At 71.6% G+C, this 55,961-nt stretch carries 51 protein-coding genes, 1 tRNA gene and 1 pseudogene (2 of these 53 only partly in view); 25 read left to right on the forward strand and 28 right to left on the reverse strand.

The features are described from left to right. The 3 genes in view from ABZ671_RS05100 to ABZ671_RS05110 are tightly spaced (at most 17 nt apart) and all read right to left on the reverse strand, a layout consistent with a single transcriptional unit that may run on beyond the window. Window positions 1-181, reverse strand: the 5' portion of a protein-coding gene (locus ABZ671_RS05100) for an isochorismatase family protein (protein ID WP_357851428.1). 401 nt of this gene lie to the left of the window's left edge; only the first 181 of its 582 coding nucleotides appear in the window; its start codon is at window positions 179-181; the stop codon falls past the left edge of the window. Window positions 182-195: 14 nt separating this feature from the next. Then, window positions 196-1,482, reverse strand: a complete 1,287-nt coding sequence (locus ABZ671_RS05105) for a nicotinate phosphoribosyltransferase (RefSeq protein ID WP_357851431.1) — start codon at window positions 1,480-1,482, stop codon at window positions 196-198. Window positions 1,483-1,499: 17 nt separating this feature from the next. Continuing rightward, complete coding sequence (locus ABZ671_RS05110; RefSeq protein WP_357851434.1) at window positions 1,500-4,175, reverse strand: LuxR C-terminal-related transcriptional regulator; 2,676 nt, start codon at window positions 4,173-4,175, stop codon at window positions 1,500-1,502. Between the two features lie 197 nt (window positions 4,176-4,372). Between ABZ671_RS05110 and ABZ671_RS05115 the strand changes: the two genes are divergently transcribed. The 9 genes from ABZ671_RS05115 to rdgB all read left to right on the forward strand — a co-directional run bounded on the left by ABZ671_RS05115 (window position 4,373) and on the right by rdgB (window position 11,421). Next, window positions 4,373-5,932: a hypothetical protein gene (locus tag ABZ671_RS05115; protein ID WP_357851436.1), complete on the forward strand. Its 1,560-nt coding sequence runs from the start codon at window positions 4,373-4,375 to the stop codon at window positions 5,930-5,932. 115 nt (window positions 5,933-6,047) lie between these two features. Beyond that, on the forward strand, window positions 6,048-6,338 hold the full coding sequence (gene clpS / locus ABZ671_RS05120) for an ATP-dependent Clp protease adapter ClpS (protein ID WP_357851438.1): 291 nt from the start codon (window positions 6,048-6,050) through the stop codon (window positions 6,336-6,338). 2 nt (window positions 6,339-6,340) lie between these two features. Next, the gene (locus ABZ671_RS05125) at window positions 6,341-6,838 is read left to right on the forward strand and encodes a DUF2017 domain-containing protein (RefSeq protein WP_357851739.1); all 498 of its coding nucleotides are present in this window, start codon (window positions 6,341-6,343) and stop codon (window positions 6,836-6,838) included. Between the two features lie 54 nt (window positions 6,839-6,892). Further along, on the forward strand, window positions 6,893-7,384 hold the full coding sequence (locus ABZ671_RS05130; RefSeq protein ID WP_357851441.1) for a M67 family metallopeptidase: 492 nt from the start codon (window positions 6,893-6,895) through the stop codon (window positions 7,382-7,384). Window positions 7,385-7,450: 66 nt separating this feature from the next. Further along, window positions 7,451-7,738, forward strand: coding sequence for a MoaD family protein (locus ABZ671_RS05135; protein WP_357851443.1), 288 nt, complete (start codon window positions 7,451-7,453; stop codon window positions 7,736-7,738). An 11-nt stretch (window positions 7,739-7,749) separates the two neighbouring features. Then, window positions 7,750-8,715: a pyridoxal-phosphate dependent enzyme gene (locus ABZ671_RS05140; RefSeq protein WP_357851446.1), complete on the forward strand. Its 966-nt coding sequence runs from the start codon at window positions 7,750-7,752 to the stop codon at window positions 8,713-8,715. Between the two features lie 229 nt (window positions 8,716-8,944). Further along, the gene (locus ABZ671_RS05145; protein ID WP_357851449.1) at window positions 8,945-9,691 is read left to right on the forward strand and encodes an MBL fold metallo-hydrolase; all 747 of its coding nucleotides are present in this window, start codon (window positions 8,945-8,947) and stop codon (window positions 9,689-9,691) included. 390 nt (window positions 9,692-10,081) lie between these two features. Next, a complete protein-coding gene (gene rph, locus ABZ671_RS05150; RefSeq protein WP_357851452.1) occupies window positions 10,082-10,807 on the forward strand; it encodes a ribonuclease PH in 726 nt (241 codons plus the stop codon). Further along, on the forward strand, window positions 10,804-11,421 hold the full coding sequence (gene rdgB, locus ABZ671_RS05155; RefSeq protein WP_357851455.1) for an RdgB/HAM1 family non-canonical purine NTP pyrophosphatase: 618 nt from the start codon (window positions 10,804-10,806) through the stop codon (window positions 11,419-11,421). The genes rph and rdgB overlap by 4 nt, the downstream gene beginning before the upstream one ends. A gap of 36 nt (window positions 11,422-11,457) precedes the next feature. Here rdgB and ABZ671_RS05160 read toward each other — a convergent pair whose 3' ends face one another. Genes ABZ671_RS05160 through ABZ671_RS05170 form a run of 3 tightly spaced genes read right to left on the reverse strand, consistent with a single transcriptional unit; the run spans window position 11,458 to window position 13,141 of the window. After that, window positions 11,458-11,724, reverse strand: coding sequence for a DivIVA domain-containing protein (locus ABZ671_RS05160; RefSeq protein WP_357851458.1), 267 nt, complete (start codon window positions 11,722-11,724; stop codon window positions 11,458-11,460). Beyond that, window positions 11,721-12,917 (reverse strand): FAD-binding oxidoreductase, encoded by a 1,197-nt coding sequence (locus ABZ671_RS05165; protein WP_357851461.1) that lies wholly within the window; start codon window positions 12,915-12,917, stop codon window positions 11,721-11,723. The genes ABZ671_RS05160 and ABZ671_RS05165 overlap by 4 nt, the downstream gene beginning before the upstream one ends. Beyond that, entirely contained in the window at window positions 12,914-13,141 is a 228-nt protein-coding gene (locus tag ABZ671_RS05170) for a hypothetical protein (protein WP_357851463.1), read from the reverse strand. Before ABZ671_RS05170 ends, ABZ671_RS05165 begins: the two co-directional genes overlap by 4 nt. 251 nt (window positions 13,142-13,392) lie before the next feature. Between ABZ671_RS05170 and ABZ671_RS05175 the strand changes: the two genes are divergently transcribed. Both ABZ671_RS05175 and ABZ671_RS05180 read left to right on the forward strand, forming a co-directional pair. Next, on the forward strand, window positions 13,393-14,640 hold the full coding sequence (locus ABZ671_RS05175; RefSeq protein ID WP_357851466.1) for a helix-turn-helix transcriptional regulator: 1,248 nt from the start codon (window positions 13,393-13,395) through the stop codon (window positions 14,638-14,640). Beyond that, window positions 14,637-15,146, forward strand: coding sequence for a flavoprotein (locus tag ABZ671_RS05180; RefSeq protein ID WP_357851469.1), 510 nt, complete (start codon window positions 14,637-14,639; stop codon window positions 15,144-15,146). The genes ABZ671_RS05175 and ABZ671_RS05180 overlap by 4 nt, the downstream gene beginning before the upstream one ends. Window positions 15,147-15,416: 270 nt before the next feature. Here the strand turns inward: ABZ671_RS05180 and ABZ671_RS05185 are convergent, their stop codons facing one another. Beyond that, the gene (locus tag ABZ671_RS05185) at window positions 15,417-17,741 is read right to left on the reverse strand and encodes an ATP-binding protein (RefSeq protein WP_357851472.1); all 2,325 of its coding nucleotides are present in this window, start codon (window positions 17,739-17,741) and stop codon (window positions 15,417-15,419) included. Between the two features lie 98 nt (window positions 17,742-17,839). On the opposite strand from ABZ671_RS05185, the gene ABZ671_RS05190 reads away from it, so the two are divergent. Then, window positions 17,840-18,913, forward strand: a complete 1,074-nt coding sequence (locus ABZ671_RS05190) for a DNA cytosine methyltransferase (RefSeq protein ID WP_357851475.1) — start codon at window positions 17,840-17,842, stop codon at window positions 18,911-18,913. Window positions 18,914-19,117: 204 nt separating this feature from the next. Here the strand turns inward: ABZ671_RS05190 and ABZ671_RS05195 are convergent, their stop codons facing one another. The 11 genes from ABZ671_RS05195 to ABZ671_RS05245 form a co-directional block, all read right to left on the reverse strand. Further along, window positions 19,118-19,321, reverse strand: a complete 204-nt coding sequence (locus ABZ671_RS05195) for a DUF6186 family protein (protein WP_357851478.1) — start codon at window positions 19,319-19,321, stop codon at window positions 19,118-19,120. After that, window positions 19,318-19,716, reverse strand: a complete 399-nt coding sequence (locus ABZ671_RS05200; protein ID WP_357851481.1) for a hypothetical protein — start codon at window positions 19,714-19,716, stop codon at window positions 19,318-19,320. Before ABZ671_RS05200 ends, ABZ671_RS05195 begins: the two co-directional genes overlap by 4 nt. A gap of 56 nt (window positions 19,717-19,772) precedes the next feature. Further along, window positions 19,773-21,308, reverse strand: coding sequence for a histidine ammonia-lyase (hutH, locus tag ABZ671_RS05205; RefSeq protein WP_357851483.1), 1,536 nt, complete (start codon window positions 21,306-21,308; stop codon window positions 19,773-19,775). Further along, a complete protein-coding gene (hutI, locus tag ABZ671_RS05210) occupies window positions 21,305-22,468 on the reverse strand; it encodes an imidazolonepropionase (protein ID WP_357851486.1) in 1,164 nt (387 codons plus the stop codon). The genes hutH and hutI overlap by 4 nt, the downstream gene beginning before the upstream one ends. Then, window positions 22,465-23,820, reverse strand: coding sequence for a formimidoylglutamate deiminase (locus ABZ671_RS05215; RefSeq protein ID WP_357851741.1), 1,356 nt, complete (start codon window positions 23,818-23,820; stop codon window positions 22,465-22,467). The genes hutI and ABZ671_RS05215 overlap by 4 nt, the downstream gene beginning before the upstream one ends. Further along, window positions 23,817-25,037 (reverse strand): allantoate amidohydrolase, encoded by a 1,221-nt coding sequence (locus tag ABZ671_RS05220; RefSeq protein ID WP_357851489.1) that lies wholly within the window; start codon window positions 25,035-25,037, stop codon window positions 23,817-23,819. The genes ABZ671_RS05215 and ABZ671_RS05220 overlap by 4 nt, the downstream gene beginning before the upstream one ends. Then, window positions 25,031-26,689, reverse strand: a complete 1,659-nt coding sequence (hutU, locus tag ABZ671_RS05225) for a urocanate hydratase (RefSeq protein WP_357851492.1) — start codon at window positions 26,687-26,689, stop codon at window positions 25,031-25,033. The genes ABZ671_RS05220 and hutU overlap by 7 nt, the downstream gene beginning before the upstream one ends. A gap of 12 nt (window positions 26,690-26,701) precedes the next feature. Continuing rightward, a complete protein-coding gene (locus tag ABZ671_RS05230; RefSeq protein ID WP_357851495.1) occupies window positions 26,702-27,550 on the reverse strand; it encodes a MurR/RpiR family transcriptional regulator in 849 nt (282 codons plus the stop codon). A 105-nt stretch (window positions 27,551-27,655) separates the two neighbouring features. After that, complete coding sequence (locus ABZ671_RS05235; RefSeq protein WP_357851498.1) at window positions 27,656-28,903, reverse strand: DUF1501 domain-containing protein; 1,248 nt, start codon at window positions 28,901-28,903, stop codon at window positions 27,656-27,658. Between the two features lies 1 nt (window position 28,904). After that, on the reverse strand, window positions 28,905-30,176 hold the full coding sequence (locus ABZ671_RS05240; RefSeq protein ID WP_357851501.1) for a DUF1800 domain-containing protein: 1,272 nt from the start codon (window positions 30,174-30,176) through the stop codon (window positions 28,905-28,907). 129 nt (window positions 30,177-30,305) lie between these two features. Continuing rightward, window positions 30,306-32,264 (reverse strand): arabinofuranosyltransferase, encoded by a 1,959-nt coding sequence (locus ABZ671_RS05245; RefSeq protein WP_357851504.1) that lies wholly within the window; start codon window positions 32,262-32,264, stop codon window positions 30,306-30,308. A gap of 180 nt (window positions 32,265-32,444) precedes the next feature. Here ABZ671_RS05245 and ABZ671_RS05250 point away from each other — a divergent pair, with 180 nt between their 5' ends. Genes ABZ671_RS05250 through ABZ671_RS05270 form a run of 5 tightly spaced genes read left to right on the forward strand, consistent with a single transcriptional unit; the run spans window position 32,445 to window position 39,912 of the window. Further along, on the forward strand, window positions 32,445-33,611 hold the full coding sequence (locus tag ABZ671_RS05250; RefSeq protein WP_357851507.1) for a glycosyltransferase: 1,167 nt from the start codon (window positions 32,445-32,447) through the stop codon (window positions 33,609-33,611). Then, window positions 33,598-34,797, forward strand: a complete 1,200-nt coding sequence (locus ABZ671_RS05255; protein ID WP_357851510.1) for a glycosyltransferase — start codon at window positions 33,598-33,600, stop codon at window positions 34,795-34,797. Before ABZ671_RS05250 ends, ABZ671_RS05255 begins: the two co-directional genes overlap by 14 nt. A gap of 2 nt (window positions 34,798-34,799) precedes the next feature. Beyond that, complete coding sequence (locus tag ABZ671_RS05260) at window positions 34,800-36,017, forward strand: glycosyltransferase family 4 protein (RefSeq protein ID WP_357851513.1); 1,218 nt, start codon at window positions 34,800-34,802, stop codon at window positions 36,015-36,017. Then, on the forward strand, window positions 36,008-37,204 hold the full coding sequence (locus tag ABZ671_RS05265; protein WP_357851516.1) for a glycosyltransferase: 1,197 nt from the start codon (window positions 36,008-36,010) through the stop codon (window positions 37,202-37,204). The genes ABZ671_RS05260 and ABZ671_RS05265 overlap by 10 nt, the downstream gene beginning before the upstream one ends. After that, a complete protein-coding gene (locus ABZ671_RS05270) occupies window positions 37,204-39,912 on the forward strand; it encodes an O-antigen ligase family protein (protein ID WP_357851519.1) in 2,709 nt (902 codons plus the stop codon). Before ABZ671_RS05265 ends, ABZ671_RS05270 begins: the two co-directional genes overlap by 1 nt. On the opposite strand, the gene ABZ671_RS05275 is transcribed toward ABZ671_RS05270, so the two are convergent. The 3 genes from ABZ671_RS05275 to ABZ671_RS05285 form a co-directional block, all read right to left on the reverse strand. Beyond that, entirely contained in the window at window positions 39,885-41,195 is a 1,311-nt protein-coding gene (locus tag ABZ671_RS05275; RefSeq protein ID WP_357851522.1) for a hypothetical protein, read from the reverse strand. The two genes, ABZ671_RS05270 and ABZ671_RS05275, sit on opposite strands and share 28 nt — an antisense overlap. Before the next feature lie 263 nt (window positions 41,196-41,458). After that, window positions 41,459-42,763 (reverse strand): sugar transferase, encoded by a 1,305-nt coding sequence (locus ABZ671_RS05280; RefSeq protein ID WP_357851524.1) that lies wholly within the window; start codon window positions 42,761-42,763, stop codon window positions 41,459-41,461. Window positions 42,764-43,123: 360 nt separating this feature from the next. After that, the gene (locus tag ABZ671_RS05285; RefSeq protein WP_357851527.1) at window positions 43,124-44,200 is read right to left on the reverse strand and encodes an LCP family protein; all 1,077 of its coding nucleotides are present in this window, start codon (window positions 44,198-44,200) and stop codon (window positions 43,124-43,126) included. 130 nt (window positions 44,201-44,330) lie between these two features. On the opposite strand from ABZ671_RS05285, the gene ABZ671_RS05290 reads away from it, so the two are divergent. After that, window positions 44,331-45,332 carry an expansin EXLX1 family cellulose-binding protein gene (locus tag ABZ671_RS05290; RefSeq protein ID WP_357851530.1) on the forward strand — a complete coding sequence of 334 codons (1,002 nt, stop codon included), beginning with the start codon at window positions 44,331-44,333 and terminating at the stop codon, window positions 45,330-45,332. A gap of 82 nt (window positions 45,333-45,414) precedes the next feature. Here ABZ671_RS05290 and ABZ671_RS05295 read toward each other — a convergent pair whose 3' ends face one another. From ABZ671_RS05295 to bcp, 4 genes are all read right to left on the reverse strand, one after another. After that, complete coding sequence (locus ABZ671_RS05295) at window positions 45,415-45,948, reverse strand: GNAT family N-acetyltransferase (protein WP_357851533.1); 534 nt, start codon at window positions 45,946-45,948, stop codon at window positions 45,415-45,417. Between the two features lie 85 nt (window positions 45,949-46,033). Next, window positions 46,034-46,109: transfer RNA gene (locus ABZ671_RS05300), tRNA-Leu, on the reverse strand. Continuing rightward, window positions 46,100-46,696, reverse strand: a complete 597-nt coding sequence (locus ABZ671_RS05305; protein WP_357851536.1) for an HNH endonuclease signature motif containing protein — start codon at window positions 46,694-46,696, stop codon at window positions 46,100-46,102. The genes ABZ671_RS05300 and ABZ671_RS05305 overlap by 10 nt, the downstream gene beginning before the upstream one ends. Before the next feature lie 31 nt (window positions 46,697-46,727). Next, window positions 46,728-47,198 carry a thioredoxin-dependent thiol peroxidase gene (gene bcp / locus ABZ671_RS05310; RefSeq protein ID WP_357851539.1) on the reverse strand — a complete coding sequence of 157 codons (471 nt, stop codon included), beginning with the start codon at window positions 47,196-47,198 and terminating at the stop codon, window positions 46,728-46,730. Between the two features lie 183 nt (window positions 47,199-47,381). On the opposite strand from bcp, the gene ABZ671_RS05315 reads away from it, so the two are divergent. The 4 genes from ABZ671_RS05315 to ABZ671_RS05330 are packed head-to-tail and all read left to right on the forward strand — an operon-like array spanning window position 47,382 to window position 50,054. After that, on the forward strand, window positions 47,382-48,101 hold the full coding sequence (locus ABZ671_RS05315; RefSeq protein ID WP_357851542.1) for an energy-coupling factor ABC transporter permease: 720 nt from the start codon (window positions 47,382-47,384) through the stop codon (window positions 48,099-48,101). Continuing rightward, window positions 48,098-48,502, forward strand: a complete 405-nt coding sequence (locus ABZ671_RS05320) for a PDGLE domain-containing protein (RefSeq protein WP_357851545.1) — start codon at window positions 48,098-48,100, stop codon at window positions 48,500-48,502. Before ABZ671_RS05315 ends, ABZ671_RS05320 begins: the two co-directional genes overlap by 4 nt. Before the next feature lie 14 nt (window positions 48,503-48,516). Then, entirely contained in the window at window positions 48,517-49,287 is a 771-nt protein-coding gene (cbiQ, locus tag ABZ671_RS05325; RefSeq protein ID WP_357851548.1) for a cobalt ECF transporter T component CbiQ, read from the forward strand. Beyond that, window positions 49,284-50,054, forward strand: coding sequence for an ABC transporter ATP-binding protein (locus tag ABZ671_RS05330; protein ID WP_357851551.1), 771 nt, complete (start codon window positions 49,284-49,286; stop codon window positions 50,052-50,054). Before cbiQ ends, ABZ671_RS05330 begins: the two co-directional genes overlap by 4 nt. Here ABZ671_RS05330 and ABZ671_RS05335 read toward each other — a convergent pair. Genes ABZ671_RS05335 through ABZ671_RS05345 form a run of 3 tightly spaced genes read right to left on the reverse strand, consistent with a single transcriptional unit; the run spans window position 50,018 to window position 52,396 of the window. Further along, window positions 50,018-51,151: a hypothetical protein gene (locus tag ABZ671_RS05335; protein WP_357851554.1), complete on the reverse strand. Its 1,134-nt coding sequence runs from the start codon at window positions 51,149-51,151 to the stop codon at window positions 50,018-50,020. The genes ABZ671_RS05330 and ABZ671_RS05335 overlap by 37 nt on opposite strands. 5 nt (window positions 51,152-51,156) lie before the next feature. Next, a complete protein-coding gene (locus ABZ671_RS05340; protein WP_357851556.1) occupies window positions 51,157-51,879 on the reverse strand; it encodes a thioredoxin domain-containing protein in 723 nt (240 codons plus the stop codon). Further along, window positions 51,872-52,396 carry a MauE/DoxX family redox-associated membrane protein gene (locus ABZ671_RS05345; protein ID WP_357851559.1) on the reverse strand — a complete coding sequence of 175 codons (525 nt, stop codon included), beginning with the start codon at window positions 52,394-52,396 and terminating at the stop codon, window positions 51,872-51,874. The genes ABZ671_RS05340 and ABZ671_RS05345 overlap by 8 nt, the downstream gene beginning before the upstream one ends. 370 nt (window positions 52,397-52,766) lie before the next feature. Between ABZ671_RS05345 and ABZ671_RS05350 the strand changes: the two genes are divergently transcribed. The 3 genes and pseudogenes from ABZ671_RS05350 to ABZ671_RS05360 form a co-directional block, all read left to right on the forward strand. After that, window positions 52,767-54,446, forward strand: coding sequence for a copper resistance protein CopC (locus ABZ671_RS05350; RefSeq protein ID WP_357851561.1), 1,680 nt, complete (start codon window positions 52,767-52,769; stop codon window positions 54,444-54,446). A 17-nt stretch (window positions 54,447-54,463) separates the two neighbouring features. Continuing rightward, complete coding sequence (locus tag ABZ671_RS05355; RefSeq protein WP_357851564.1) at window positions 54,464-55,192, forward strand: YcnI family protein; 729 nt, start codon at window positions 54,464-54,466, stop codon at window positions 55,190-55,192. A 674-nt stretch (window positions 55,193-55,866) separates the two neighbouring features. Beyond that, window positions 55,867-55,961: pseudogene (locus tag ABZ671_RS05360) on the forward strand (hypothetical protein); its annotated part runs 388 nt beyond the window's last position; the annotation flags it as partial.

Below are 55,961 nucleotides of genomic sequence, written 5' to 3' on the forward strand. Positions count from 1 at the left end.
CGAAGTGCGCGCCCGGGTCGATGTGGTAATCCTTCGTCGCCACCACCTGCGCCCAGCGGCCGGGCTCGGCGGCGAGCAGCCGGGAGATGCCGGCCGCCACGCCCGCCCCACCGGCCACCGCGAGGGAGCCGCCCTCGCAGAAGTCGTTCTGCACGTCCACGATGATCAACGCGTTGCTCATGCCGGCGCTCCTTCTCAGTTCACGGGTACGACGGTCACCGGCACGGCCGGGTCGCCGCCGGAGAGCTTCAGGCCCTCCCACGGAATGGAGATCAGACACTGCCGCAGGTGCTCCCGCGACTCGGGCAGGGTGGGCCGCGCCACCGGCTCGCCGTCGACGACGAAGGAGCGCTGGAGCAGCCGGTCGTTGGGCTGCCGGTCCGGCACGCCCTGCGGCACGACGATCTCCTCGGTGGCGGTGCCGCTGGGCTTGTGCCGGCGTACCGCCACTTTCCGGCCGCCGATGGTGGCCTTGTGCTCCGAGCGCTTGACCACCGCGCGCCCGTCCACCTCGACCAGCTTGTAGACCAGGCCGGCGGTCGGCGCGCCGGAGCCGGTCACCACGGCGGTGCCGGCGCCGTACATGTCGACCGGCTCGGCGGCGAGCGCGGCGATCGCGTACTCGTCGAGGTCGCCCGAGACGATGATCTTCGTTTCGGTGGCGCCGAGCGAGTCGAGCAGCTCCCGGCACTGCTGGGCGATCACCGCCAGGTCACCCGAGTCGATCCGGACCGCCCGCAGCTCCGGCCCGGCCACCGCGATCGCGTTGCGGATGCCCTCGGTGATGTCGTACGTGTCGACCAGCAGCGTGGTGTCCTTGCCCAGCGTGGCGACCTGCGAGGCGAACGCCGCCCGCTCGTCGTCGTGCAGCAGGGTGAAGGCGTGCGCGGCGGTGCCGGCGGTCGGAATGCCGTACCGCTGGCCCGCGGCCAGGTTGGAGGTGAACCCGAAACCGGCCAGGTACGCCGCCCGGGCCGCGGCCACCGCCGCCGCCTCGTGCGCCCGCCGGGAGCCCATCTCGATCAGCGTCCGACCCCGGGCCGCGGTCACCATCCGGGCGGCCGCCGCGGCGACCGCGCAGTCGTGGTTGAGCACCGACAGCACCAGCGTCTCCAGCACCACGCACTCAACGAAACTGCCGGAGACGGTGAGGATCGGGGAGTTGGGGAAGAAGAGCTCGCCCTCGGCGTACCCGTCGATGTCACCGGTGAAGCGGTAGTTGGTCAGCCATTCGGCGGCCCGGTCGTCCACCACGCCGGTGCGGCGCAGGAAGTCGACCTCGTCGGCGTCGAACCGGAACTCCCGGATCAGCTCGATCAGCCGGCCGGTCCCGGCCACCACGCCGTACCGTCGGCCCGCCGGCAGCCGGCGGGTGAACACCTCGAAGGCGCAGCGGCGGTCGGCGGTGCCGTCCCGCAGCGCGGCGCTGACCATGGTCAGCTCGTAGTGGTCGGTCAACAGCGCGGGGCGAAGGGTGTTCACGGCTCCAGCCTAGAAGTTCAGGCGGGGTCGGTGCCGTCCTGGCCCGGCAGCGACCACAGCGCGTCCCGCAGCTCGGCCCGGCTGGCCACCCCGAGCTTGCTGTAGACCCGCTGGAGGTGGTTTTCCACCGTACGCGCCGACAGGTAGAGCCGTTCGGCGATGGCCCGGCTGGTGGCGCCCTCGGCGGCGAGCCGGGCGACCTCCAACTCGCGTTCGCTCAGCGCCGGCCGGAGCAGCCGCAGCGCCGGCGTGTCGACCTGGTCGCAGCGGCGGAGCAGGGCGGCGAGCCGTTCCCGGGCCGGGCCGGTGGCGGCGGCGCGACCCCGCATCAGGTGCAGGGCCATCGCGGTCGCCTCGGCGGCGTACACGGTCAGGTCCCGGGCGGCGAAGCCGTCGGCGACGGCGAGCAGGCCGGTGGGGCAGCCCTCGACCGCGGCGCGGGCGTACCGGGAGACCAGCGGCGGCAGCGGCCCGTCGACCCGCTCGGACAGCTCGGCGACACGCTGCGCCACGCTGCGCCGGCCGCCGTCGTGGCCGGCCGGCCCGATCGGGGCGCCGGCCTGCCCGAGCCGCACCAGATCGAACAGGACCAGCAACTCGTGGCCGGCGAGCCCGTCCTCGCGGAGCCGGTCGGCCAGCGCGCAGAGATGCCTGGTGGCCGCCGGCAGGTCACCTGCGGCGGCGTGCACCGCGCCCCGGGCCTGCTCGATCCACGGGTACAGCACCGCCATGCCGGGCGCGTGGGTGCGGTCCGCCTCGGCCATCGCCTCCGCGGCGTGCGCCGCGTCGCCGCGTAGGGCCGCCACCTGGGCGCGCTCGGCGTGTGCCAGCCCGGCGAAGACCCGACTGGTGGCGAGCACCGCGCAGGCCCCGAGGCTGGTCTTGAGCGCCTCGTCGCCGCGCCCGCGCAGCCGCGCCGCGTACGCCTGGAGTATGGACAGGTAGCCGGTGCCGAGCCGGAAGTCTCCCGCGCCGGCCAGATCGGCGAACTCGTCGGCCACGATCGCGTCGATGCCGGCCAGGTCGCTGGAGAGCGCCAGCCGGGTGCCCCGGGCCAGCTCCATCGCGAGTTGCAGGTATGGCATGTCGCTCCGCCAGCGCGCCGCCTCCGCCTGCACCCGGGCGATCGCGGTGGCGCTGTGCCGGTACTGGCCCTGCGCGGCCTGCAGGTGGGCGATCGTGCACCGGGCCAGCTCCCGGGCGGCCATCGGCGAGGCCGGCCGGTCCAGCACCGCCTGAGCGAGCCGCAGCGCGGTGCCGGTGTCCAGCCGGTGCAGCCGCATGATCGCCTCGAAGGCGCGGACCCGGGCCTGGTCGGCGGAGTCGGTCAGCCCGTCGCCGCTCGCGGCGATCTCCTCCACCGTGGACTCCTGGCTGAGCCCCCAGTAGCTGACCATGCCGCGGACCGTCAGCCAGCGGCTGCGCCGCCCGGCGTCGTGGATCTTTGCGGCGACCGAGTCGAGCACGTCGATCGCCTCCTCGGGCCGGTCGCCGAACATCAGGATGGTGGCGAGCAGCTCCGCCGCGTCGGACCCGGCGTCACCCTCCAACGCCGCCCGCGCCAACCGGGTCGCCAGCGGCACGTCGTACCGGCCGAAGGCCTGAGCGGCCGCGCCGAGCAGCAGCGCCGGGTCCTGCGCCGTACCCGAGTCGTGCCGCCACACCGCGACCCGCAGGAGGTCGTCGCGGCGGCGGGCGCCGACCTGCTCCAGCAGCCCGGCCAGGGTGGCCTGCAGCCGCCGGGTACGGCTGACCGGGCACTGCCGGCGCATCACCTCGCCGTAGAGCGGGTGGGCCAGCCGGACGTCCAGCCGCCGGTCGTCGGGCACCATGCTGATCAGGCCGCGTTCCTCGGCCATTTCCACGTCGCTCCGGTCGACCACCTTCTCCAACAGTTGCAGGCCGAGCGGCTCGCCGAAGGCGACCAGCTCGACCACCGACCGCACGCCGGGGGTGAGCTGGCCGATGCGGGTGTCGATCAGGTCGGTGATGCTCGGTGCCAACTCAAGCCGGCCGGTCCACTTCCAGATTCCGTACGTACGGCTGAACTCGTTGCTTCCCTTGGCGGCAAACACCAGCTCGCGCAGCAGCAGCGCGTTGCCAGAGGAGAGTCGGAACAGCCGCTGCGACGACTTCGCGTCGACCGGGCCGCCCAGGATCGCGGCGAGCAGCCCGGTGGTCTCGCTCGGGCTCATCGGGCCCAGCTCGACCAGGTCGACCAGGTCGTCGTTCCACAGGGCACGGATCGGCAGCGGGATCTGCTCGCCGTCGCGCAGGGTCCCGATCACGGTGGCGTTCTCGGCGCGGGCGATCAGGTTGACCAGCGCCGCCGAGGGTGGGTCGAGCAGGTGCGCGTCGTCGATGGCCAGCATGATCTGCCGGCCGGCGGCCTGTTCCTGGAGCACGTCCACGGCCCAGCGGAGGATGCCGGCGGGGGAGAGCCCCTGCGGCTGCTCGGCGGGGAGCACCTGGACCAGGCCGCCGAACGGCAGGGCGGCGGTGGTGGCGCTGGCCGAGACGGACCAGATCGCGTACTGGTCGGTGAGGAAGTGGGTCAACCCCTCACGAAGCAGGCGGCTCTTGCCGACGCCGGCCTTGCCGCTGAAGAACAACCCGCGCCCCTCGGGGCCGCCGACCGTCGACAGCAGGCGATTGAGTTCATCCGTTCGGCCGACGAAGTCCCACCGACTCATCGGAGAAGCATATCGACGGTAATCCGTCAGCGCATGGAGCGTCACGCAGCGAAGTTGAGTAACCTGGTCATTACCCGTAAGTATTAAAGTGCTGGGTGTCGGGTGTCCGACACACGTACTCTTCCCACGTCCGGACATGATGGCCGGATTCCCACGTGACCGGCCGACCATCCGGTCGCCCGACGGGAGGCCTGCTCGTGAAGCCGGATTCTCTGCCCTCGGTCGGCGTGCCCGACCGCAGCGGGCCGGCCGAGTCGTCGCGGTGCACGCCGCTGGCCGCCTGTCGCGAGGCGGCAGAGCCCGGCCCCGACGATCCGTTGGCCGTCGTTGTCACCGGTCCGGCCGGCGCCGGCCGTCGGGAACTGCTCGCCGGCCTGCTCGGGGTGGCGCCGGGGATGCTGACCGTGCCCGTCGGCAGCTACCTGGTCGTCAATTATGCCAAGGAGCCGACCCGCGCCGCGTACGTGCCGGGCTACCGCCAGTCACACTCCTACGGCGCCGACCTGCTCGCCGCCGGTCCGGCGCTCGCCCGCCCACCTCGCCGGGTGGAGCTGAGCCTGCCCAACCCGCTGTTGCGCCGCTTCGCCCTGCTCGACACGCCGGACACCGGCACGCTCGGGGTGGCCGCCGCCCGGGTGCTGCTCGATGTGGTGGGCCGGGCCGGCGCCCTGCTCTTCGTGATCTCCGCCGACCAGGCGTTCACCGCGGCCGAACTGAGCCTGCTGGCGGAGGCGGCCCGGTCCCAGGTCGAGGTGGTCTTCGCGGTGACCCCGGGCATCGCCGGCCGGGCGACCGCGGCGGACGGCCCGACGACGGACGACACGGGGGCGTCCGGCCCAGCCGGGCCGTTGACGCCGCCGGCGGCGGGACATCCCCTCGACTCGGTGCGGGTCGCCGTCGCGGCACACCGCGCCGCCCTGCTCTCCGCGGTGCCCGACCTCGCCGCCGCCCGCTGGCATCTGGCCGGGCAGGCCGACCACCCGGCCCTGCTCCGCGGCCTGGTCGACTGGTCGGTGGACGAGGGGCTGCGCCGGGCCAGCGCCCGCCCGCCGGAGCCGCCCGGCGCACACGGCCGGGTGACCGTCGCGCCGGAGCTCGACCCCGCTGGCCTCGCCGAACGACTGGACCGTCAGGCCCGCACCTGCGCCCAGCGGATCCGCCAGCATCTCGCGCTGGAACTGGCCAGCATCCATCTCCGGGTGGTCCAGGAGATCGTCTTCGGGGTCGGCTGCGCGGGCCTGCCGCAGCTGCTCGACCAGGAGATGGAGGCGCTGTCGCTGCTCGCCACCGCACGGTGCGACGAGGCGGTTCGGGGCATCGTCGACGACGCGGCGGCGTGGGTCTTCGGCGCGCCCCTGGCCGAGGGGGTGCGTGCCCGGATCATCCGGGCCGTCCGGTGGGGCCTCGTCGAACAGCCGGCCGACCGGGAGTTGGACAAGGTGCTTCTGGTCACGAGCACGGCCGGGGTGGCCGAGCTGGCCGGCGGCGGCGCTCTCGACGCGCTGGCCACCTTCCCCGGTGCGGTCCGTGTCGAGGCGCTGCCCCCGGTCGGGGTGGCCCTGTCCGGGGGCTGCTGGCAGCAGTGGCGTCTCCCCGGCAACGACGACCCGAACGGCGCGCGTTCCTGGGCCCAGCGGGCGCTGCGCGAGGTCGAGCTGGAGCTGACCCGTGAGGTGTCCCGGCGCTTCGAAGCGGTGCGGCACTCGCTGGACGGGGTGCTCGCCGATGCTGTCGACCACGGCATTCTGCTCGCCTGAGGTCGGCGTGGCCGGCCGGTCGCCCGGGTCGCCTGCGGCGGCCCGGGCGGGTGAACCGGGCCGACCGGGTGTTCCGGTTCATCGGTCGCCCGGATCCGGTGGCACGATGGGGGGTATGGCGACTCCACAGGTTGCACCGGTCGAGACGCCGGACACCGATGAGGTGCCGGCTTCCGACCGGCCATGGGTGACGATCGTCTGGGACGATCCGATCAACCTCATGACCTACGTGACCTGGGTGTTCCAGAAGCTTTTCGGATACAGCCGGGAGAAGGCCGAGCAGCTCATGCTGGACGTGCACCACAAAGGTAAGGCCGTGGTCTCCAGCGGGCCCCGCGAGCGGATGGAGCACGACGCGTCGCAACTGCACGCGTACGGGCTCTGGGCGACGGTGGACAGATCGTGAGCATGTTTCGTCGCTGGGGCGACCGGTACGTGGCCAGCCTCGCCGTGGACGAGGTGCGGGTGCTGCGCAAGGTCGCCTCCGAGGTGGTCGGCCTGCTCACCGACGGCTTCGACCACGGCGATCCGGTGGTCGGCCGGCTCTTCCCGGAGGTCTATCCGGACGACGCGGCGAGCACTGGCGAGTTCCGCCGCTACACCGAGGGGGACCTCAAGACCGCCAAGATCGACCAGGCCGGTGCGATCCTCGCCGCGTTGCCCGACGGTGAGGTCGGCGGCGAGGTGCAGTTGGACGCCGAGGCGGCCGAGGCGTGGCTGCGCGCGCTCAACGACGCCCGGCTGGCGATGGGGGTCCGGCTGGAGATCAAGGACGGCACCGACGTGGGCGAGGAGCTCGACGAGGCGGTCGCCGCGGACCCGGCCTCGTCCAGGGTGTTCCAACTGTCGGTATACGCGTACCTGGGATATCTGCAGGAGTCCCTGCTCAACGCCCTGATCGACTGAGCCGTGACGGTCGCCACCTCGCCGCCCCCAATCGGGGGCGCTAGGCTGGTCGGCGTGCTGAGCATCGACCGGTCGATCATCGACGCGATCGTGGCCCACGCGCGTCGGGACCACCCGGACGAGGCGTGCGGCGTGGTCGCCGGCCCCGTCGGCAGCGACACCCCGACCCGGCACATCCCGATGGACAACGCCGCCCGTTCGATGACGTTCTACGAGTTCGACTCGATGGAGCAGCTGCGGGTGTGGCGGGAGATGGACGACCGCGACGAGGAGCCGGTCGTCATCTACCACTCGCACACCGCGACGGAGGCCTACCCGTCCCGCACGGACGTCGCCTTCGCCGGTGAGCCGGGAGCGCACTACCTGCTCGTCTCGACCCGTGAGCCCGACACGGAGGAGATCCGTTCCTTCCGCATCGTCGACGGCGTGGTCACCGAGGAGCCGGTCCGGATCATCGTGGATGCCGCCGTGGACCCGCACGCCGTCCAGTCCTACATGTTCGGGCAGAGCCCGGCGACGGTCGACTACGAGTGTTCCGGCCGCTGATCCTTACAGCGCCGGCGCATCCTTTCTCTTCCCGTCACCTGGCACGACCCGAACAAGGAGCACACCATGGCCATTGAGGTTCGCATTCCCACCATCCTGCGTAGCTACACCGGCGGCGCCAAGGTCGTCGAGGGCACCGGCGATACGCTGACCGACCTGCTCGCCGACTTGGACTCCCGGCACGCCGGCCTGAAGGCCCGGCTGGTCACCGACGCCGGCGCGCTGCACCGGTTCGTCAACGTCTACGTCAACGACGAGGACGTTCGTTTCCTGGGCGCGCTCGACGCCAAGCTCAACGACGGTGACAGCGTCACCATCCTGCCCGCCGTGGCCGGCGGCGCGCCGACCCGCTGAGGGCGGGCGTCATGGCGCGGTACGACAGCCTGCTCGAGGCGTGCGGTGGCACGCCTCTGGTCGGGCTGCCTCGGCTCTCACCGACGGTGCCCGACGGGGCTCCGCCGGTGCGGCTCTGGGCGAAGTTGGAGGACCGGAACCCGACCGGCAGCATCAAGGACCGGGCCGCCCTGCACATGGTCCGGGCGGCCGAGGCGGCCGGCCGGCTCCGGCCGGGCGACACGATCCTGGAGCCGACCAGCGGCAACACCGGCATCTCGTTGGCCATGGTGGCCAAGCTGCGCGGCTACCGGGTGGTCTGCGTGATGCCCGAGAATGTCTCCACCGAGCGGGTCCAGCTGCTGCGGATGTACGGTGCGGAGATTATCTTCTCGCCGGCGGCCGGCGGCTCGAACCAGGCCGTGGCCACCGCGAAGCAGATCGCGGTGGAGCACCCCGACTGGGTGATGCTCTACCAGTACGGCAACGAGGCGAACGCCCGGGCGCACTACGAGACGACCGGGCCGGAGCTGCTGCACGACCTGCCCACGATCACTCACTTCGTGGCCGGCCTGGGCACGACCGGCACCCTGATGGGCACCGGGCGCTACCTGCGAGAGAAGGTCGACGGCATCCAGGTCGTCGCCGCGGAGCCCCGCTACGGTGAGCTGGTCTACGGCCTGCGCAACATCGACGAGGGTTACGTCCCCGAGCTCTACGACGCCGGGGTGCTCTCCCGACGCTTCTCGGTCGGCACCCGCGACGCGGTGCTGCGTACCCGGCAGCTGGTCGAGGTGGAGGGGATCTTCGCCGGCTTCTCCACCGGCGCGATCCTGCACGCCGCCCTCGCCGTGGCGCACGAGGCGGTGCGGGACGGCCGCCGGGCCGACGTCGCCTTCGTGGTCGCCGACGGGGGCTGGAAATACCTCTCGACCGGGGCGTACGGCGGCACCCTCGCGGACGCCGAGGACGCCCTGGAGGGACAGCTCTGGGCCTGACGGCCCGCGGATCCGGGGGCGGCCTGCGGCACACGCCGGCCGCCCCCGACCGTTTCGCGGCTTGGGAGCAGACGTGTGCGGGTGTCGCGTTGATGACAACTTCCGTTAGGCGATTCTTGCCGACCGGGCCACCGCGTAGGCTGCGCAGCGTGGCGCACGCGTCGGTAGAGATCATCGGCGGGGCGACCGCCGGCGCGTTGACTACAAAAAGTGACATCGGGGCAACCGGATGCGACTAACCGTCCTCGGCTGCGCGGGCAGCTTCCCCGGCCCCGAGTCCCCCTGCTCCGCATACCTGCTGGAGGCGGAGGGCTTCCGGCTCCTGATCGACTTCGGTTCGGGGGCGCTGTCCACCCTCCAGCGCTACGCCGGGCTGCACGCCCCCGACGCCATCCTCCTCACCCACCTGCACTGCGATCACATGCTCGACGCGGTGACGTACGTGGTGGTGCGCCGCTACGCCCCGGAGGGCCCCTACCCGCCGCTGCCGATGTACGCGCCTCCCGGCGCCCCGGACCGGCTGGCCACCGCCTACGGCGAGGGACACGGCACCGTCGAGGACGTCTACCAGTTCTACGGCCTGCAACCGGGCACCTTTCCGATCGGCCCGTTCACCGTCACCGTCGACCGGATGAACCACCCCGTCGAGACGTACGGCGTGCGGCTGGAGCACGACGGCCGGGTGTTCTGCTACTCGTCGGACACCGCGCCCTGCGACGCGCTGCTGCGCCTCGCCCAGGGTGCCGACGTGTTCCTCTGCGAGGCCAGCTACCTCGACGGCGTGGAGAACCCACCCGACCTGCACCTGACCGGCCGGGAGGCCGGCGAGGCGGCGACCAAGGCCGGGGTCGGCCGGCTGCTGCTCACCCACCTGGTCACCGCGTGGGGCAGCGAGGCGCACACCGTCGAGGCGGCGGCCGGGGCCTACGCCGGCCCGCTGGAAGTGGTCCGCCCCGGCGCCGGCTACGACATCTGACCGCCGCCCGGCAAGCTCGCCGGGCAGCCGCAGACCCGTCACCTTCCGTGCGGGGCTGTTCCTGTGACGCTGCGTGCACTTCCTCGGCTCGGTCGACGGATGCTCGCGCGCGCCTTTGCTCTGCAGCCATCCACGCAGCACGCAGTTGAGCTGCGACTTCTAGTCGATCTTCCGGTTGATCGCGAGGCTGTCAGTGACAGTCGGTAGCTGATGCGTCCATGGCTGCAGAGCAAAGTCAGGCGCGGGTACCCGGCGCGGTCGGCGCGGTCGTCACCAACCGTCACCCTGTCGCGGCCTGTCGCCGAACGGGGGTACGCGAAGCTCCGGCCGGCCCGACGCGGTCCGGGCACCCGGGGATGGTGCGATCACCGCACCACATAGGGTGCAGGCATGGCGCGACCTGACGGGCGGCAGCCCGACCAACTCCGACCGGTGACCCTGACCAGAGGCTGGAGCACCCATCCGGAAGGCTCGGTCCTCGTCGAGTTCGGGGCGACCCGGGTGCTGTGCACGGCGAGCGTGACCGAGGGGGTGCCCCGCTGGCGTAAGGGCTCCGGGCTCGGCTGGGTCACCGCCGAGTACGCGATGCTGCCCCGGGCCACGAACACCCGCTCGGACCGGGAAAGCGTCAAGGGGAAGGTCGGCGGGCGCACCCACGAGATCTCCCGGCTGATCGGCCGCAGCCTGCGCGCCTGCGTGGACCTCAAGGCCCTCGGCGAAAACTCCATCGTGCTCGACTGCGACGTGCTCCAGGCCGACGGCGGCACCCGCACCGCGGCGATCACCGGCGCGTACGTGGCACTGCACGACGCGGTGACCTGGCTCGCCGAGCGTAAGGCCCTCGCCGGCAAGGTGGAGAAGGTGATGCACCGCTCGGTGGCCGCGGTCAGCGTCGGCATCATCGAGGGCCAGCCCCGGCTGGACCTCTGCTACGCCGAGGACGTGACCGCCGAGGTCGACATGAACGTGGTCTGCACCGGCACCGGCGACTTCGTCGAGGTGCAGGGGACGGGCGAGGCCGGCATCTTCGCCCGTGAGCAGCTCGACGCCCTGCTGGACCTGGGCGTCATGGGCTGCCTGGAACTGGCCGACGCGCAGCGGAAGGCGCTTTCATGAACAAGATGCTCCTCGCCACCCGTAATCAGAAAAAGCTCGTCGAGCTGCAGCGGATCCTCGACGGCGCGCTCGGCGCGCACCGAATCGCCCTGCTCGGCCTCGACGACGTCGAGACGTACCCGGAGCTGCCGGAGACCGGCCTGACCTTCGGCGAGAACGCGCTGATCAAGGCCCGGGAGGGCTGCCGGCGTACCGGCCTGCCGACCATCGCCGACGACTCCGGCCTGGCCGTGGACGCGCTCAACGGCATGCCGGGCGTGTTCAGCGCCCGCTGGTCGGGCCGGCACGGCGACGACCAGGCCAACCTTCAGCTCGTGCTGGACCAGATCGCCGACCTGCCCGACGAGCACCGGGCCGCCTCCTTCGTCTGCACGGTCGCGCTGGTGCTGCCCGGCGGCAAGGAGCACCTGGTCGACGGCCGCCAGGCCGGCCGGCTGCTGCGCGCGCCGCGCGGCGACGGCGGCTTCGGGTACGACCCGATCTTCCTCGGCGAGGGGCAGGAGCGGACCAACGCGGAGCTGACCCCGCAGGAGAAGGACGCGGTCAGCCACCGGGGCAAGGCACTGCGCGAGCTGGCCAAGCTGGTCGCCAAGGTGCTCCCACCGGCGGCCTGACCCGCCGGACGGGCGCTGGCGCTGGTCAGGGAACGTCTACTCGTGGCGGCCTGGACCGTCGCGTCGCGCCCGATCGGACTGCCAGCTGCGCAGGGCGTTTTTGATGCGCTGGCTTTCGTCGCGTGCCCTGTCCCGCTCCTCGGTGCGCCGATGCAGCTCGTAGGCGAGGCGGTGCAGTAGGGCGTCGACGTCGTCGGTCTGGTAGCCGCGTCGGCCGAGTCGGGTGGCGGGCAGGGTGAGCGCGGCGATGCCGTCGGGGGTGAGTGGGCCGCGTAGGGCGTTGCGGCTGCGGTAGACGGTCATCGCCACGGGATCCGATCCGGCAGGTGGATCCGGTCGGCGGGCACCCCGGCGGTGAGCAGCCGCAGCCGCGACCCGGCCAGCATCGCCGGCGGACCGCACACGTACACCGCCTGGTCGCGCCGGTGTTTGAGGGCGACGGTGAGCGCGTCGCCCCACTCTCCCGGTTCGTCGACCTGGTCGTGGGAGAAGGTCGGCACGATCGTCAGCCAGTCGTGGCGCAGCTTGTCGAGGGTGACCGCGTCATACAACACCTCTATCGAGCGGGCCCCGACGATCAGGGTCACCCGCCGGCCGGCGGGGTTGGCGGCGATCTGCTCGATCAGGGCGCGTAGCGGCGCCAGGCCGGTGCCGCCGGCCACCAACAGCAGATCCTGCCCGTCGACCAGGTTCAGCCCGGTGTCGGTGGGCGGGCCGAGATAGAGCAGCTCTCCGGGGCGTACCTCGTGGACCAGGCTGGTGGAGACGACGCCGCCAGAGACTGCGCGGACGTGCAGCTCGACGGTGCCGTCGGGGCGTGGCGTGTTCGCCGGGCAGTACCAGCGCCACCGGCCGGGCCGGCGCGGCGTGCACACCGGCACCGCCTGACCCGGCTGGTAGAGCAGCCGCCGCCACGGCCGTACCGTCAGCACCGCGACCCCGTCGGCGGCCAGGTCGTGGTCGAGCACCTCCACCGGCCACCAGGCCGGGCCGTCACCCGCCCGAACGGCGGCCCGCTCGACCTTCTCCCACGGCACCCTGACCTGCAACGCGTCGTCGATGACCGCGGTGTGGTCGGGGCGCAGACCATAGCGACGGTACGCACGGCCGAGCACCGCCAGCAACGCCCACCTGTTCGGGCGGTCGTCGTCTTCGCTGGTGAGCTGGTGCAGGGCGGCGTACAGCAGCGGAGCCGCCTGCTCCGGCAGCAGGCCCCGGTAGCGGTCCTCCACGAACTCCCAAAAGTCGGCGACGCTCGGCTTCCGATACGGCCTCAGGACCCCCGTCAGGTAGTCGACCGCCCGCCGATGCTGCCCCTCCGACCAGCCCAGACACGGCACCTCCGGCTCACCACCGGTCCCGCTGGCCAGCGACCGCGCCAGATGCGCCTTCAACCGATCCCAGTCCACCCCGATCAGGTACGCGGACAACTCCGCATCCGCCGCCACCAGACTCAACCAGCGGGCGACCGCCTCCCGCATCTGCGCCTCGGTCATCGGGTGCCGCCCGCCTCGGCCTGCTCCTCAGTCAGGCCCGCTGCTTCGAGGGTGGCGTGGCCCCAGCGGGCCAGCCGACACGGGTACGGGACACGCTCACTGCGACAGAGCAGACCCTGCGGCCAGGGCTCTGGCGCGTGGACCCGAACTGCCTTAGCGGCGAGGGCCCAGTCTTCGTCGGTGACCGGGGTGAGGACGGGAAAATCGGCGAGTACGACAGACATCGGTGGGCGCCTCCGGCGGTGTGATGCGTGGGAGCGGCACCGGGGCGGGCGGGGACGGCGAATCCGCGACGGGGAACGCGGGTTGACCGGAGCCCGGCACCCGCCCCGGGCCATGCGCCCAGCTTTCGTGAGGAGTTGACCAGCAACTACAGCGCCGAAGAAGCCTGCATGAGGCAGAAATGAGGCGTCTGCGTATCCGCCTTATCTACGGGTTGTTACTAGAGTGGCGGTAGGACGGAGGGAGATCGGACGTGGCCCTGAAGCGACACCGGCTCTGTCAGCGACGCAAAGCCCTCGGGTATAGCCAGGAGCGCCTGGCCGAGCTCCTCGGGGTGGAGCGGTCGACCGTGGTGCGCTGGGAGAACGCCGAGACCGATCCGCAGCCATGGCATCGAACCCGAATCGCCTCCGCGTTGGGGGTTACGCTCGAACAGCTCGACGCCATGCTCGTCGACGTGTCGGTGGCAGCGCATCGAGGGCAGGCCATGAGAGATGACAACCGGGATCCCGCGTCCGCTGCTGCTCGCCCTGAACTTCTGAGCGGCCTCCGCACGTTTCTCACCAACTACTTGGCGGCTTCCAATCGGCCGGCTCAGTCGTATGCCGAGGTGCGGCGATCAGTGGGTCGGGTCCACAATCTCTACCAGCGGGCAAGTTACACGTCTGCTGCTCGGCTGCTGCCGGACGTGCTCAGCCAGGCAACGGACCTATCCAGCCGGTCGACGGGGCTACATCGCAGCACTGCTTTTCGGCTGCTCGCCGCCACGTACATCGCGGCGTCGAAGCTCGCCGCCAAAGTCGGCGACGGCGACGCCGCCCTGCTCACCGCAGACCGATCCTGCACCGCCGCCAGACTCGCCGACGACCAGGCGCTGACTGCCGTCGCGGCCTACCAGGCAGCTTGTGGTCTCATGCGACTGCCGGGGCGCGAGAGCGAAGCCGAGCACGTCGTGCGGAGCAGCCTTGACCGCTTGGCCGCGACTGGCCCTGCTACCGATCCTGACCTTCTTTCCGCTCACGGAGCATTGGTGCTGCTGGCCGCAGTGATGACGGCTCGGCAGGGCAACCCGAAGGAGGCAGCTCAGTTCCTGGCGCGGGCCGAAGGGCTGGCGTCGACGCTGGGCGGTGACCGTAACCGGCTGTGGACCGGCTTCGGCCCGACGAATGTCGTTATCCACGCCGTCTCCACGGCGGTTCGCGCAGGCAATCCGGACCAAGCCCTGGAGATCGGAACCCATCTCGACACCTCGCGGCTGCCGACGGTGCTGGTTGGCCGAAGGGCACAGGTACACGTCGACCTTGCGGCAGCGGCGCTGATGTCGGCCGGCGACAGGTCCGTATCAGTGCTGCACCTCTTGGAAGCCGAGCGGGTAGCCGCCGAGGCCGTGCACACCAACGTTCAAGCCCGCACGCTCCTGCTCGACCTGTTGGCGAAGGAGCGACGAGCGGCAACGCCGGGGCTACGGCCACTCGCGGAACGGGCCGGGCTGCTGGCATGAGTCAGCGAGGCGTACTGGCCCTGGTCGTCTGCGCCGCACCGCCGGTGCTCCGCATCGGCGAACTGATCGAGCTGCTGCAGGAAGACGGCTGGACCGTCTGCCTCACCGCCACGCCGACCGCCGCGACCTGGATCGATCGCGAGGCGCTGGCACTGCAGACCGGCTACCCGGTCCGAGTCGAGTGGCGAATGCCCGGCGACCCCGAGCCGCACCCTCCGGCGACCGCCGTTGCCGTCGTACCGGCGACGTTCAACATCATCAACAAGTGGGCCCAGGGCATCAATGACACGCTCGCACTCGGCATCCTCAACGAAACCCTCGGCGCTGGCATCCCGGTTCACGCCTTTCCGAACGTCAAGGCGCAGCTTGCCAATCACCCGAGCTACGACCGACATCTGCGGCTGCTTCAGGGCACAGGCGTCAGTACGACACCACTGACAGCAGAGCTGGACTGGCGGATGGTCGCGGACCAGTTCCTAACCTCGCGCACGGTTGAGGAGCCGTAAAATCGGTGTGTGGCCCAGCCCTATTTGGTGAAAAGCCGGAGAAGTCGACAGTAACACCTCTGCATACCTCCGCGCCGCTCATCACCAAGGGGAAGTAATTTCCGGGCTTTCCCCGGCTGCTACCGATACCTGACGTAGCGCACTAGTCCGCAATCGTCCGCCCAAGCCCGCCGGCTTGGCTGCTCAATTGGCTGCTCGTGGCATCGCTCCATGCCCGGATGTGGCCGACGGACCTTGGAGCCCCGTCAGGTTGGAGGCACACCGCTCGTCTCAACTCGGGGCCTCTACAGTGGAACTGAAGTCCAGCAGGCCTTGACCGGCGGAGTCCTCCGAGTTTCCGGAGGTGGGGCCCCGTCGACCATCAGCAGAAGATCCCACCCTTATTGCGGCGACTTTTGCAAGGAAGTCCTTGTGGGCACGCTTGGTCAGGTCGAGCAGGCCATGCCAAGTCTGATGAGCGACACGGGAGTCGGATCTCAGCGAGGAAAGCGCTACTGAGCCTAGTCGATCAATGTGATCGACCACAAACGTCAGCCTCCGAATAGGGAACTGATTGCCGAGCTCGGGGTTGGAATCCAGGAAGTTGCTAAGAGCTTGGAGATAATCGATTCCGCGGCCATATTCGTAGTCGGTGAGCCGATATTGGAGTCTCTTAATTTCGACGATCCAGAGCTGACCAGCGTCATTCAGCATGACGAAGTCGGGCTCTCTCTTCGGGTTCTCGATTGCCGAGGTTGTTATGGTTTGACCGTAGTTCTTTGCATACCAAGCCTCGAAGCTTGCTCGGACTCGTTTCAGGGACTCGTTCATGCCCAGCGGAGTCCACTCAGGGGAGAGCAGCCATGGTGCCTGCTCGATAAGCTCCTGCAGCGGGCGCTCCAGCGTCGTGCCATCTGAGATCAGCTCTTCGAGTTTTGAAATGACCTCGAGCCGCTCCTCGGCAACCTGCCCCAGCGAATACATCTCCGCCAAACGGGCTCGGTGAAAGAGTGCCATTACGGCGTCGATCGTCGTAGCGGTGGTTTCGGCTACCTCTCGAAGTGTCCCTAGCAGCGTACGGTGGGGCCCAATGGACATCGCAAGATTCGCAATCTGGTCCACATGGTCCTGGTCGTCTAGTGCCTCAGGATCTACGTCTTTCACCAGAAGCTTCGCGGCCTCCGTAACTGACTCTCTCAGTTCCGGCTCGCTTGGGGCCGCTCTATCCAAACGTTGCTTGAGCTGAGACTTCTTCTCAAAGTCCTTCCATTTTTGGTCGCGAACCGCCTTCTCGGCTCGTTTGCCGAGGTCTTTAATGAGTCTCTGTCCCCAATTCTTAAGAGCCTCGCCCTGATCCGACGACCATAGAATGTCCTGACGGTCAGACCGTACGAGGTCGTCTTCCTCATCTAGCCATTCCGCATGGAGCTCGCCCACAAGATACGACCGCATCTTGTATTCACCTGTGAACCCTGCGCCGATATCGAAGTCTCGCGTTTGGGCGACAATCTTTCCCCGCGCGTAAACTCGAACTCCGGCCATGGCCGGATCCTTGTACGGTTTCCGGGAGAAGGCGACGAACCCAGTAACAGGAAGGTAGGTATCCCCGAAACGAACAGGACGTTCCGAAAGGTCGATATGCGTGTCTTCTAGGTAGTCAATCTTTAGGCTTCCGAGCTGGAAGGGGTCGCCGCTTCCAAGCGAGTCATGAACGGTCACCACCCAGTCGTCGCGCGAGATGCCAAACCGAGCCGACAGCTGCCGGTCCAACTCTTCGCGGCTCGGTACCTTCTTACGGAAGAAGTCGCGTAGCTTGATAACCGTCCCTGACGAATCCGCGAAGGTTCCATCAAGTGGGCCTGGCTCCGGGTTGTACTCTTCATCGGTGTCGGCAATGATATCCGCTAAACGCAGGACTATGTGAGATACGCGCCAGCCGTTGGCGGTCTGCTCACCTCCGGCGGTTATAACCTCAACGGTTTCACAGATGCCAAACGGCGCGAGCTTACCGATGCCCTTCCGGCCCATCACAGGGCGCAGCTTCCAACGCGACTTATCGCTGCCTGTGCGCTTCCGTCGATCTGCTCCAACCGACAGATAGTGGCGGTTAAGTTCCTCGTCCGTCATCCCATGACCATCATCCGAGATGGTGATTTCGTAACGTTGCGACACTGCCTGAGTCTGCTCAAACGGGACTAGCGCCAGTTGATCTGAACCGACCCGATCGTCCAGATCCACGCTCTCAGCAAAAGCCAAGGTGCCTGGTGCAGGGTCGACCTCAGCGGGGCCCGACCTGGCGGCAGCAGAACTGAGGAACGCACCCCACGGCAGAGTGATCTCTACGGTCTCGGCATCCGCGTCATAGGAGTTGGCGATCAGCTCCGCTAGGACAGCCGTGACCCTGTCGTAGAGTTTGATGCCCAGCTTGTCTATCGTCAGGCGGCTGATCCTCATCGTGTACTTGGGAGCCGCAGGCGCGACATCGCCCGGAGGCCGAGCAGCCGGCACCTGTACTGCCGTGAGCCCGCTTGGCTGAGATGCGAGTTCCGCAGCGGCTGGGTAGTCTGGTTGCTCCATGTCTTGCACGAGCCCTCCCGTGTGGACGTAGATGAGCATCGTGACCCACGGACGGACCTGGCGCCACCCCATCGTAGACTTGTCGACTACGGAAAGTCGCGGTCGTCTGTAGAGCAAAGATCATGTAGCATGCCCCCGTGGGCCGCCTGACATGCATCGACTTGTTTGCTGGTGCTGGCGGTGCTACGCAGGGTCTGCGAGCTGCTGGCTACGATGTCCTCGGTGCCGTAGAAGTTGATCCAGCTGCTGCTGCCTCATATCGATTGAATCACCCTGAGACGAGGCTTTGGCAGTGTGACATTCGATCTCTGCCCGCTAGCAAGCTTCGGCGGGAAAGCGAGCTTGCAGTCGGTGAACTCACCCTGTTAAAGGCGTGCCCCCCATGCCAAGGGTTTTCGACCCTCGCTCGTGGCGACGACTCTGACAGCGGCAACGACCGCAATGATCTAGTCCTAGACATCGTGCGCTTCGTTCGAGCATTTCGGCCGGCTGCCATCATGCTAGAAAACGTCCCGGGGCTCGAACGCGACGTCAGGTTTAGCCGTATCAAGAAGTCGATATCAGAACTCGGCTACTCTTTGAGTTCATTCAGGCTTGATGCCGCTTCGGTAGGGGTACCACAGCGACGACGTAGGCTCATCATGATTGCGATCCGGGGACGCAAAGCTCAGATTCCAGCCGCGCTCCCTGATCTTCTTGGCGAGTGGTTTGTTGACCGGCCACAGACGGCGCGGGAGGCGCTGACTGGTTTAGCTTCGGCGATGACTCCTGATGATTCTCTCAACAGGCACCGCGCGCACTCTCCCAAGGTTGTGGCCCGCATCTCAGCTGTGCCGATAGGTGGCAACCGCTTTGACCTTCCTCCTGAGCACCAGTTGAAGTGTCATGTCAACCTCAGCAAGAGGAATGCCACAGCTTCATATGGTCGAGTGCGCCTAGACGAGCCCGCACCAACTATGACCACCAGATGCGCAACGCCCGCCTGCGGTTCGTTCATTCATCCCACCGAGCACCGCGGCCTAACACTCCGGGAAGCCGCGACCTTTCAGACCTTTCCTTATTCCTACCGCTTCTCCGGAGACTTCGGATCGATTGAGCGCCAAATCGGGAATGCCGTTCCAGTTCGAATGGCGCAGGCTCTGGGCGAGGCCGTAAAGGCCTTGTTGCTTGCGCCCCGCAGTGGACGTAAACGATCCCTGGCAGCCTCTTAATTATCCTCCCAGATGTCCGCCGCCTGACATCAAGTCGGGTGGGCGGCCTTGGCACTTAGCGACATACCGCTGCCTCCACCGTCCAGTGAAAGCGGGCCAACTACTAAAACGCTCGAGTACGCCATCGAGCTGCAGCGCATCGACCCGGCCGGGGTCCAGTGGACCGCCCTCAAAGTGGCGCATCGAAGGTTGACGCGGTCCGCCTCACCGGGCCAGGAAGTGCCAGCCGAGCCAGAGCCAGACGGCCAGCACCACGGCCCGGCCGGCGGTGGTGCGGAGCGCGGCGGTCAGCGCCTCGCCCAGCGGGGCGCGGGCCAGCCCGACGCGCCGCCGTCCGGCCACGTCCACGGCCAGCATCACCAGCAGGATCGCCACGAAACCAGCGGTGATCACGGCGCGCGCGGTCACCGGGTCACCAGCCAGGCACCGGTGCCGAGCCACAGCAGATAGCCGACCACCCGACCGAGATAGGTGTCCAGCAGCGGGTCGGTCAGGATGCTGAACGTCGGGTGTGCCTCGTCGTTGCCAGATAACAGCGCACCCAGCTCCCAGAGGCAGAACAGCACCCCGAGACCGAGCCAGGTGACGGCGGCGCGTGGCCCGACCCGCCGTAGCCGGTCGGGCACGCGCCGCAGGCCCACGACGAGGAGCACCGCGCCGGGCAGCAGCACGGCGGCCGCCGCCGGTCCGGTGAGCGGACGGGCGACGGCCGCGATCAGGGCGTATCCGATGACGGCCGGCCAGAGCAGCCAGACCCGGGCGACGGGAGCCGGCTTGTCCACCGGCCGGGGCGTCGGTGTCATGCCTTCCAGTGTGGAACGCCGAAGCGCCCGAAGCGAGGCCTGCCGCAGCGCCCGGCTCAGCCGAGCGGGCCGATCTCCCGTTCGATCGCCGCGCGCAGCTCCGGGCCGCGCACCGTCTCCCGGGCGGCCTCCATCAGCGGGGCGAGGAACACGTCCGGCCCGGGCTCGCCCACCGCCCCGGCGAGGGCGGCCAGCGCGGCCCGGCCGGCCGGCGACGGGTCCAGTGGGGCCCGGAGCTGGAGCCCGCGTACGCCGGCCAGCAGTTCCACCGCGAGGATGCTGCTCAGGTTGTCCAGCACGGTGCGCAGCTTCTTGGTCGCCGCCCAGCCCATCGAGACGTGGTCCTCCTGCATGCCGCTGGTGGGCAGGGAGTCCACCGACGCGGGCGCGGCCAGCCGCCGGTTTTCCGCGACGATCCCGGCCGCCGTGTACTGGGCGATCATCAGCCCGGAGTTGACCCCCGCGTCGGGGGAGAGGAACGCGGGCAGGTCCCGGGACCGGGTGACGTCGAGCAGCCGATCCACCCGGCGTTCCGCGATCGCGCCCACCTCGGCGGCGGCGATGGCCAGGTAGTCGGCGGCGAAGCCGAGCGGCGCGCCGTGGAAGTTGCCGGTCGACTCGACCCGCCCGTCCGGCAGCACCACCGGGTTGTCGACCACGGACCGCAGCTCCCGCCCGGCCACCGTCTCGACGAAGTCGAGGGTGTCCCGGGCCGCGCCGGCCACCTGCGGCGCGCAGCGCATCGAGTACGCGTCCTGCACCGCGTGCGTGAGGTCGTGGCGGTGCGAGTCCATCACCGCCGAGTTTTGCAGCAGCTTGTGGATGTTCGCCGCCGAGGCCGCCTGGCCGGGGTGCGGTCGGATGGCGTGCAGCTCGGGCAGGAACGGCCGTTCCGAGCCGAGCATCGCCTCGATCGCCAGGGCGGCGGTCACATCGGCCATGGCGAACAGGTGCCGGGCGTCGTGGATGGCCAGCAGCAGCATGCCGAGCATCCCGTCGGTGCCGTTGATCAGTGCCAGCCCCTCCTTGGCGGCCAGCTCGATCGGGGTCAGCCCGACCCGGCGCAGCGCCTCGCCGCCGGGGATCCGCTCGCCGGCCGGGCCGAGCACCCAGCCCTCGCCGAGCAGCACCAGCGCGCAGTGCGCCAGGGGGGCCAGGTCGCCGGAGGCGCCGAGCGAGCCGTGCTCCGGCACCCACGGGGTGACCTCGTGGTTGAGCAGGTCCACCAGGGCCTCGGCGACCAGCGGCCGGACCCCGGAGCGGCCCAGGGCGAGCGAGCGTACCCGCAGCAGCATCATCGCCCGGACCACCTCGCGCGGCATGGGCGCGCCCACCCCGGCGGCGTGCGAGCGGATCAGCGCGTGCTGCAGCTCGGCCCGGCGCTCGGGCGCGACGAAGGTGTTGGCGAGGGCCCCGAAGCCGGTGGAGACGCCGTAGACGGGCCGGCCGGCGGCCTCGATTCCGTCCACGATGGATCGGCTGGTCGCCATCGCGTCCACCGCGGTCGGGTCGAGGACGACCTTGGCGGTGCCGCGGGCGACGGCGAGCACGTCGGCGGGGGAAATCCCGGTGGGCTGGATGGTGACGGTCATGAGGGCACTCCGTTGTGCAGAACCTGGCGGATCAAGGGAACCCCCGGCCGGTAGGCCAGGTGCAGGTGGGACGGGGCGTCGAGGATCATCAGGTCGGCCTGGGCCCCCGGCGCCAGCCGGCCGACGTCGTCACGGCGCAGCGCCGCCGCGCCGCCGGCGGTCGCGGCCCACACCGCCTCCGCCGGGGTCATCCGCATCTCGCGTACGGCGAGCGCGATGCAGAACGGCATCGACGACGTGTACGACGACCCGGGGTTGCAGTCGGTCGCCAGGGCCACGGTCACGCCGGCGTCGAGCAGCCGACGGGCGTCCGGGTACGGCGACCGGGTGGAGAATTCCGCGCCGGGCAGCAGCGTGGCGACGGTCGCCGACCCGGCCAGGGCGTCGACGTCGGCGTCGGCCAGGTGGGTGCAGTGGTCGACGCTGGCCGCGCCGAGTTCCACCCCGAGCTGAACGCCCGGCCCGGGGCCGAGCTGGTTGGCGTGCAGCCGTACGCCCAGCCCGGCCGCCTGCCCGGCGGCGAGGATCGCCCGGGTGTGGTCCGCGTCGAAGGCGCCCCGCTCGCAGAACACGTCGACCCAGCGGGCGTACGGGGCGGCGGCGGCCAGCATCGGCCCGCACACCAGGCCGACGTAGTCGTCGGGGCGGTCGGCGTACTCGGCGGGCACGACGTGCGCCCCGAGGAACGTGGTGTCCTCGGTGAACTCGGCGGCGATCCGCAGCGAGCGGGCCTCGTCGGCGACGGTGAGCCCGTACCCGCTCTTGATCTCGATGGTGGTGGTGCCCTGCCGCAGCGCCTCGGCGTGCAGCCGGCGCACGGTGGCCCGCAGCTCATCGTCGGAGGCGGCGCGGGTGGCGCCGACGGTGGTGCGGATGCCGCCCCCGGTGTACGGCTCGCCGGCCATCCGGGCGGCGAACTCGGCGGCCCGGTCCCCGGCGAAGACCAGGTGGGCGTGGCTGTCCACGAAGCCGGGCAGCACCGCCGCCTGTTCGGCGTCGATCCGGCGGTCGGCGGCGGGGGCGTCCCGCGCCGGGCCGATCCAGGCGACCACGCCGTCCTCGACCAGCAGGGCGGCGTCGCGCCGAAGGCCCAGCGGCCCGTCCCCGCCCGGGGAGTTGGTGACCAGCTCCCCGATGTTGTCCACCAGCAGGCTGCTCACGGGGCCGTCACCGCCTGGATGGCGTGCGCCAGCTCGGTCGGCACGTCGACGGTCAGGTGCCGGCCGTCGGCCACGATCGTGCGCCCGTCGACCACCACATGCGTGACGTCGGCCGCGCCGGCCGCGAAGAACGCCCCGACCGGCGGCACCCCGGCCGTCCGGGCGCTGTCCAGGCGTACGGTGACCAGGTCGGCGCGCATCCCGACGGCGAGCTGGCCGGCGTCGCCCCAGCCCAGCGCGGCGTGCCCGGCGGCGGTGGCGGCGGTGACCAACTCGGCGGCGGTGAAGTGCCCCCGCTTGCGGGTACGCAGCCGCTCGTCCAGCTCCACCGCGCGGGCCTCCTCGAACAGGTCCACCACCGCGTGGCTGTCGCTGCCGAGGCTGAGCGGGCTGCCCGCCTCGGCCATCCGGCGGGCCGGCCCGATCCCGTCGGCGAGGTCCCGCTCGGTGGTGGGGCAGAGGCAGACCCCGGTCCGGCTGTCCCCGAGCAGGGTGACGTCGGCGCTGGTCGGGTGGGTGGCGTGCACCGCGGTGGTGTGCCGGCCGAGCACCCCGTGGTCGGCCAGCAGCCGGGTCGGGGTGCGGCCGTGCACGGCCCGGCAGGCGTCGTTCTCGGCCGGCTGCTCGGACAGGTGCACGTGCAGCGGCCGGCCCTGGCGGTCCGCCCAGCCGGCCACCGTGGCGAGCTGCTCGGCCGGCACCGCCCGCACCGAGTGGATCGCCGCGCCGACCCGGGCATGGTCGTCGTCCGGGGCGAACCCGCTCACCCGCTCCGCCCAGCGCAGCGCGTCACCGTCGCCGAACCGCCGCTGCGGCCCGACCAGCGGGTCCCCGGCCACGGTCGCGGTCAGGTACGCGGTGTCCAGCAGCGTGATCCGGATGCCGGCGTGCGCGGCCGCCTCCACCAGCGCCGCCGACATCACGTTCGGGTCGGCGTACGGGGTGCCGTCCGGCCCATGGTGCAGGTAGTGGAACTCGCCGACGCAGGTGATCCCGGCGAGCGCCATCTCCGCGTACGCGGCCCGGGCCAGGGCCAGGTACGAGTCCGGGTCGAGCCGGGCGGCCACCGTGTACATGACGTCCCGCCAGGTCCAGAAGTCACCCCGCCCGCCGTGGGTACGCCCGCGCAGCGCCCGGTGGAAGGCGTGCGAGTGGGCGTTGGCCAGGCCGGGCAGGGTGAGCCCGGGCAGCCGTACCGCGTCGCGCAACACCTCGACCCCGACGGCGGGCGCGCCGCCGCCGACCAGCGGGGTGACGGCGGTGATCCGGCCACCCTCGGCCTCGATCAGCACGTCCGGCGTGGGTTCGGCGTGCTCGGGCAGCCAGGCGTACTCGGCCAGCCAGCGGGTCAGCGGCATGCCAGCTCCTTCAGCACCCGGGCCAGGGCGGTCACCCCGGCCGCGCAGTCGGCGTCGGTGGCGGACTCGGCCGGGGAGTGCGACACCCCGGTCGGGTTCCGCACGAACAGCATCGCGGTGGGCAGGTGCGCGGCCAGCACCCCCGCGTCGTGTCCCGCCCCGGTGGGCAGCACCGGCGCCGCCAACAGCATCGCCAGCCGGTCGGCCAGCCCGCCGTCGAACGCGACAAGCGGGGTCGCCGACTCCTGCGTGCAGGTCAGCTCGGTGCCGTCCCGCCGCGCCCGCTCGGTCGCCTTGGCCCGCACCGCCTCGACCAGGCCGTGCAGCGTCTCCGACTCGGCCGCCCGGGCGTCCAGCCAGCCGGTGACCTGCGCCGGGATCGCGTTGGTGGCGTTCGGCGCCACCGACACCCGGCCGATGGTGGCGTGCGCGTCGCGCAGCCGGGCCTCCTTGTTCGCCGCGAGCACCGTGAACGCGTACGTGAGCATCGGGTCGCGGCGGTCGGCCATCCGGGTCGTACCCGCGTGGTTGCCCTCGCCGTGGAAGTCGAAACGCCAGCGGCCGTGCGGCCAGATCGCGCTGGCCACCGCGACCGGCGCGGCGAGGTCGACCAGCGCGCGACCCTGCTCGACGTGCAGCTCCACGAAGGCCGCGAAGCGGCCGAGCAGCTTCGGGTCGGCGCCCGCCGGCCGGTCACCCAGCGCCTCGGCGAAACTCACCCCGGCCGCGTCGCGCAGCCCGGCCGCGCGGTCCACCGCGATCTCCCCGGTGAGCAGCCGCGACCCCAGGCAGGGTACGCCGAACCGGGCGCCCTCCTCCTCCACGAACGCGGCCACCGCCACCGGCCGGACCGGGGCGACCCCGGCCGCCCGCAGCTCGTCCACGGCGAGGAACGCGCTGACGATGCCGAGCGGCCCGTCGTACGCGCCGCCGTGCGGCACCGAGTCGAAGTGGCTGCCGGTCAGCACCGCGTCGCCGGCATCCGGGTCACCCCACCAGGCGAACATGTTCCCGTTGCCGTCGCCGTGCACCGGCATGCCGCGTTGGTCGGCCTGCTCCCGGAACCACTCCCGCAGCGTGAGCTCCGGCTCGGTGAACGCGTACCGCAGGTAGCCGCCGCTGCCCGCGTCCCGCCCGACCGGCGCGATCTCGTCCCACAGCTCCCGGAACCTGTTAAGAAGGGGCCCTTCCTCTACCGAATGCGTTAACAAGGGGCCCCTCCTTCCATCGGGATGCGGACGTTGGTGCGGGCGGCGACCTCGCGGGCGTCGTCGTAGCCGGCGTCCACGTGCCGGATGACGCCCATCGCCGGGTCGTTGGTGAGCACCCGCTCGATCTTCTGCCCGGCCAGGGCGCTGCCGTCGGCGACGCAGACCTGGCCGGCGTGGATGGACCGGCCGATGCCCACCCCGCCGCCGTGGTGGAGGGACACCCACGACGCGCCGCTGGCGGTGTTGACCAGCGCGTTCAGCAGCGGCCAGTCGGCGATCGCGTCGGAGCCGTCGGCCATCGCCTCAGTCTCCCGGTAGGGGCTGGCCACGCTGCCGCAGTCCAGGTGGTCCCGGCCGATCACCACCGGCGCGCTCAGCTCACCCGAGGCGACCATCTCGTTGAACCGCACCCCGGCCTTGTCCCGCTCGCCGTAGCCGAGCCAGCAGATCCGCGCCGGCAGACCCTGGAACGCGACCCGCTCGCCGGCCAACCGGATCCACCGGGCGAGGGACTCGTTCTCGGGGAACAGGTCGAGGATGGCCCGGTCGGTGGCGGCGATGTCGGCCGGGTCACCGGAGAGCGCCGCCCAGCGGAACGGCCCCTTGCCCTCGCAGAACAGCGGCCGGATGTACGCCGGCACGAAGCCGGGGAAGTCGAACGCCCGCTCGTAGCCGCCGAGCTTCGCCTCACCCCGGATCGAGTTGCCGTAGTCGAAGACCTCCGCCCCCGCGTCCAGGAAGCCGACCATCGCCTCGACGTGCTTGGCCATCGATGCCCGGGCCCGGTCGGTGAACTCGGCCGGCTTCGCCTTCGCGTAGTCCCGGGCGTCGGCCAGCTCCACCCCCTCCGGCAGGTACGACAGCGGGTCGTGCGCGCTGGTCTGGTCGGTGACGATGTCGATGGCGACGCCCCGGCGCAGCAGCTCCGGGAAGACGGTCGCCGCGTTGCCCACCACACCGACGGAGAGCGCCCGGCGGTCCCGCTTCGCGGCGAGCACCCGCTCGACGGCGTCGTCGAGGGAGTCGGCGATCTCGTCCAGGTAGCGGTCGTGCGCCCGGCGCTCCAGCCGGCTGCGGTCGACGTCCACGATCAGGCAGGCGCCGCCGTTCATGGTGACCGCGAGGGGCTGCGCCCCGCCCATCCCGCCGCACCCGGCGGTCAGCGTCAGCGTGCCGGCGAGGCTTCCGTTGAAGCGCTTCGCGGCCACGGCGGCGAACGTCTCGTAGGTGCCCTGCAGGATGCCCTGAGTGCCGATGTAGATCCACGAGCCGGCGGTCATCTGCCCGTACATGGTCAGGCCGAGCTGTTCGAGGCGGCGGAACTCCGGCCAGGTGGCCCAGTCGCCGACCAGGTTGGAGTTGGCCAGCAGCACCCGGGGCGCCCACTCGTGGGTGCGCAGGACGCCGACCGGGCGGCCGGACTGCACCAGCATCGTCTCGTCGTCGCGCAGCTCGGTCAGCGTCCGCACCAGCGCGTGGTACGACGGCCAGTCCCGGGCGGCCTTCCCGGTGCCGCCGTAGACCACCAGGTCCTCGGGGCGCTCGGCCACCTCCGGGTCGAGGTTGTTCATCAGCATCCGCAGCGCGGCCTCCTGCGGCCACCCCTTCGCGGTGCGTGCGGTGCCGCGGGCGGCGCGGACGGGCTGGTGCATGTCCTACTCCTCTCAGCTGAGGAACAACTGACGGCGGGCGGCGGACGACTCGAACGCCTCGAGTCGGGCCTGGGTCTCGGCCGGGGCGGCGTCGCAGATCGCCTGCAACACCACCATGGCCAGGGTCATCGGGGCGGTGTGCAGGTCGAAGACCAGGTCGGCGCCGACGGCGGCGGGAAGCACCACCTCGGCGTACTCGGTGGCGGGGCTGACCGGCGAGTCGGTGATCGCCACGACGGTGAGCCCGGCGTCGCGGGCCTCGCGCAGCGTTTCCAGGGTCTCCCGGGGGTAGCGGGGCAGCACGAACGCGAGCAGCGCGTTCGCTCCGGCGGCGGCGGCCTGCTCCAGCCGGTCGGCGAGGAGGCTGCCGCCGTCGTCGAGCACCCGCACGTCCGGGTGCACCTTCGCGGCGAAGTACGCGAAGTACGCGGCCAGCGGCGCGGCGGCGCGCAGCCCGAGCACCGGCAGCGGACGGCTGGCCGCGAGCAGCTTCCCGACCTCGGCGATCCGGCCGGCGTCGGCGAGCTGCGCGGCGAGCCGGTCGAGGTTGCCCAGCTCGGCGCGGACCGCCCGTTGGAGGGCGTTCCCGCCGTCGGCCGGATCGGCGTCGCCGGTGGCGGACAGCTCCCGCAGCCGGCGGCGCAGCGCGGGGTAGCCGTCGTGCCCGAGCGCCATCGCGAACCGGGTCACCGACGGCTGGCTGACCCCGGCCAGCTCGGCGACCTCTGCCGCGGACAGGTACGCCGCCGCGCCCGCGTGCTGCACCAGGCAGTGCGCGATCCGGCGCTGGGTGGGGGTGAGCCGCACGCCGTGGAAGAGGTCGAGCAGGCGGTCGGTGGGGGCCGCACCGCTTTCATTCATGGCGGAACTCTATGCATGAAAACTTTCAGAGCGCAACATCGCAGACCTGACCACCGGTCATCAGAGACCGCGGGCGCGGCGGTGCCGACGGCCTGGGGTGAGCCCTCAGCCGGTGCGGAGGAAGGACAGCGGGCGGGGCTCGTACCCCTCGAAGTAGCGGCCCGGGTCGGCGCCCAGCACCGACCCGAGGACCGAGCCGAAGACGTCCCGGAAGTCGGCCGTCGCCCTGAGGTCCCCCTGGTCTAGGTCCGTCAGGCTGGGCTGCTCACTGTAGAGCCCGCCCACCACGCGCCCGCCTAGGACCAGCACCGGCCCGGCCGTGCCGTGGTCGGTGCCGTCCGATGCGTTGGCGCGTAGGCGACGGCCGAACTCGCTGTAGACGACGACCGTGATCCGGCGCCCGGCCGCCGACCGGGCCATCCGGGCGGCGAACGACGAAAGGGCCTCGTCGAGCTGCCGCAGGAGCAACTCCTGCGTGGCCAGTTCGTCGGCATGTGTGTCGAAGCCGCCCAGGCTGACCGAGTAGACCCGGGTCGGGGCCCCCACCTCCACGCAGCGGGCCACCAGGGCGAGTTGAGCAGCGAGCGCATTCTCACCACCCGTGCCGGTCGCCGGGACGTCCGGCTCCGCGGCGGCCCCCGGGCTGGGCGTCACCTGGTGGTCGCCGTGGATGACCCGACCCATCTCGAGCAGGTCGGCGTACGCCGACGCGGCCCTGGCCTGCATCTCCGGCTCGCCCGGCTCGATACGCCCGAGCGCCGCCACCAAGCGCTCGTCGATCCAGGGCGGCAAGTCCAGCCCGTGATAGCTGACGCAGGAGCCGATCCGCCGGCGGCCCACCAGCAGCGGCGGCAGCACCGGCTCGAAGCTCACCGCCGTGCCGACGGGCGCCCCCGTGTCGTCCAGCCAGCGCCCCACCCAGCCGGTGGTGGCCGGGGCGTCGGGGGAGCCGGTCTGCCAGATGTCCATGGACCGGAAGTGGCTGCGGTCGGGTCGGGGGTAGCCGACGCCCAGGATGACGGCCAGACGCTGGTCGTCCCACAGCCGCTTCAACCCCGTCAACACGGGGTTCAGGCCCAGCGCCTCGTTGAGCGGCAGGACCCGCTCGGCCGGGTACGCCAACTCCGGGCGGGTGGCGTGGTAGGCCGGGTCGGCGTACGGGATGACGGTGTTCAAACCATCGTTGCCGCCGTAGAGGGTTACCAGAACGACGGTGTCGCCGAGTGGGTCGCCGGCACGATCGGCGGCGCCCAACAGCTCCGAGAGGGCGAGCGCGCCGCCCCCGGCGGCCAGTGCGGCCGCGCCGGCTACCCCGGAGGCGAGCAGGAACCGACGTCGGGTGAGGGCGTCCATCTCACGTCACCGCGTATTCGGGGCTGACCAGGCCCAGGGTCAGCAACATCCGCGAGTTGCTCCGCACCTCGCGCAGAACGGCGTACGTCCGGTTGGTCCAACGATCGACGCAGAGCATGCTCGCGACGTCCTCCGGGGTGAGGTGGCCGGGCTCAAGCTGACTGGCCAGCTTGCCGGCGAGGCTGAGCTTGAGCCGGGCCGAGGACGACACGAGCCAGGTGGCCCCGGCGGGCCAGCCACCTACGCTCGGCGGGGCGAAGGGACGCTGCCCCAACCCACCCAGCCCGTCACAGAGTTGGAGCAACACCTCTCCGGGGATGTTCGCCGGTCGCAGCTTCAACTGGCGCATGGCCCCGACCATCCATTCGATCGGTTGCTTCACCATCGTGCCGGCGGTGGCGCGGAACGCGTCGTCGGTGAACAGCGCCCGCAGCATCGCCATCGGAGCGGGGAATGCCGTGACCATCTGGTCCCGGGTCGCCGGCGGGATCGGCTCGGTGGAGGAGGCGTAGCGGAACCACAGCCGGGCGGCGATGAACTCGGCGCACACGGGCTGCCGCAGCAGCAGGTCGACCAGACCGCGGGCGGTGAAGTCGGCCTGCGCGCCGAGGATGGTCTTGCTGCCGGAATCGTGCGCCGCAGGGTCGAGGACCATGCGCTCCGCCCGCAGGTCGAGCCGCCAACCGGTCAACGCCCGGCCGGCGGCCTTGACATCGGCCTCGGTGTAGTGGCCGATGCCCAGCAGGAACAGCTCGCAGAGCTCCCGGGCGAGGTTCTCGTTGGGGGCCTCCCGGGTGTTGAGCTGCCCGTCGAGCCAGTGAACGAGGGCCGGGTCGACGACCATACGGCGGGCCATGTCGGCGAAATTTTGGGCGGAGCGGAGGGTGCGGTGCTGGGCCAGCATCAGCTGCGGGCTCTTGACCTTGCGGATCGACGTCGCCCAGTGCCCATGCCAGAAGAAGATAAGCTTCTCCACCGCCTGATGGTTGGCGACGGTCATCCGATCCAGCCACCACCGGGTCAACTTGTCGGCCTGTTCCTGCCGGACCCGGTCCGCCGCCGCTCGTTGCGCCGGCGTCGGATTCGGCGTGACCGCGTACGGGTCGGAGCCGAGGTGCGGAATCGAGGCGGTCGTGGCACCGATGTCAGGCCCCGGTGGGGCGGTCAACGCCAGCACCGTGTCGGCGTAGCCGGCCTTGACCGCCGCCCCCAGTTCCGCCGATGTCGGGCCGAAGCCGGCGCGGCGTAGCAGCAGCGCGACGTCCTCGGACATGGGTCAACCATAGGCGATCAGCCCTGACAGCGACGACCATCCCATGTGGCCTGACGGCCGCCGCCAGGCGGTGCCCGGTCACCGGAGCGTACGGCAGTGCCCCGGTGCCGCACCGTGACGTCGCCCCGCTCAGGACCCGACCGCACGTCGTACGGCGACGACGTAGCCGTCGATTCGGGTCACGTCGAAGTACTCCAAGGTGACCAGTCGACCGGGAATGGTGATCGTCCTGGCCTTGGAACCGAACGGGAAGTCGTCGTCGTAGGTGCGGTAGACGAGGTTGTCCCCGTCCGCCCGCAGCACGATGGCGTCGATCCGGTCGTAGGGGTTGTCACCGGTCTGCGCGGCGAAATCCGCCGGTGAGGCGGCCCGGGCGGCCTCTTCGAGGAACTCCAGCCGCCGGTGGTACTGAGCGGCGGGGTGCGAATAGTTGGCGTTCCACTGGACGAACCCGTAGTAGGGCTGGAAGGCGAACAGATGGGTGCGGTCCGACAGCACGACCGGGTGGCCGGCTCCCCGGTAGGTGGCCTCGATGAGGGCGTCCACCCGCGTCGCCGCCGGGAGGGCTGGCTGCTTGTCGTCGTCGTGGAAGGGCGGCAGCGTGCCGTCGGGCAGGGTCTCGTTGTGTGCCGCGTGGATCCGCGGGTCGTCAACCACCCGGTTGACGAAGCCGTCGCCGACCATGAGCGCGAGCAGCCCCGCGCCGACCGCGACGACCGGCCAGATCCTGGGCGCCGGCAGACGGTCGAGGGTCCATCGGGCGCCCCGTACGAGCCCTAGCGCCGCCGCGGCCAACAGCACCAGCGGCACCAGGGTCTTCATCCGGAACGACATCAGCGGTATGTCCAGCGCCAGGAAGAGGAAGCCCAGGGCGTGCCACAGGTACAGCGCGACGAGCACGAGCAGCAGCGACCGGGACAGGGCCTCCCGGGCGGTGAGGAGCAGGTAGACGAGGCCGAGCAGGCAGAGGGCGCCCACGACGGACGGTTCGAGCATGGGCAGGGCCAGGTCACCGGAGTTGAGGGTGATCCACCGGTTGTTCAGGGACTCGAAGTGCGGTGCTGTCAGGAAGTTCCAGGCCAGCGGCGCCCAGAAGATCGCCGAGCCGAGGGCGGCGATGCCGAGGACGGCGAGGCTGCGGCGGGTCTCCTGCCAGCTGAGCTCACCACGGCACCGCCGTACCGCGAGGAACATCGCGAAGACCAGCACAAAGACGAAGAAGTAGTAGTAGTAAACGCAGAACAGCGCCGCCCCGATCAGGCCCAACAGGACCGGATTCCGACGACGCAGGCCCGGCCTGGTCAGCCCGTGGACGGCTTCCAGCCACCACGGGATGATGGCCAACTGGACCACCCAGCCGTAGCTCTCGTACAGGTCCGGAACGATCAGCGGCACGGCCGAGATGAGCGCGGCGGTCCGGGGCGTCACCAGACGCCGCCAGCACAGATAGGACACCAGCGGTACGGCGAAGGCGACCGCGATCGCGCCGAACTTGAGCATGTGCCAGGGCGCCACACCCGCTACGGCGGCGGCCCTGCCCAGGAGCCAGAAGTAGCCCGGGGCGTAGTAGCCGGGCAGGTCACGGTAGGTGTAGTCGACGATCTGCCAGGTGTCAGCGAAACGGGTGACCATCGCGGTGCGGAACGACTGGTCGCCCTGGAGGCCATAGACGTCGAACGGCGTCCCGTGTAGTGCGATCAGCATCGTCAGCCCGGCGAGACCGGCGAACAGCGCCGGCAGCAGGTCGGCGTCCCAGGTTCGGCCGGTGCGGCGGGCCCACCAGACGGCGGCCACCGCCGTCGCGGCCACGATCATGGCGGCGCTGTGCAGCCCGTATTCCGTCCGCCCCGACCGCGGGTGCGCGTCGGCCGCCAGCGCCGCGAGATGGATCCCCAGCACTACGAGACCGACGAGGGCGGCGAACAGCAGCGGCCTGGCTGCCGTGAGCTGCCGCCACGGCATGGAGGCGGGGCGCGGGTCGCCGGCCGGCGCGCGATCAGCCCGCCGACCCGACGTAGGCCGCGGCGGCGGGCCGGCCGGACGGATGCCGTCGGGTATGACCTCCGGCCGGTCGGCGATGTCCTTCATGTCCACCCCATCGAACGACTGCTGTTGGTTCGGCAGGAGAGTAGCGGACCGAAACCGTTTGCCAGCCGGGCGACCGCCGGCTGGCCGCGCGGGATATGCTGCGGGCCTTCCGGCCCGGCTCCGGGTGGCAACGCCACCGATCGCCGGCATGCTGGTCGTAATGGGGATGGATGGATCGTCATGTCGGAGCAAGCCCTCCCGAGGTCCGCCGCGCCGCCGAACCCCCGACCGCCGTCGGTACCGGCTGCCATGGGTACGCCGGCCACGCTGACCGGCCGCGCGGTGGCCCTGGTGCACGAATGGTTCGGCGCGACCGGCGGATCGGAGCAGGTGTTCCGGCACATCGCCGACCTCGTCCCGCACGGCGAGCGGTTCGTTCTCTGGAAGGACCGGGACGCCACCGACGCCGGGCTGCGCGAGTCGTGGCTGGCCCGGACGCCGCTGCGGCACCACAAGGCCGCCGCGCTGCCGCTGATGCCGCTGGTCTGGCGGACCCTTAGCAGGCAACGCTTCGACGTGGTCATCTCCTCCAGCCACGCCTTCGCGCACACCGTCAAGCTCGGGCCGCCGGAGACCACCACGCACCTGAGCTACGTGCATGCTCCCGCCCGGTACATCTGGAGCCCCGCCTTCGACGGCCGGGGATCGAGCCCCCTGCTGAGCATGCCGCGGCGGATCCTGCAGGGCGTCGACGTCCGGCTCAGCGACCACGTACGCAGCTACGCCGCGAACTCGCGGGAGGTGCAGGCCCGCATCCGGCGCTACTGGCGGCGTGACGCCGTCGTCATCAACCCGCCCGTGGACGTGGACTGGTTCGCCGCGGCCCCCATGGCCGACCGGGTGCAGCCCCGAGATTATTTACTCGGGGTGGGACGCTGGATCCCGTACAAGAACTTCGACCTGATCGTGGCAATCGCGGAGGCGGCCGGGCTGCCCCTCGTGCTGGCCGGGTCCGGGCCCGAGGAACAGCGGCTGCGCCAGCTCGCCGAGCGCGCCGGTGTCCCGGTCTCGTTCGAGGTGCGGCCGGACCGGGAGCGGCTCCGGCGTCTCTACTGGGGGGCCTGGGCGCTGCTCTTCCCCGTCCACGAGGACTTCGGCATCATCCCGGTCGAAGCTCAGGCGTGCGGCACGCCGGTGGTCGGCCTGAGCCGTGGGGGTCTGCTGGAGACAGTGGTCGACGGGGAGACCGGCTTCCTGGTGGACTCGACGGCAACGGCGGACTACTCGCCCCTGCTGCGGCGGCTCGGCGAGCTGTCGACGACGCGGATCGCCGCGCACGCCCGCGGCTTCTCCCCTGCCCGGTTCGCCGCCGAGATGACGGCATGGATCGACGATGAGTGCCGCTGATCGGCCCGGTGGCGAGGCACCACCTACCCGGGTCCTGCATGTCAGCCACACCGGGCACCGGGGCGGCGCCGAGCTGGCGCTGGCTCGCCTGCTCGCCGCCGCGCCGCCCTGGCACGCCGGGTTGTGCTGCCCGCCGGGCGGGGCCGCCTTCGACGCGTTGCCCGGGCACGGGGTGACCGTCGAACAGCGACTGCCCCGGCTCCCTATCGGCGGCACCCGCAGCCGCAGCCCGCTGCTCGCGGCGCGCTACCTGGCGACGCTGCGGGCGGCCGCCCACGCCCTGCGGCGCAGCCCGCTGTTCGACCAGGCCGAACTGATCCACGCGAACACCGCCGCCGCCGCGATCATCTCTGCCCTGGCCAACCGGGGGCGCCCGGCGCGCCTGGTGATCCACCTCCGGGACCTGGTCACCCCCGAGAGCCTGGGGCGATTCGGGTATGCCGCCTTTACCCGGCTGGCGCTTCTGCACGCCGATGGGGTGATCGCCAACTCGCACGCCACCCTCGACTCGGCCAGCGACCGGCTGCCAGCCGGCCTGCCCCGTACCGTTCTGCAGAGCCCCAGCGGCCTGCACAACCGGGTCACCGAGCCCGCCGTCCGGCCCGAGGTCCGGGCGATCGGGATGGTCGGGCGCCTGCAACGCTGGAAGGGCCAGCACGTGTTCCTGCGCGCCTTCGCCGACAGCTTCCGGGGCACCGAGGTCCGCGGCTACCTGGCCGGGGCGCCGCTGTTCGAGGAGACGGCGTACGCGCAGGAGTTGCATGCCCTCGCCGCCGAGCTGGGCGTCGCGGAGCAGGTCACCTTCCTCGGGCACGTCGACGACGTGGCCGGCTTCATCGACTCGGTCGACGTGCTGGTGCACGCGTCGATCAAGCCGGAGCCGCTCGGCCAGACCGTGCTGCAGGGGCTGGCGAACGCCAAGCCGCTCATCGCCACCGAGGGCGGCGGGCCAAGCGAGTGGATTCGCAGCGGCGTCAACGGCCTGCTCGTACCGCCGGGGCGGCCGGAGGCCCTCGCCGCGGCGATGCGCAAGCTGGCCGGCTCGCGTGAACTGCGGCTGGAGCTGGCGACCGGTGCGGCCCGCACCGCAGGTATCCTCTCGGACGCCGAGTGCGCGGTGGCCCACGCCGCCTTCTTCCACGAGGTCGCTCGGGCCGCTGGCTCGCCGCAGCGAGGAGGTTGGTGACGGTGGAGGCTCCCGCTCGCCCGCTGCGCGTGGCGTACATCCTGCTGCGCGACCCGAACTACAGCGAAACCTTCATCACCTCGGAGATCGAGGCGGTCCGGGCAGCCGGCGCCACCGTCCAGGTCTTCGTGGCCGGCCAGGGCGGCAGCCGGGGCGCCGAGCTGCGGCAGGCGCTCGGCGCCCTGCTGCGCCATCCGTGCCACACGCTGGCCGGGGTCCGCGCGCTCGGGGTGTCCTACCTGCCGCGCGCGGTACTGGCCGCCGCCCACGCGGCCCGACTGTCTGGCCCGGTGGCCGCCTTCGGCCCCAATGTGCTGCACACCCACTTCGTCAACCTGCCGACCGCGGTTGCCGCGCTGGTCGGCCGGCGGACCGGTGTGCCGGTGACCGCGATGGCGCACGCCGCGGACTTCCTGCTGGACCGCAACGGCCCCGCCATGGATCGGCGGCTCCGGCTGCTCAGGCATCTCTTCGTCATCTCGCAGGCCGCCGCCGCGCAGCTGGCCGAGCGGGGGGCGACGATGCCGGAGATCCCGCACAGCGTGGTGCGGGCCGCGTTCGACGGCGAGATCCTCGAGCCGTCGGCACGCCCGCCGGGCGACGTCGTCCGTCTGGTCACGGTCGCCCGGCTGGTGCAGAAGAAGGGCGTCGACACGGCGTTGGACGCTGTCGCCCGGCTGGTCCGCGCCGGCGTCCCGGTCCGCTACGACGTCTACGGCGACGGGCCGCTGCGGGCGGTTCTGGCGGAACAGGCCCGCGCATCGGCCCTCACCGGCGTGGTCACCTTCCACGGTGCGGTGAGCCACCGGGTGGCCACGACCGCGCTCGCCGGCGCGGACGCTGCGGTGCTGCCCTGCCGCCGGGCAGCCGACGGCGACCTCGACGGCATTCCCGTCTTCCTGATGGAGGCCGCCAGCCGGGGAGTGCCGGTCGTGACCACCGCCGTGTCCGGCATCCCCGAACTGGTCGGGCCCGACGGCGGTTGGCAGGTCCCGCCCGACGACCCGGCGGCGCTGGCAGACGCGTTGCGGCAGCTGATCCGCGACCCCGCGCAGGGGCAGCGCAGGGCGCAGACCCTGGCCCGCCGGCTGCGCGAGGAGTTCGCCCCCGAGTTGCAGGCCCGGCGGCTGCTCGCCGGGTGGGGTGCCGGTGCGGCGACGGGCCCTGTGACGGACCAGGCCACCGCGACCTCGGGGGAGGTCGGGGCCGCATGGACCTGACCGTCGTCGTCACCTTCTTTCCGCTTCCGCAGGACCGAGGAGACCCGATCCGCGTCCTGATGATGCTGCACGCACTGGCCCAGGTGCGGTCGTACACGTTGTTCGTGGTCCGCCGCCCGGAGACCACCGACGCTGACGTGGCACAGCTGCGCGCCCTGCTCCCCGGGGTCACCGTGCGGGACTTCACCGCCACGCCGTACCGGCTGAACCGGCTCGGGCCACTCGGCCGTTATCCCGAGTCCCTGCTCGACGGCGTGCCGCCCTGGGTACGCACCCGCTACAGCCACGAGCTGCACGAGGCGCTGCGAGCCCGGACCGGGGCCGCGCTGGCCATCGGCGAGGCGGCCGGCGCGTACGTCCGGGACACCCCGCTGCGGTGGCACTGGGACAAGGCCAACGTGCTCGCCACGAGCAGCCGGCAGGACGTCGACGAGACGACCGGCGTGGCGCAGCAGCTCCGGGCACGCTACCTGGCCCGGATCTCGGCACGGTTCGAGCAGACGGTGCTCGCCGACTGCGCCACGGTCTCGGTGACCAGCGCGGAGGAGGCGGCACGCCTGGCCCGGGCGTACGGCCGAGCGGCCGACTTCACGCTGCCCAGCTGCGTCCCGCTGCCCGAAGGGCACATCCCCCGGCCGGTCGAACGCCGGCTGGTCTGGCTCAGCAGTTTCTCGTACCGGTCGAACCTGCTCGGCCTGCACCGTTTCCTTGCCGAGGGCTGGCCGAGGTTGCGTCAGGCCGGACACACCCTCGAACTGGTCGGCTCGGGTCTCACCGATCGGGGCCGCGCCGAGCTGGCCGGATACGACGGACTGGAGGTGACCGGCTGGGCGGCCGACCTGCGCCCGGTCCTCGGCCGCGCTCGGGCCGCTGTGGTGCCACTGTGGAGTGGCGCCGGGGTCAAACTGAAGACCCTGACCCTGCTGGCGCACTCGGTGCCGGTGTTCAGCACCCCGATCGGGTTGGAAGGTGTTCCCCCGACGGACGCGACCCGCACGGCCGACACGCCGGACGGGCTGGCCGCCGCGATCCTCGCGGCCACGCCGGCGGAGTTCGACCGGATGGCCGCCGAGGCGCTGCGCCTGGTCCGGGAGCGCTTCTCGGAGGCGCAGTTCGCCGATCAGCTGATCGACTCGCTCGCCCGGCACGGACAGCTCGGCGCCGCGGTCGCGCACGAGGGGCCGTGATGTCGGCACGGAAACTGGTCTCCGCCTCCGTGGCGAACCTGCTGATCCCCCTCAGCGGCCTGCTGGTCAGCCCCTTCCTCTCCCGTGCCCTGGGCCCCGACGGGCGTGGCCTGTACGCGGCGCTGACCCTGCCGATCGTGGTGTGCGGCTGGATCGGCACCTACGGGTTGCAGGACGCCCTGAGCTACCACGTCCGGGAGGGACGGCTGTCGAGGCGGGCCGCGGCGAAGGTCAGCCTGGTGGCGATGCTGCCGCTCGGCGTGCTCGCCGTCGGCCTGATGGCGGTGCTGGGGCTCGTCATCTTCCCCGACGCCGCCCGCTACGACCAGTTCCTCACGCTGGCGCTGCTGGCGCCCCTGCACGTGCTGGCGAACCTGTTCATCGGGGCGCTGACCGGGGCCTCCGACATTCGCGGCCTGAACCTGGTCAAGGTCGTACCGGCGCTGGTCCGGACCGGTGTGGTGATCTTCGCCTGCCTGGCGTTCGACCTGAACGCGTATGCCGCCAGCCTGATTTTCGTCGGTTCGGTGCTGACCGGCCTGGTCTTCGGGTTCCTCCGGCTCTGGAGGCCGGCCGAGCCGTCCACCGCGGAGACGACGCCAGCGGGGCCGGTGCCGACCGGCTCGCTCGTCCGGTACGCCCTGACCTGCCTGCCCGGGGTGCTGGCGGCGATCTCCAGCGCCCGCCTCGACCAGATCATCGGGCTACCGCTCATCGGCGCGCGAGAGCTTGGCTACTACGCGGTGGCGGTGAGTGTCGCGGAACTGCCGATGGTGATCGCCACGGCGGCCAGGACGGTGCTGATGGGGCGGCCGGCCAGCGGCGATCCCCGCGCCGCGAACCAGGTCGCCCGGCTGGCGGTGCTGGCGTCGGCGGTCGTCTGCGTGCTGCTGGCGGTCTCGGCCGGGTTCGCGGTGCCGCTGGTCTTCGGCGCCGACTTCGCGCCAGCCGTCCTGCCGACCGCCATTCTCAGCGCCGGGACGCTCTGCTACGCGTGCATGAGCGTCTACAGCGCGGCGCTGCTGGCGCACAACCGTCCCGGGTGGTCCTCGACGGCCCTGGTGACGGGCTCCCTCGTCGGTGTCCTGGCGCTGCTGGTGCTGGCGCCGCTCGGGGCGGTCGGTGCCGCCCTCGCGAGTGTCGCCGGTTACGCCGTTGCGATGATCATCGCCGGTGTCGCGGTCGACCGGGTACCGGCGCTGGGCTCCCTGCGGATGCTCACGGTGCCCTACCCGGACGACGTTCGTCTGATGCAGAGGAAGGTGGCGCGGATGGCGGAAGGGATGCGCCGGCCAGCTGCGGCGACCGGCGGCGGTATCGACGCGCCCGAGGCGGCGGCCGCCGGCGGCGCCAGCACGTCGGCGAGCGCGGCGCTGGCCCATGCCGTGGCGCTCTACCGTCGGCTCGGGCCGGGCACCGTCGGCGTGGGCGCGCTGATCGTCCTGGCGTGGGCCCGGATGCTGGCACCCCAGGTGATGCAGCTGCTCGACACCGGACGGCCCGACTTCAACTCGAAGGAGGCCCTGGTCCCGGCGCTCGGGGAGGCGCTCGGCAACGGGCTCACCCTGCTGTTCCTGCTGGTGGCGGCCGGGCTCGGCGCGCACGGGCTCTGGCGGCGGCGCCCGGCCGGCCGGCGGTGGCTGGCCGTCGGCCTCGCCGCGCCGCTGGCCATCGAGGTCGCCGGCCTGCTGAACGGGCAGCTGCCCGGCCCGGTCGCGGCGGCCTTCCCGCTGGCCGCGGTCGCGATCTGGGCACAGCGTCCCCGCGAGGAGGTGCTCGGGGTCATCGGCGTCCTCGGCGGGTTGACCGCCCTCGGCTCGATGCTCTTCGCCGCGGTACGTCCCGACCTGGCGCTGCTCTCCGGCGAGGCGGCCGGGGAGAAGTCCGTTCTGCTCGGCGGTCTGCTCGCCGGCCCGTACCTGCATTCGAACGTGCTCGGCCTCGCGCTGGCCCTCAGCGTCGCGTTCGTCTTCCAGCTACGTCCCCCGCTGCTCCGCTGGACGTGTCTCACCCTGATCCTGGCCGCGCTGCTCTGGACCGGGTCGCGGACCAGCCAGCTCGCCGTCGGCGCCATCCTGCTGTCGTACCTGCTGGTGCGCCTGCTGCGGGGCCGCAGTTGGCCGGTTTCCGCAGTGCTCGCGGCCGGTGCCCTGCTCGTGGTCGTGGTCCCGGTGGTCACCACCGACCCGGAAAGCTTCAGCAAGCGGGGCCGGATCTGGGCGGCCTTGCTCCACCGGTGGTCCGAGAGCCCGCTCATCGGGTGGGGGCCGAAGATCTTTCAGCAGGAACCGGCGCTCGCCGCCGAACTTGGCGGCCAGTTCAGCCACGGGCACAACGCGGTGGTCCAGCTGCTCGTCATCGGTGGTCTGCTGGCCCTGCTCCCGTTCGCGCTGCTGTGCTGGGTGGCCTGGCGGCGATCCACGTTGCTCGCGGCCAACGGCGGCACGGCGGCGCTGCTCTTCCTCGTCGGGCTCGCACACGTCTCGTGGCTGGAAGCGTCCCACCTGTCGACCACCCTCGCCGGCTACGCCACGTGGCTGCCGCTGCTGACGATCGCGCTCACCGGACCGGCCTCGCCGGTCCGGCCCGGTGCCGCGTCCGTACCCGGCATGGATGAGGGCCGACCGGACGGGCCGGACCTGCCCGACCCGGCCGTGCCCACGGCAACCAGCGAGGACGCTCAGAAGATCAACGTGTCACGCAGGTAGTTCGCGACCCGGCGCAGCTGGTTCGCGCCGTCGACCGGCGCAGTCATCCGGAACACCACCTGGCGGTTGATTTTGCCGGCGGTGTCGCCGCGCCAGTACGCGACCACCACCAGCCCGTACCGTTGCTCACCGTCGATGTCGAGGGAACTGCTCTCGGCGTAGCAGGAGTAGCGGCCGCTCCGGACCCACTGCAGGCCCCAGGCCTCCTCGGCCTTGCGCATGGCGGCCTGCTGCTCCTGCGGGCAGTCCATCGGGCATTCCCTGACGATGAGCTCGCCGCCGATGCTCGACTTGCCCGCCGCCCCCAGCCCGCAGTAATAGCGCGCGGAGGTCTGGGTGAGGCCGCTGACGGTGCACTGCCAGTTCTGCGGAACCTTGACCGGGAAGCTGATCCCCTCCAGTTCGGTCAGGGTCTGCACGTCGTCGTTCTCCTGGAAGCGTGACCAGGCGGCCGGCCAGGTGCCCTCCTTGGGCGGCTCGGCGCCCGGGCTGGCAGGCTGGCCGGTGACCACCTCCGCGGTCGGCAGGGCCGTGGCGTCGCCGGCGGAGGTGGCCGCCGGAGCCGACGGGGTGCCGCCGAGGCCGTTGAGCGCGAGCAGGGAGCCGCCGCCGGCTAGGAGTACCAGGACGAGCGCGCCGATTCCGATCCAGAGCCCGGTGCGACGTTGCCGCGGCGGCGACGGGGTGATCCGTGGCACGCCGGGATTTGACACGTCGGCATCGTCCGGGGCGGGCTGCACGGGACGAACCATCGAGGGCGGCAGTTCGCTGAACGGCATCGTCACGGCGTACGGCGGGGCCGAGACCGATGGGGGCGGGCCGGACCCCGGCACCCCGGAGGCGGGCGCACCGCTGGTCGGCGCCGGGCTGCCACCGCCTCCCGGGCCGGGATCCTGCTGGGGACCGGCCGCCGGCTGCGGCGTCCTGCCGGCCGGCGCCGACTCCGACGGAGCACCCTCCTCAGTCGCGGGGGTGGCGGTCAACTCCACGCCGAGCAACTGGAAGATGCGGGCCGCGGGGCCGATGCCGACAGCATTTGGCCAGGCCACGAACGGGGTTGGTGCGGCGAAGTCGGAAGCCGCCTCGCCGGCGCTCGGCTGCTCGTATCGAGCGGTGGCAGCGGCATTGGTGAAGGCCTCCCGCCAGCGTGGGTCACCGGCCAGCGTGGCGTCGAACTGGGCGACCGTCACGGGCAGGCCGCGATCGTCCAGCCCGGACCAGACGGTGCCGACCGGCGACGACGCCAACATCCTGATGAACTGGTAACGATCCAGCTGGTGCATCTGCGCCTTCTCTGTTCTGTCCGTCGGTGGATCCTAGCGAAAAGCCTCACGTGCTCGCCGCCGCCGAGGGCGCTTCAGGCGCCACCGGACGACGCATGCAGGTCGTACCAGCAAGTGTCCAGGATCGGCACCCCAGATGGCGCGCAGGCCGCCCTCCCTCGACGATGGGGATGAACCGGGGGGACCTCCGGTAAGCCCCAGCGGCCTACCGCCTGCGAGGACCTCGCCGCCGTGGCACTGACCAGGACGCCGGGCGGGTTCGGTCAACGACCACCACCGCGAATCACCTCCGCAACGGTACGCAGCACAATCTTGATGTCGAGCCAAAGCGACCAGTTCTCGACGTAGTAGTTGTCGAACCGCGCCCGGTCGGCAATGGGCGTGTCACCCCGCAGCCCACTGACCTGCGCGAGCCCGGTCAGCCCCACCGGCACCCGGTGGCGCATCGCGTACCGCGGATATTCTGCGGAGAACTTCTCCACAAAATAGGGTCGCTCCGGCCGAGGTCCGACCACGCTCATCTCCCCACGCAGGATGTTCCAGAGCTGCGGCAGCTCGTCCAGGGACGCCCGGCGCATGAACCGCCCGATCGGCCCGACCCGCAGGTCGTGCGCGATGGACCAGTTCGTCTGCGACTCGTGCTCGTCAGCCGGGCGCATCGACCGAAACTTGATCACCTTGAACGGCTTGCCGTATCGGCCGATGCGTTCCTGATAGAAAAAGATGCCCCGCCCGCCTTCGAGGAAGGTGGCGATCGCGCAGAGCAGAAGCAGCGGGCTCAGCACGACCAGAGCCACGGCGGCGAAGAGCACGTCCGACGCGCGCTTGATCGCCCACCGCGGGCCGGAAAAGGTGAGATCTCCGATCTGGACGATCGGGATCGCGCCGACATGGTCCGGGTAGCGGCCGTGGGACCGGGATCCCCAGAGGCGGGGGACCGCCCAGAGGTCGCAGCTCGAGGTGGCGGGGCGGAGCAGGAACTCCATGAGCGTCGGCTCCGGACAATCCGGGTCGGCGATGACCAGGACGTCGCACTCCAGCAGGCCAGCGAGTTGTTCGAGGTCGTCGAGGGTGCCGATCAATGGAGCCGAGCCGACGCCCTGCCGCGACCGGGCGTCGACGCAGCCGACGAAGCGCAGGCCGTACCGGGGATAACGCCGTAGCAGCCGGGCGAGCTCCACGCCGATCGGACCGCTGCCGATGATGATGGCGTTGTGCTCCACCCAGCGGCGCTTTCGCGCGATGAGGATGAGCTTCCTGTTGACCGCACGACCGAGGACCACCAGGCCGGCGGAGAGCGCGACGTCCTGCATGAACCCGCTCACGTACGGCACCGAATCGTGACGTTCAGCCGCGATGATGGCCACCACCGCGGCGGAGGCGAGCAGCCGCCCACAGAGGCTCGGCAACTCGTCCAGGAAACTGAGGTGCCGACGGGCCCGGTAGAGGCCGCCGGTCGTGAAGAGGGCCACCGTGAGGCCGGCGTTGACCAGCGTCCCCCGCCAGTAGCTCTGGGTCATCAGCAGCGGGGCGAGCAGCGCAACGACATCGATGGGGGCCGTCACCATCCAGGCCCGCAACCCGCGCGTCCGCTTCGAGGCCCGCGAGCCGGCGTATGGGAGCACGGCTGTCGTGTCCAGACCGGAACGCATGGCGGTGGTGCCCGGCCGCTCAGTGGCCAACCGTCCGGCCGGAAGTACGGCGACTATGTCCTCGTCGCCCGCCTCTTCCGCCGAAGACGCCGCGGGCTGCCGCACGGCTTCGTCGGGCTGCACAGTGGACTTAGCTGGATCTTTCGTCGCCGATTGCCCTGACATGGTTGATCCTCCCCCGTGACCGCCCGAGGGCCGTAAGAGGCAGGCCTCGGGCGATCGCAGGATACGATCAGGCCGGCCGCGCCGCCAGAGCCGGCACGGCAGACCAAGACCCTACTTTCCGGCGGAAAGAATCTCCGGGACGGAGTCGCGGCGCACCGCGTCGAAGAGCACCTTGGCCTTCGCCATGTCGGCGAACACCACGCTCTCGGTGCCGACCCGGCCCGTTCCCTTCACCGGGCAGGTGGAGAAGGCGAGGTTGCCGCCGCGCAGATGGCGTAGCTCCATCGCCAAGTCCACAAGCGACATCGACTTGTCGACCGCCACCGAGCTCGCGGTGGCTCGAACGAACGAGTTCAGCTTCGTGGGACTGCTCAGGGTGCCACCCGAGGCCGCCTTGTCCAGGATCGCCTTGATCACCTGCTGCTGGTGCCTGATCCGCGCGAAGTCGCCGTCCGCGAAGGAGTAGCGCTCGCGCGCATAGTCCAGCGCGGCCGCCCCGTCCATGGTCTGCCGGCCCTTACGGAACTCCCGTCGGCCGTTCTTGTTAAGCGAGTGGGTCGAGGTAAAGCTCTGCTCAACGTCGATCTCGATCCCGCCCAGGGCATCGACGATCTCCTTGAACCCGGCGAAGTCGACCATCGCCACGTGATCGATGCGTACGCCGGTGAACTTTTCCACGGTCTGCACCATCAGCGGCGGGCCGCCCCACGCGTACGCCGCGTTGATTTTGGCGTCGCGACCGCCCCGGCCCTCCTTGGAGAGCGGAATGGGGATCCAGGTGTCCCGCGGGATCGAGATGAGCTGCGCGCTCTCCCGGTCCTTGGGCAGGTGAACCAGGATGATGGTGTCGCTGCGGGAGCCGCCGGTGCTCTCCGGGTCGCGGGAGTCACTGCCCAGGATCATGAAGTTCATCGCGCCCTTGGCCACGACCTCCGGACGCGACTCCTCGGGCACGTCCGTGAAGGCGTCAACGCGGTCGATGGAGGACTCGACCGAGCGGTAATACAGGCCGCCCGCGATGAGGCCACCACCGACGAGCAACACCACCACCAGCGACACGATCAGGGCGATACGCCGGCCGCGGCGGCGACGCGGAGCCGGGGCGGACGGTTGCTCCGTGTCGTCGGATTCCACTTCGGACGTCGAACGGCCCATGTCGTAGTCGGCGAGCTGCGGTCCATCTGACATGTGCGCGATGCTACTGACTCGGCCACCGACACGGCGACCCTCGTCCGATCGGTCGGCTCCGGCCAGCCGACCGGAACATGCCCTCTCCCGCGCTTGTCCGGCGCCCTCGCCTCCGGCAGCATCGACCGGCGTGACCGAAGGTAGCGCTTTCAGCGACCCGCCGCCCTCCGCTGTGGACGGTGGCCGGCCCGCTCGGCCCGGACCGGGCCGCCGCCGCGCCGCCCCCCGCCCCCGCCGCTGGCTCGCCGCCGGCACGGTCGGCGCGCTCGCCGCCCTGCTCGGCGTGGCCCTCGCCGTACGCGGTGGCGCCGCCCCCGCCTGCGCCGCGCTGCCCGGGGCGCTCACCGGACCGCCGCTCGGCGACACCGTGCACACCGGCAAGGCGACCTTCTACGACTCCAACGGGGCCGGCGGCAACTGCTCGCGACCAACCGCGCCCGCCAACCGGCTCTACGTCGCCCTCGGCCCCGACGAGTACACCTCCGGCGCGGCCTGCGGCGGCTACCTCGACGTCACCGGCCCGAAGGGCACCGTCCGGGTCCTCATCATGGACCAGTGCCCCGAGTGCGAACCCGGCCACCTCGACCTCTCCGCCCAGGCGTTCGCGCGGATCGCCGACCCCGTGCAGGGCATCGTCAAGGTCAGCTACCGCGCGGTGGTGAACCCGCCCCTGCCCGGCCCGCTCACCTTCCGCATGAAGGAGGGCGCCTCGCAGTGGTGGTTCGCCGTCCTCATCGGCGACCACGGCAACCCGCTGCGCACCGTGGAGGTACGGCAGGGCGGCACCTGGCGCGCGGCCGTCCGGCAGGACTACAACTACTGGCTGATCGACGCCGGCGCCGGCCCCGGGCCGTACACCATCCGGGTCACCGACGAGTACGGCCACCGCGCCACCGCCACCGGCCTCCGGATGCTCCCCGGCCAGGTGCAACACAGCACCGTCCGGATGTACGGCGGAACCGCCACCGCCACCGCCACCGCGTCGCGGTCGGCGACGCCCAGCCGCTCGCCGTCCGCCCGGCCGAGCCCTCGGCCGGGCGCCTCGATTAGCCCGCCGACTGTTTCGCCCGCCACATCGGTGGCGGTCGTCGCCCCACCGACCGCCGCCGACGTGGTACGCGCCGGCTGCTGAGGGTGTGCTGCCGGTGTCATACAGACCTGATGACGCAGACGACTCACGGCCCGCATCCTGACACCGGCCCGACCGGCCACGGTCAGGCCGCCGCGCCGTCCGCCAGGTCGAGCCACATGAAGACCTCGTCCCGGTCGTCGCCGGGGGCGAGGCGCAGCGCGGCCGGCAGCCGGCCCACCTCGCGGTACCCGAGCCGGCCGTAGAATTCGCCCAGGCCCAGGCCGTCCCGCACGGTCACGTGCAGCGCCGCCAGGCCCAACTCCCGGCCGATCCGCTCGGCCTCGCGCATCAGTGCCGCGCCGTACCCGCGGCCCTGCGTGTCCGGGTGCACCATCACCCGCTTGAGCGTCCGCCAGTGGGTCGTCAGGTGGAACCGGTTGTCGCAGATGGCCAGAATGCCGACGAGGCGGTCCCCCTCGTACGCCGCCAGCAGCCGGTCCGGACCGTCGGTGATGCCCGCGAAGCCCGCCTCGGCGACGGGCCGGACCTCGGCGGCGGTCACCGGGGCGACGAAGCCCACCGCGCCGCCGGCGTTGGTGACGTCCAGCCAGAGGGCGACGATCTGCTCGCGCAGCTCGGCGGTGAGCACGGGGTCGAGGACGAAGCGCAGGTTCACGCCGGCCATCCTGCGCGAATGGCGCGGCGCGAACCCACCTTCGTGACCTTCACGACACCACCTGACGCGGCGCGCCAGATAAATGTAGGGCCGACGGGATTCGAACCCGCACTGGTGCGGACCTAAACCGCATGCCTCCTGCCGAGTTGGGCTACGGCCCCTTCACGGTGAACACCGTCGTCTTCCACGGCCATTCTGGCCGGCGCCGCAGGCGTCTGCCAATCGGGAAGCCAGTTGGTGTCACAGCCTTCGGATCGTAGACCACATCCGGAGCCACCACAGCCGGGCGGCGGTTGCCGGCGTAGGTGGCGGTCTGGCTGTGACAGTTCGGGCAGAGCAGCCGCAGGTTCTGCGGGCGGTTGTCGAGGAAATCACCGTTGATGTGATCGACCTGCAGGGTCAGCGCCGCACCTTGCCAGGTGGCGCCGATCCCACAGGCCTCGCACTCCTCGGGCAGCCCGATCGCGGCGAGCGCACGTTTCAACCGCCGCCCTGGAACCCGACGACTGTCCTCCGGCTGCCTGGCCAGCAACGCCGTCACGGGCATGCGTATCCCTCGTCCGCCCTTGTTGTGTGCGTTGCCGGTGAAGTGCGATGTGTCGATGCCGAAGCGTTTGAGCTGCCGGCTGATGTGGGCGTGCGATCCACCGCTGATGCGTACCCCGAGCAGCCGCATGACCTCGGTCACGCTGCGGGCCCGCGCCGCCGCGTCCGTCGACATCTCCGGCGTGTATTTGTACCGAACCATTCACGGACCGTAGCGGCCGGGTGTGACAAGTTCAGTCCAGGCCGAGGTCGCGGCGGAGCTTGGCGACGTGCCCGGTGGCCTTGACGTTGTAGAGCGCCCGTTCGATCTTTCCGTCCTCGTCGATGACGAAGGTCGAGCGGATCACCCCGGTCACGGTCTTGCCGTAGAGCTGCTTCTCGCCGTACGCGCCGTACGCGGTCAGCACCGCCTTGTCGGTGTCGCCGACCAGGGGGAAGGTGATGGCGTCCCGGTCGCGGAACTTGGCCAGCTTCTCCGGCTTGTCGGGGGAGATGCCGACCACCTCGTAGCCGGCGGCCTGGAGCGAGGCGAGCGAGTCGCGGAAGTCACACGCCTGCTTGGTGCAGCCGGGCGTCATGGCGGCCGGGTACGCGTACAGGATGACCTTGCGGCCGCGCAGGTCGGCCAGGGTGAGCGTGCCGCCGCTGTCGGTCGGGAGGCTGAACTCGGGGGCGGGGTCGCCGGGGCTGAGGCGGTCGGTCATGGCGGAGACGATACCGCCACACTGCCGCCCGGAGGCGGTGGCGACGCGCCGACCGGACCGGTGGCGACGCGCCGCCGCGTGATGATCACCATGGCTTGTTGCAAGGGATTGGCAACAGCGCTCGGCCACAAATAAGCTCACCGGTGTCGGCGTGGATCGTCCCGCCGCGCCCCGGGAGGTCGCGTGGAAACCCTGGCGATGCACATCTCGAACGGGATCATCGACGGTCCCGTCGCCGCGATCTTCGCGGCCTTGGCGCTCGCCGCGCTCGCCTTCTGCGTGCTGCGCGGGCGTCGTGACCTCGACGACCGGCTGGCGCCGATGGCCGGCCTGGTCGCCGCGTTCATCTTCGCCGTGCAGATGCTCAACTTCCCGATCTTCACCGCGGGGGTCAGCGGCCACCTGCTCGGTGGCGCCCTCGCCGCGCTGCTGGTCGGCCCGTGGGTGGGGGCGCTCTGCGTGGCCGTGGTCCTGGTCGTGCAGGCGCTGGTCTTCGGCGACGGCGGGGTGGCCATGCTCGGCCTCAACATCACCAACATGGCGCTCCTCGGCACCGCCGCCGCGTACCTGCTGATCGCGCTGCTGCTGCGGGTGCTGCCGCGTACCCGGGTCGGCCTGGGCGTCACCGCCTTCGTCTCCGCGCTGGTCAGCGTGGTGGTCGCCAGTCAGGGCTTCGTCCTGCAGTACTGGCTGGGCGGCACCACCGACCTGGGCGGCAACCTGGCCGGGCTGGCCGGCACGATGGCCGGCGTCCACCTGCTGATCGGCATCGGCGAGGGCCTGATCACCGCGACCACCGTGGTCACCGTCGCCAAGGTCCGCCCCGATCTCGTGTACGCGCTGCGTGCCCTGAAGCCGGCCACGCCGGTGCCCGCCGTCCCGGTCGCCGGAGGTGCCCGATGAGCAAGCGTTCCTGGCCCTTCCTCCTCGGCGGCCTGCTGGTCGCCCTGTTGCTCGCCGGCGTGGTCAGCAACTACGCCTCGTCGCACCCGGACGGGCTCGACGCGTCCCTGTTGAAGGGCTGCACGGTCAACGCCGACGACGAAATCACCGGCGGCAGTTGCCCGGCCCAGCAGGCGAAGGAGCACGAGCTGGGCGGCCCGCTGGCCGACTACGGCGTCCGGGGCGTGTCTAACGGCTTCCTTTCTACCGGCCTGTCCGGCGTGATCGGCGTGCTGGTCACCTTCGCCCTGGCCGGCGGCCTGTTCTGGCTGACCCGCCGCCGTGGCACCGCCGCGTCCGCCGATCGCACCGGCGATGCCGGCGCGGCACCGGAACCGGCCCGCGCCAACCAGGCCGGCTGAGGAGGTACGCCGTCGTGGGCGCCGGGCACGCGCACGTGCTCTACCGCGAGTCCACCTCCCCGGTGCACCGCCTCCCGCCCGAGGTGAAGATCGCCGCGATGGTGCTCTTCACCGTCATCGTGGTCGCCACTCCCCGGGTGGCGTACTGGGCCTTCGGCGGGTACGCCCTGCTGGTCGCCGCCGTGGCGGCGGCGGCCCGGGTCGGGCCCCGCTGGCTGCTCAGCCGGGCGCTGATCGAGCTGCCGTTCGTGCTCTTCGCGTTCGCGCTGCCGTTCCTCGGCGCGGGGGAGCGGGTCGAGGTGGCCGGGCTGAGCCTGTCCGTGGACGGCCTGCACGGCGCGTGGAACATCCTGGCCAAGGGCACCCTCGGCGTACTGGCGTCGCTTCTGCTGGCGGCGACCACGACGACGCGGGACCTGATCGTCGGCCTGGACCGGCTGCGCTGCCCGCAGATCCTCACCCAGATCGCCACCTTCATGCTGCGCTACCTGGACGTGCTGGTGGGCGAGGCCCGGCGGATGCGGGTGGCCCGGGTGTCCCGGGGTGACGACCCGCGGTTCCTCTGGCAGCTGCGCGGCTTCGCCGCCGGGGTGGGTGCGCTCTTCCTGCGTGCCTTCGAGCGCGGCGAGCGGGTCTATCTGGCGATGGTCTCCCGCGGCTACTCCGGGCGGATGCCGGCGGTGTGGCAGGGGGCGGGGACGGCCACCGCCGGGCAGTGGGCGGTCGGCGCGACCGTCCCGCTGGCCGCGGCCGCTATCGCCGCCGTCGCGGTCGTCCTGACATGATCGGAGACGTGCCCATGCCTGCCTCCCTGGACGTACGCGGCGTCCGGTACGCGTATCCGGACGGTCATGTCGCCCTGCACGGGGTGGACCTGACCGTGCCGCGCGGGGACCGGGTCGCGCTGCTGGGGCCGAACGGCGCCGGCAAGACCACGCTGGTGCTGCACCTCAACGGCATCCTCACCCCGACCGAGGGCACGGTCAGCGTCGGCGGGTTGACGATCAGCCGGGACCGGAGCACCCTCGCGGAGATCCGCCGCCGGGTCGGCATCGTCTTCCAGGACCCGGACGATCAGCTTTTCCTGCCCACCGTCGCCGAGGACGTGGCGTTCGGGCCGGCGAACCTGGGGCTGCGCGGGGCGGAGTTGGCGGCCCGGGTCGACGAGGCACTCGCTGCGGTGGGGATGAGCGAGCACCGGGACCGGGCGCCGCACCACCTCTCGTTCGGTCAGCGTCGCCGGGTGGCGGTGGCCACCGTGCTGGCCATGCATCCGGAGATCCTGGTGCTCGACGAGCCGTCGTCCAACCTCGACCCGGCGGCCCGGCGGGAGCTGGCCGAGATCCTGCGGGCCCTGCCGGTGACGCTGCTGATGGTCACCCACGACCTGCCGTACGCGGCGGAGCTGTGTGACCGTTCGGTGATCCTGGACGCGGGCCGGATCGTCGCCGACGCCCCCACCCCCGACATCCTCACCAACGAGCCCCTCCTGAGGGCCCATCGCCTAGAACTCCCCTACGGCTTCGACCCCCGCGCCACACTTCGCGCTTGATCGCGCGCGGCCGGTAGCGCGGAGGTGGGTCGAGGCGGGCGGGGGCGGGCGGCGCGGGCGGCCGCGTGGAGGCGGAGGAGGCCGGCGGCTAGGGCGCCGGCGCCGGTGGCCAGGGCCAGCACCACCAGGAGACGGGCCAGGGGCGCTGGGGCGGCTACCGGGGCCACCGAGCGGGACAGCACGGCCAGGTTCGTCGCCCCGGCGAAGAGGACCAGGGCGGCCCCGGCCAGGGCGAGCGCGAAATCGGCGGCTGCCCGGCGGGCCAGCGCGTACCCGCCGGCGGCCAGCGCGCCGAGCCCGGTGAGCAGCGTCCACAGCTGCCCGCCGACCAGCCCGAGCAGCACCCCGCCCACGCCTTCGGCGCCGGCGTCCAGTGCCCGGCCCACGGTGAGCGCCACCGTGGCCGCCCCACCGAGGGCGAGCAGTGCGCCGACCGCGCGCAGCGCGCGTACGCCGGCCGCGGTGCCGGCCGGGAGCGGCCCGGCCGCGCCGATGAGCAGGAAACCGAGCGTGGCGGCCACCCACCAGGGGTACGCGTCCGGCGGCGGCACCCAGTCCAGGGTGCCGCGTACCTCGATCGTTTCGTCGCCGGCGCGCAGCGGCACCACCCAGTCGCGGATCCGCTGCTGCCGAATCGGGTCGGAGCCGACCTGCGCCGGTGGCGTCGACTCCAGCCAGAGCGTCCGCTGGTCGTGCCAGCGGGCCGACGGCCCGTCGGAGATCCGCCGCCAGTTCGGTGCCGCCGCCGGGTCGGCCTCCGGCGGCAACTGGGTGTCGCCGGCGATGGTGCGGTTCAGGTACGTGGCGGGGGAGCGGCTGTTCTCGTACACCCCGCCGGGCCCGATCCGCAGGTACGGCTCACCGGAGTAGCCGTACACCTCGATGTCCCGTCCGGTGCGGTTGGTCAGCTCCAGCCGGGCCCCCGCCTCGATCATCCGGGCGGTGAGACCGGGCCGGGCGGGGCTGATCGCGGTGACCTCGGCCCGGTAGTCGGTGCCGTCGGGGGCGTCCGCGGCGTGCGCCGCGGCCGGCGTGGCGGGGACGAGAAGCGCGGCGAGCGCGGCGGTGACCAGCAGCCCCGCCCGCCGCAGTGGCACCCGGATCACTTGCCGGCCGCCGCCACCGCCGCCTTGATCCCCTCGGGGCTTTTCTCCGTGTCCTGGAGTTCCCTGCCGTTGACCTTGATGGTGGGGGTCCCGGTGACGCCCGCCCGGCTGGCGTCGTCGGTGACGTGCGCGGTCCACGACTTGAACGTGCCGTCCTTCACGCAGGAGCTCATCGCGTCCCGGTTCACCCCGACGCTCGCGCCGATGTCGATCAGCTCGGCATCGCTCAGCCCGGCGCTGTTCTCCGGCGGCTGCTTCGCGAAGAGCGCATCGGTGAACTCCTTGAACCGCGCGCCCTCGGCGGCGCAGCCGGCGGCGGCCGAGGACCGGGTGGAGTACTGGGTGCTGGAGAAGCGGTTGAGGTAGGCGACCGGGTGGAAGACCACCCGCACCTTGTTCGTGTTGATCAGCTCAGTGATGGTCGAGCCGTTGGTGTCCTGGAAGTTCTTGCAGGCCGGGCAGAGGTAGTCCTCGTAGAGGTCGACGGTGACCGGGCCCTGGCCGATGACGATGCCGGTGCCCTCGTGGTTGGCGCCCGCCGGGGCGGTGTAGGTCTTTGACTGCTGGCTGTGCCAGACGGTCCAGCCGATCAGCCCGGCGATCACCAGCAGCGCCACCACGCCGATCGAGGTCCAGATCGTCCTGGTACGCCGCTTCTCCCGGGCGATCTGCTCCCGGACCACGCGGGACGCGTTCTTCCGCCCCTTGCGACTACTCATCCTCGTCCTCCACGGGTGGTTCGCCCGCCAGCCAACCGTCCAGCGCGAACGGGGTGCGGGGCCAGATCAGCAGGAACCCGGCCAGCGCCAGGAATCCCAGATCCCGGAGAATCTCCGGAAGATAGGTCGGGGCCTGGCCGGCGGCGAGTTGGCCGCCGCTGCCGAAGCACCCGCAGTCGATGGCCAGGCCGCGGGCCCAGGCCGAGGCGATGCCGGCGATGAAGACCACCAGCAGCGCCGCGGAGACGCCGGCGACCAGCCGGGTGGCCAGGCCGGCGAGCAGGAGTACGCCGAGCGCCAGCTCCACGAAGGGCAGCGCGGCGCCGATCACGGTCGCCAGGTCGTACGGCATCACCTGGTAGGCGTTGACCGCCCGGCCGGAGGCGGGCAGGTCGCCGACCTTGGTGGCGCCGGCGAACAGCCAGACGGCGGCCAGCCCGAGTCGGACGGCGACGCCGAGCCAGGGCCGGAGGGCGTGCCAACGGCCGGCCCCGGTGCTGGTGCTCGCTGCAGTCATGATCATTAGTCGTCCCGGCTCCGAGAAAAGTTCCGTCAACCGGCCAGCGCGAGGTCCGGCGCCGGAACCCGCCCAGCGTCGTGCCCCACGGGAGCGGGGCCGGTGGAGGTGTCGCGCGGGACGGGGATCACGACAGACGAGGTTACGCGGCGTACCTGCGTCCGGCAGGGCCCTTCGGCCCTTTCTATGGCCCCGCCCACGTCGGGAACTATTTCCCACCGCCTCCCGACTACCCCCTCATGACCTGCGACGACATCAGTGTGGCGCGGCTGGCGCGACGCCAGGCGCGGTGGCTGCCGGTTGCCCCCGGCGCGGGCCGCGGATGAGCCGGGCTCGCCGATCGCCGCATGTGTCAGGAAGCATGTCGGTCATGACTGCTGCCGTACCCCGCCGGCCCGTGGCCGCCGCCGACCGCCGCCCGGCCACCCGGTGGGCGACGCTCGCCGGCCTGCTGGTCACCCTCGTCGCCCTGCTGCTCGCCCCGGCCACCCCGGCCAGCGCCCACGCGGTGCTGGTGAGCACCAGCCCCACCACCGCATCGGTGGTGTCCAGCGCGCCGTCGGAGGTGGTGCTGACCTTCAGCGAGGGGGTACGCCAGGTCCCCGACAAGATCCGGGTGATCGCTCCCGACGGTTCCCGAGCCGACCGGGGCGAGCCGACGTTCAGCGGCGCGGTGGTGACCATCCCGGTCGACTCGTCCGGCGCCCGCGGCACCTACCTGGTGAGCTACCGGGTGATCTCCGCCGACAGCCACCCGGTCTCCGGCGCGTTCACCTACTCGGTGGGTGCGCCCTCCACCCCGCCGACCGACTCCGGTACGGACAACCGCGCCAACCCGGTGGTCGAGAACGCGGTCAAGGTGCTCAAGTTCGTCGGCTACCTGGGCCTGCTGCTGCTCGTCGGCGCGGCCCTGGTGCTGGCCGCGCTCTGGCCGCGCCGGCTGTCCCGGCGGGCCCCGGCCCGGCTGGCCTGGTCGGGGCTGGGCCTGCTGGTCTTCGCCACCCTCGCCGAGCTGTGGCTGCAGGTGCCCTACACCGTCGGGGGCGGCCTGTTCGACGTGACCGGCTCCGCCTTCGGTGACGTGCTGGGCAGCACGTACGGCATCGGGCACCTGGTCCGGCTCGGCCTGCTCGCCGCGGCGACGTTCCTGCTGCGGCCGCTTCTTGCCGGGGCGGTCAGCCGTACCGACGGGATCATCCTGGCCATCCTCGCCGGGGCGACGTTGTTCACCTGGCCGCTGGCCGGCCACCCGGCCGCCTCGCCCGCCCCGGCGGTCTCGGTGGTGGTGGACGCGGTGCACCTGGGCAGCATGGCCGTCTGGCTGGGCGGCCTGGTGATGCTCGCGGCCTTCCTGCTGCCCCGGGCCGACGAGCGGGAGCTGGATGCCATCCTGCCGATCTGGTCCCGCTGGGCCACCCTGGCGGTCGCCGCGCTGCTGCTCGGCGGCACCGTGCAGGCGCTGATCGAGGTGGCTACCCCGGCGGCCCTGGTCGACACCACGTACGGGCGCCTGCTGCTCGCCAAGATCGGCCTGTTCGTGCTGGTCATCGCGGTGGCGGCGTATTCTCGGTCCCTGGTGCGGCGGCGCGCCGCCGCGGGCCGTCCCGGGTCGATGCGGCGGGTGGTGGTGGCCGAGCTGGCGATCACCGCGGTGGTGCTCGGGGTCACGGCGACCCTGGTGCAGACCACCCCGGCCCGTACCGCCGCCAACGTCGCCGGCTCGTCCGACACCTACTTCTCCGCCACGCTGACCAGCCCGCTGTATTCGTTGCAGGTGGAGCTGGACCCGGCCCAGCGTGGCAGCAACTCCATGCACCTCTACGCGTACACCTCCGACAACCGGCCGCAGCCGGTGAAGGAGTGGAAGGTCACCGCCGCGCTGCCGTCGGCCGGGATCGAGCCGATCGACGTCCCGCTGCTGCCGTTCACCGACAACCACGCCTACGGAGAGGTCAACCTCCCGGCGGCGGGGCAGTGGGAGGTCCGCTTCACCCTCCGCACGACCGAGATCGACCAGGCCACGGTGACCGCCACCGTGCCGATCAAGTAACGGAAGGCACCAGATCCATGATCCGTCTCCGGCGTCCCGCCGCCGTCGCCACGCTCACCCTCGCGGCCGTCGCCACGGCGGTGCTCGGCCTCGCCGGACCGGCCTCGGCGCACGTCACGATCAACCCGCAGGAGGCCACCCAGGGCGGCTACGGCCGCTTCGCCTTGCGGGTGCCGAACGAGAGCGACACGGCGTCCACGGTCAAGGTCGAGGTGGTACTGCCGGAGAACGCCCCGGTCGGCTCGGTTTCCACGATGCCGGTGCCCGGCTGGACGGTGCAGGTGCAGAAGCGCAAGGTCGACCCGCCGCTGGAGGTGCACGGCAGCCAGCTCACCGAGGCGGTCGCCAAGCTGACCTGGACCGCCTCCGCGAACAACGGGATCAAGCCGGGCGAGTTCCAGGAGTTCCCGGTCTCGATGGGCCCGCTGCCGCAGGCCGACCAGATGGTGTTCAAGGCGCTCCAGACCTATTCCGACGGCAACGTGGTTCGCTGGATCGAGGAATCGACCCCCGGCGGCGAGGAGCCGGCGAACCCGGCCCCGGTGCTCGCCCTGACCGCCGCGTCGACGTCCACGGAAGCGGTCGCGGAGGAGGTCTCCCCGGTCGCCACGGGTGGTGGCGACGACTCCGGCGGCGGCGCGGGCACGGCCCTCGGCGTGGCCGGTCTGGTCGCCGGCCTGGCCGGTCTGGCGTTGGGTGGGGTCGCCTTCCTGCGTACCCGTCGGGAGCCCGCGTCGAAGTCCTGACCCACCGCTGTTCGCCGGCCCGACGGATCTTCCGTCGGGCCGGCGCGCTTTCTGTGGCACTTCGGGTGCTTGCCGGGGATATCCGGCGATCGTCCGGTTCGCGTCGGTAAGGTCGGCCGAGTAGTTGGCTACCGAAGGGAACGACACGAATGCGGTTCGTGCGAACGATCGCCGGCATCCTGCTGTTGGCAATGGGCATTCCGGCACTGCTGATGGGGGCCGCACTCTGGACCGCCGCCCGGCACAGCGACCCCAACGGCGGCTTCGGCGCCCGTTTCGAGACGGTTCGCACCCCCGGTCAGGCCATTGTGGTCACCGACGTGGACGACCTGCTCCGCGCGGAGGCCCCCTTCGCCCGCACCGGGCAGGCCCACCTACGGCTGACCGCGCGCACCCCCGACGGCCCGGCCTTCCTCGGCCTCGCCCCGACCGACCAGGTCGGACGCTGGCTGCACGACGTCCCGCACGCCACCGTGCGCCGGGTCGCGCTGGCCCGTGGCCCGCTGCCGGTCCGCCTGGAGCCCGCCGGCCCGGCCACCACCACCACCACCACCACCGCCGTTCCCGCCGGGCAGAGCTTCTGGGTACGCGAGGGGGCCGGGGCGCTGGACTGGACCCCGGCCGAGTTCGCCGGCCGTTCGCTCAGCCTGGTGGTGATGCGACCGGACGGTCGCGCCGACCTGACCCTGGACGTGCGCGCCGAGCTGCGGGCCGGCTGGTTGCCCGAGCTGGCGGGGGCGCTGCTTGCCGGCGGCGTGCTGCTGGTGGT

Source organism: Micromonospora sp. NPDC006766 (genome assembly GCF_040636055.1).
Taxonomy (GTDB): domain Bacteria; phylum Actinomycetota; class Actinomycetes; order Mycobacteriales; family Micromonosporaceae; genus Micromonospora.

What these genes read in the sequence shown, in the direction of transcription:
- ABZ671_RS05140 (WP_357851446.1), top strand. Translation starts at nt 7,750, where the DNA reads ATGGCGCGGTACGACAGCCTGCTCGAGGCGTGCGGTGGCACGCCTCTG.
- ABZ671_RS05305 (WP_357851536.1), bottom strand. Translation starts at nt 46,696, where the DNA reads ATGGTTCGGTACAAATACACGCCGGAGATGTCGACGGACGCGGCGGCG.
- ABZ671_RS05160 (WP_357851458.1), bottom strand. Translation starts at nt 11,724, where the DNA reads ATGACCGTCTACCGCAGCCGCAACGCCCTACGCGGCCCACTCACCCCC.
- ABZ671_RS05355 (WP_357851564.1), top strand. Translation starts at nt 54,464, where the DNA reads ATGATCCGTCTCCGGCGTCCCGCCGCCGTCGCCACGCTCACCCTCGCG.
- ABZ671_RS05275 (WP_357851522.1), bottom strand. Translation starts at nt 41,195, where the DNA reads ATGCACCAGCTGGATCGTTACCAGTTCATCAGGATGTTGGCGTCGTCG.
- ABZ671_RS05340 (WP_357851556.1), bottom strand. Translation starts at nt 51,879, where the DNA reads ATGAGTAGTCGCAAGGGGCGGAAGAACGCGTCCCGCGTGGTCCGGGAG.
- ABZ671_RS05345 (WP_357851559.1), bottom strand. Translation starts at nt 52,396, where the DNA reads ATGACTGCAGCGAGCACCAGCACCGGGGCCGGCCGTTGGCACGCCCTC.
- hutH (WP_357851483.1), bottom strand. Translation starts at nt 21,308, where the DNA reads ATGACCGTCACCATCCAGCCCACCGGGATTTCCCCCGCCGACGTGCTC.
- hutU (WP_357851492.1), bottom strand. Translation starts at nt 26,689, where the DNA reads ATGCACCAGCCCGTCCGCGCCGCCCGCGGCACCGCACGCACCGCGAAG.
- ABZ671_RS05145 (WP_357851449.1), top strand. Translation starts at nt 8,945, where the DNA reads ATGCGACTAACCGTCCTCGGCTGCGCGGGCAGCTTCCCCGGCCCCGAG.
- ABZ671_RS05245 (WP_357851504.1), bottom strand. Translation starts at nt 32,264, where the DNA reads ATGAAGGACATCGCCGACCGGCCGGAGGTCATACCCGACGGCATCCGT.
- ABZ671_RS05200 (WP_357851481.1), bottom strand. Translation starts at nt 19,716, where the DNA reads ATGACACCGACGCCCCGGCCGGTGGACAAGCCGGCTCCCGTCGCCCGG.
- ABZ671_RS05285 (WP_357851527.1), bottom strand. Translation starts at nt 44,200, where the DNA reads ATGTCAGATGGACCGCAGCTCGCCGACTACGACATGGGCCGTTCGACG.
- bcp (WP_357851539.1), bottom strand. Translation starts at nt 47,198, where the DNA reads ATGACCGACCGCCTCAGCCCCGGCGACCCCGCCCCCGAGTTCAGCCTC.
- rdgB (WP_357851455.1), top strand. Translation starts at nt 10,804, where the DNA reads ATGAACAAGATGCTCCTCGCCACCCGTAATCAGAAAAAGCTCGTCGAG.
- ABZ671_RS05330 (WP_357851551.1), top strand. Translation starts at nt 49,284, where the DNA reads ATGATCGGAGACGTGCCCATGCCTGCCTCCCTGGACGTACGCGGCGTC.
- ABZ671_RS05135 (WP_357851443.1), top strand. Translation starts at nt 7,451, where the DNA reads ATGGCCATTGAGGTTCGCATTCCCACCATCCTGCGTAGCTACACCGGC.
- ABZ671_RS05255 (WP_357851510.1), top strand. Translation starts at nt 33,598, where the DNA reads ATGAGTGCCGCTGATCGGCCCGGTGGCGAGGCACCACCTACCCGGGTC.
- ABZ671_RS05280 (WP_357851524.1), bottom strand. Translation starts at nt 42,763, where the DNA reads ATGGTGACGGCCCCCATCGATGTCGTTGCGCTGCTCGCCCCGCTGCTG.
- ABZ671_RS05350 (WP_357851561.1), top strand. Translation starts at nt 52,767, where the DNA reads ATGACTGCTGCCGTACCCCGCCGGCCCGTGGCCGCCGCCGACCGCCGC.
- ABZ671_RS05110 (WP_357851434.1), bottom strand. Translation starts at nt 4,175, where the DNA reads ATGAGTCGGTGGGACTTCGTCGGCCGAACGGATGAACTCAATCGCCTG.
- rph (WP_357851452.1), top strand. Translation starts at nt 10,082, where the DNA reads ATGGCGCGACCTGACGGGCGGCAGCCCGACCAACTCCGACCGGTGACC.
- ABZ671_RS05185 (WP_357851472.1), bottom strand. Translation starts at nt 17,741, where the DNA reads ATGCTCATCTACGTCCACACGGGAGGGCTCGTGCAAGACATGGAGCAA.
- ABZ671_RS05180 (WP_357851469.1), top strand. Translation starts at nt 14,637, where the DNA reads ATGAGTCAGCGAGGCGTACTGGCCCTGGTCGTCTGCGCCGCACCGCCG.
- ABZ671_RS05270 (WP_357851519.1), top strand. Translation starts at nt 37,204, where the DNA reads ATGTCGGCACGGAAACTGGTCTCCGCCTCCGTGGCGAACCTGCTGATC.
- ABZ671_RS05125 (WP_357851739.1), top strand. Translation starts at nt 6,341, where the DNA reads ATGTTTCGTCGCTGGGGCGACCGGTACGTGGCCAGCCTCGCCGTGGAC.
- ABZ671_RS05230 (WP_357851495.1), bottom strand. Translation starts at nt 27,550, where the DNA reads ATGAATGAAAGCGGTGCGGCCCCCACCGACCGCCTGCTCGACCTCTTC.
- ABZ671_RS05165 (WP_357851461.1), bottom strand. Translation starts at nt 12,917, where the DNA reads ATGACCGAGGCGCAGATGCGGGAGGCGGTCGCCCGCTGGTTGAGTCTG.
- ABZ671_RS05250 (WP_357851507.1), top strand. Translation starts at nt 32,445, where the DNA reads ATGTCGGAGCAAGCCCTCCCGAGGTCCGCCGCGCCGCCGAACCCCCGA.
- ABZ671_RS05235 (WP_357851498.1), bottom strand. Translation starts at nt 28,903, where the DNA reads ATGGACGCCCTCACCCGACGTCGGTTCCTGCTCGCCTCCGGGGTAGCC.
- ABZ671_RS05240 (WP_357851501.1), bottom strand. Translation starts at nt 30,176, where the DNA reads ATGTCCGAGGACGTCGCGCTGCTGCTACGCCGCGCCGGCTTCGGCCCG.
- ABZ671_RS05320 (WP_357851545.1), top strand. Translation starts at nt 48,098, where the DNA reads ATGAGCAAGCGTTCCTGGCCCTTCCTCCTCGGCGGCCTGCTGGTCGCC.
- ABZ671_RS05265 (WP_357851516.1), top strand. Translation starts at nt 36,008, where the DNA reads ATGGACCTGACCGTCGTCGTCACCTTCTTTCCGCTTCCGCAGGACCGA.
- clpS (WP_357851438.1), top strand. Translation starts at nt 6,048, where the DNA reads ATGGCGACTCCACAGGTTGCACCGGTCGAGACGCCGGACACCGATGAG.
- ABZ671_RS05170 (WP_357851463.1), bottom strand. Translation starts at nt 13,141, where the DNA reads ATGTCTGTCGTACTCGCCGATTTTCCCGTCCTCACCCCGGTCACCGAC.